At 42.1% G+C, this 57,671-nt stretch carries 43 protein-coding genes and 1 tRNA gene (1 of these 44 cut by a window edge); 17 read left to right on the plus strand and 27 right to left on the minus strand.

Annotation, left to right across the window (positions count from 1 at the left end):
• The 3 genes from J4861_RS10815 to J4861_RS10825 all read right to left on the minus strand — a co-directional run.
• Nucleotides 1–594: the 5' end (the start) of a RagB/SusD family nutrient uptake outer membrane protein gene (locus J4861_RS10815; protein WP_211816837.1), read on the minus strand. 1,026 nt of this gene lie to the left of the window's left edge; only the first 594 of its 1,620 coding nucleotides appear in the window; its start codon is at nt 592–594; its stop codon lies beyond the left edge, outside the window.
• A 27-nt stretch (nt 595–621) separates the two neighbouring features.
• Nucleotides 622–3,807, minus strand: coding sequence for a SusC/RagA family TonB-linked outer membrane protein (locus J4861_RS10820; RefSeq protein ID WP_211816838.1), 3,186 nt, complete (start codon nt 3,805–3,807; stop codon nt 622–624).
• 1,577 nt (nt 3,808–5,384) lie between these two features.
• Nucleotides 5,385–5,987, minus strand: a complete 603-nt coding sequence (locus tag J4861_RS10825) for a ribonuclease HII (RefSeq protein WP_211816839.1) — start codon at nt 5,985–5,987, stop codon at nt 5,385–5,387.
• A gap of 167 nt (nt 5,988–6,154) precedes the next feature.
• Between J4861_RS10825 and J4861_RS10830 the strand changes: the two genes are divergently transcribed.
• Entirely contained in the window at nt 6,155–6,436 is a 282-nt protein-coding gene (locus J4861_RS10830) for a hypothetical protein (protein ID WP_211816840.1), read from the plus strand.
• Nucleotides 6,437–6,531: 95 nt separating this feature from the next.
• On the opposite strand, the gene J4861_RS10835 is transcribed toward J4861_RS10830, so the two are convergent.
• From J4861_RS10835 to J4861_RS10890, 12 genes are all read right to left on the minus strand, one after another.
• Nucleotides 6,532–7,749: an aminotransferase class V-fold PLP-dependent enzyme gene (locus J4861_RS10835; protein ID WP_211816841.1), complete on the minus strand. Its 1,218-nt coding sequence runs from the start codon at nt 7,747–7,749 to the stop codon at nt 6,532–6,534.
• 67 nt (nt 7,750–7,816) lie between these two features.
• A complete protein-coding gene (gene sufD, locus J4861_RS10840) occupies nt 7,817–9,160 on the minus strand; it encodes a Fe-S cluster assembly protein SufD (protein WP_211816842.1) in 1,344 nt (447 codons plus the stop codon).
• Between the two features lie 99 nt (nt 9,161–9,259).
• Nucleotides 9,260–10,018, minus strand: a complete 759-nt coding sequence (sufC, locus tag J4861_RS10845; protein ID WP_211816843.1) for a Fe-S cluster assembly ATPase SufC — start codon at nt 10,016–10,018, stop codon at nt 9,260–9,262.
• Nucleotides 10,019–10,030: 12 nt separating this feature from the next.
• Nucleotides 10,031–10,390, minus strand: a complete 360-nt coding sequence (locus J4861_RS10850) for a hypothetical protein (RefSeq protein WP_249110839.1) — start codon at nt 10,388–10,390, stop codon at nt 10,031–10,033.
• A gap of 63 nt (nt 10,391–10,453) precedes the next feature.
• Complete coding sequence (gene sufB / locus J4861_RS10855; protein WP_036885711.1) at nt 10,454–11,899, minus strand: Fe-S cluster assembly protein SufB; 1,446 nt, start codon at nt 11,897–11,899, stop codon at nt 10,454–10,456.
• 350 nt (nt 11,900–12,249) lie between these two features.
• Nucleotides 12,250–15,105: a translation initiation factor IF-2 gene (infB, locus tag J4861_RS10860; RefSeq protein ID WP_211816845.1), complete on the minus strand. Its 2,856-nt coding sequence runs from the start codon at nt 15,103–15,105 to the stop codon at nt 12,250–12,252.
• A gap of 135 nt (nt 15,106–15,240) precedes the next feature.
• Nucleotides 15,241–16,506 carry a transcription termination factor NusA gene (nusA, locus tag J4861_RS10865; RefSeq protein WP_004358716.1) on the minus strand — a complete coding sequence of 422 codons (1,266 nt, stop codon included), beginning with the start codon at nt 16,504–16,506 and terminating at the stop codon, nt 15,241–15,243.
• A 4-nt stretch (nt 16,507–16,510) separates the two neighbouring features.
• On the minus strand, nt 16,511–16,978 hold the full coding sequence (gene rimP, locus J4861_RS10870; protein ID WP_025836736.1) for a ribosome assembly cofactor RimP: 468 nt from the start codon (nt 16,976–16,978) through the stop codon (nt 16,511–16,513).
• 157 nt (nt 16,979–17,135) lie between these two features.
• Nucleotides 17,136–17,642 carry a DUF2335 domain-containing protein gene (locus tag J4861_RS10875; protein WP_211793537.1) on the minus strand — a complete coding sequence of 169 codons (507 nt, stop codon included), beginning with the start codon at nt 17,640–17,642 and terminating at the stop codon, nt 17,136–17,138.
• The gene (locus tag J4861_RS10880; protein WP_211816846.1) at nt 17,632–17,856 is read right to left on the minus strand and encodes a hypothetical protein; all 225 of its coding nucleotides are present in this window, start codon (nt 17,854–17,856) and stop codon (nt 17,632–17,634) included. The genes J4861_RS10875 and J4861_RS10880 overlap by 11 nt, the downstream gene beginning before the upstream one ends.
• Before the next feature lie 350 nt (nt 17,857–18,206).
• Nucleotides 18,207–19,436 (minus strand): alpha/beta hydrolase family protein, encoded by a 1,230-nt coding sequence (locus tag J4861_RS10885; protein WP_211816847.1) that lies wholly within the window; start codon nt 19,434–19,436, stop codon nt 18,207–18,209.
• Nucleotides 19,437–19,769: 333 nt separating this feature from the next.
• A complete protein-coding gene (locus tag J4861_RS10890; protein WP_211816848.1) occupies nt 19,770–21,518 on the minus strand; it encodes a S41 family peptidase in 1,749 nt (582 codons plus the stop codon).
• Nucleotides 21,519–21,714: 196 nt separating this feature from the next.
• Between J4861_RS10890 and J4861_RS10895 the strand changes: the two genes are divergently transcribed.
• A tRNA-Asn gene (locus tag J4861_RS10895) sits at nt 21,715–21,788 on the plus strand.
• Nucleotides 21,789–22,020: 232 nt separating this feature from the next.
• Here J4861_RS10895 and J4861_RS10900 read toward each other — a convergent pair.
• The 6 genes from J4861_RS10900 to J4861_RS10925 form a co-directional block, all read right to left on the minus strand.
• On the minus strand, nt 22,021–22,389 hold the full coding sequence (locus J4861_RS10900) for a desulfoferrodoxin family protein (RefSeq protein ID WP_009010935.1): 369 nt from the start codon (nt 22,387–22,389) through the stop codon (nt 22,021–22,023).
• Nucleotides 22,390–22,851: 462 nt separating this feature from the next.
• Complete coding sequence (locus J4861_RS10905) at nt 22,852–24,828, minus strand: alpha-amylase family glycosyl hydrolase (RefSeq protein WP_211817785.1); 1,977 nt, start codon at nt 24,826–24,828, stop codon at nt 22,852–22,854.
• Between the two features lie 288 nt (nt 24,829–25,116).
• Nucleotides 25,117–26,124, minus strand: coding sequence for an Outer membrane protein SusF domain-containing protein (locus J4861_RS10910; RefSeq protein ID WP_211816849.1), 1,008 nt, complete (start codon nt 26,122–26,124; stop codon nt 25,117–25,119).
• 82 nt (nt 26,125–26,206) lie between these two features.
• A complete protein-coding gene (locus J4861_RS10915; RefSeq protein ID WP_211816850.1) occupies nt 26,207–27,385 on the minus strand; it encodes a SusE domain-containing protein in 1,179 nt (392 codons plus the stop codon).
• Between the two features lie 279 nt (nt 27,386–27,664).
• Nucleotides 27,665–29,293 (minus strand): RagB/SusD family nutrient uptake outer membrane protein, encoded by a 1,629-nt coding sequence (locus J4861_RS10920; protein WP_211816851.1) that lies wholly within the window; start codon nt 29,291–29,293, stop codon nt 27,665–27,667.
• A gap of 21 nt (nt 29,294–29,314) precedes the next feature.
• Nucleotides 29,315–32,380 carry a SusC/RagA family TonB-linked outer membrane protein gene (locus tag J4861_RS10925; RefSeq protein WP_211816852.1) on the minus strand — a complete coding sequence of 1,022 codons (3,066 nt, stop codon included), beginning with the start codon at nt 32,378–32,380 and terminating at the stop codon, nt 29,315–29,317.
• 281 nt (nt 32,381–32,661) lie between these two features.
• Between J4861_RS10925 and J4861_RS10930 the strand changes: the two genes are divergently transcribed.
• From J4861_RS10930 to J4861_RS10960, 7 genes are all read left to right on the plus strand, one after another.
• Nucleotides 32,662–33,687, plus strand: a complete 1,026-nt coding sequence (locus tag J4861_RS10930; RefSeq protein ID WP_211816853.1) for a LacI family DNA-binding transcriptional regulator — start codon at nt 32,662–32,664, stop codon at nt 33,685–33,687.
• A gap of 171 nt (nt 33,688–33,858) precedes the next feature.
• Complete coding sequence (locus J4861_RS10935; RefSeq protein WP_211816854.1) at nt 33,859–35,193, plus strand: SLC45 family MFS transporter; 1,335 nt, start codon at nt 33,859–33,861, stop codon at nt 35,191–35,193.
• A 659-nt stretch (nt 35,194–35,852) separates the two neighbouring features.
• A complete protein-coding gene (locus tag J4861_RS10940) occupies nt 35,853–38,546 on the plus strand; it encodes a 4-alpha-glucanotransferase (RefSeq protein ID WP_211816855.1) in 2,694 nt (897 codons plus the stop codon).
• Nucleotides 38,547–38,686: 140 nt separating this feature from the next.
• Nucleotides 38,687–40,600: a type I pullulanase gene (pulA, locus tag J4861_RS10945; protein WP_211816856.1), complete on the plus strand. Its 1,914-nt coding sequence runs from the start codon at nt 38,687–38,689 to the stop codon at nt 40,598–40,600.
• A gap of 244 nt (nt 40,601–40,844) precedes the next feature.
• Nucleotides 40,845–42,731: a glycoside hydrolase family 13 protein gene (locus J4861_RS10950; RefSeq protein ID WP_211817786.1), complete on the plus strand. Its 1,887-nt coding sequence runs from the start codon at nt 40,845–40,847 to the stop codon at nt 42,729–42,731.
• A gap of 289 nt (nt 42,732–43,020) precedes the next feature.
• On the plus strand, nt 43,021–43,596 hold the full coding sequence (locus tag J4861_RS10955) for an ATPase (protein ID WP_211817787.1): 576 nt from the start codon (nt 43,021–43,023) through the stop codon (nt 43,594–43,596).
• Nucleotides 43,586–43,768, plus strand: coding sequence for a hypothetical protein (locus J4861_RS10960; protein WP_025837033.1), 183 nt, complete (start codon nt 43,586–43,588; stop codon nt 43,766–43,768). Before J4861_RS10955 ends, J4861_RS10960 begins: the two co-directional genes overlap by 11 nt.
• A gap of 120 nt (nt 43,769–43,888) precedes the next feature.
• On the opposite strand, the gene J4861_RS13430 is transcribed toward J4861_RS10960, so the two are convergent.
• The 6 genes from J4861_RS13430 to J4861_RS10985 all read right to left on the minus strand — a co-directional run bounded on the left by J4861_RS13430 (nt 43,889) and on the right by J4861_RS10985 (nt 48,916).
• Nucleotides 43,889–44,032 carry a hypothetical protein gene (locus tag J4861_RS13430; protein ID WP_249110840.1) on the minus strand — a complete coding sequence of 48 codons (144 nt, stop codon included), beginning with the start codon at nt 44,030–44,032 and terminating at the stop codon, nt 43,889–43,891.
• An 84-nt stretch (nt 44,033–44,116) separates the two neighbouring features.
• Complete coding sequence (locus J4861_RS13490) at nt 44,117–44,239, minus strand: hypothetical protein (protein WP_282958349.1); 123 nt, start codon at nt 44,237–44,239, stop codon at nt 44,117–44,119.
• 29 nt (nt 44,240–44,268) lie between these two features.
• A complete protein-coding gene (locus J4861_RS10970; RefSeq protein ID WP_211816857.1) occupies nt 44,269–44,766 on the minus strand; it encodes a hypothetical protein in 498 nt (165 codons plus the stop codon).
• Between the two features lie 375 nt (nt 44,767–45,141).
• Nucleotides 45,142–46,071 carry a redoxin domain-containing protein gene (locus J4861_RS10975; protein WP_211816858.1) on the minus strand — a complete coding sequence of 310 codons (930 nt, stop codon included), beginning with the start codon at nt 46,069–46,071 and terminating at the stop codon, nt 45,142–45,144.
• Between the two features lie 128 nt (nt 46,072–46,199).
• Entirely contained in the window at nt 46,200–47,879 is a 1,680-nt protein-coding gene (locus J4861_RS10980; protein WP_211816859.1) for an ABC transporter ATP-binding protein, read from the minus strand.
• 146 nt (nt 47,880–48,025) lie between these two features.
• The gene (locus J4861_RS10985) at nt 48,026–48,916 is read right to left on the minus strand and encodes an NAD kinase (RefSeq protein WP_211816860.1); all 891 of its coding nucleotides are present in this window, start codon (nt 48,914–48,916) and stop codon (nt 48,026–48,028) included.
• A gap of 134 nt (nt 48,917–49,050) precedes the next feature.
• On the opposite strand from J4861_RS10985, the gene J4861_RS10990 reads away from it, so the two are divergent.
• The 8 genes from J4861_RS10990 to J4861_RS11025 all read left to right on the plus strand — a co-directional run bounded on the left by J4861_RS10990 (nt 49,051) and on the right by J4861_RS11025 (nt 56,987).
• Nucleotides 49,051–49,620, plus strand: coding sequence for a DJ-1 family glyoxalase III (locus tag J4861_RS10990; protein WP_211816861.1), 570 nt, complete (start codon nt 49,051–49,053; stop codon nt 49,618–49,620).
• Between the two features lie 34 nt (nt 49,621–49,654).
• Nucleotides 49,655–50,335, plus strand: coding sequence for a 2-C-methyl-D-erythritol 4-phosphate cytidylyltransferase (locus tag J4861_RS10995; RefSeq protein ID WP_211816862.1), 681 nt, complete (start codon nt 49,655–49,657; stop codon nt 50,333–50,335).
• 495 nt (nt 50,336–50,830) lie between these two features.
• On the plus strand, nt 50,831–51,343 hold the full coding sequence (locus tag J4861_RS11000) for an RNA polymerase sigma factor (protein ID WP_211816863.1): 513 nt from the start codon (nt 50,831–50,833) through the stop codon (nt 51,341–51,343).
• Nucleotides 51,333–51,812 (plus strand): pyruvate ferredoxin oxidoreductase, encoded by a 480-nt coding sequence (locus tag J4861_RS11005; RefSeq protein WP_211816864.1) that lies wholly within the window; start codon nt 51,333–51,335, stop codon nt 51,810–51,812. Before J4861_RS11000 ends, J4861_RS11005 begins: the two co-directional genes overlap by 11 nt.
• A gap of 866 nt (nt 51,813–52,678) precedes the next feature.
• On the plus strand, nt 52,679–53,953 hold the full coding sequence (locus J4861_RS11010) for a glycosyltransferase family 4 protein (protein WP_211816865.1): 1,275 nt from the start codon (nt 52,679–52,681) through the stop codon (nt 53,951–53,953).
• Nucleotides 53,950–54,729: a glycosyltransferase family 2 protein gene (locus tag J4861_RS11015; protein WP_211816866.1), complete on the plus strand. Its 780-nt coding sequence runs from the start codon at nt 53,950–53,952 to the stop codon at nt 54,727–54,729. Before J4861_RS11010 ends, J4861_RS11015 begins: the two co-directional genes overlap by 4 nt.
• Before the next feature lie 160 nt (nt 54,730–54,889).
• Nucleotides 54,890–55,333 carry a hypothetical protein gene (locus tag J4861_RS11020; RefSeq protein ID WP_036921693.1) on the plus strand — a complete coding sequence of 148 codons (444 nt, stop codon included), beginning with the start codon at nt 54,890–54,892 and terminating at the stop codon, nt 55,331–55,333.
• A gap of 436 nt (nt 55,334–55,769) precedes the next feature.
• The gene (locus J4861_RS11025) at nt 55,770–56,987 is read left to right on the plus strand and encodes an anaerobic sulfatase-maturation protein (protein WP_036921696.1); all 1,218 of its coding nucleotides are present in this window, start codon (nt 55,770–55,772) and stop codon (nt 56,985–56,987) included.
• The last annotated feature ends 684 nt before the right edge of the window (nt 56,988–57,671 follow it).

Raw genomic sequence — 57,671 nt, forward strand, 5'->3', positions numbered from 1 at the left:
AAGTGTTGAAGCCTTCAGTTCACCCGTAGAGGTATCAATACGCAAAGGCAATCCCGTAGAGGCACCATTGTTACTATCCTGCCAACGATAGCAGTAATAGTGTGCCAACTTCTCAAATGCGTATGCACGGAAGGTCAATGCAGAAGCCTTGATAAACTTTCTATCAGCCTCACTACCCGTAGCATTATCAATGTTTGCAAGAAGAGCATTTGCATTGTTAATGATCTGGTAGTAATAAGTCCACGCATAAGAATCATAAATACTTGTTGAACGGAAGTGGAATGTCTGATTATGGATAGGAGCCCAACCTGAAGCATAACGGTTGTAGTTATAATTCTGACTTGGAAGGTTCTCATAGAGACGCATTATCGCATTTTCACCTGCGAACCCTTGACTATAGTAGTACTGCTGTACGGTCATCGACTTAGCAATACCATTCAAGGTATTACGTGCATTGCTTGTATTAGCATATGCTGCAGAAGGCTCAGCCGACTCTGCTGGTGATACATTGAGATAATCACTGGAGCAAGATGCTGTCATAGCAGCCACAGCAATTAAAGCCCCTGCGGTGAATTTATTTATTGAATATTTCATATTATTCCTTTTTTAAATTCTACAATATTAGAGATCCACTGTCAAACCGAAGTTGAACACACGTGCAGATACATAAGTATTATCACTATCACCATTAAAGCTATACTGTGGGTTCATACCCTTACGACCTGTGAGCGTGAAGAGATTCTCAACACCAGCCTTAACAGAAACACCTCCGAGACCCCACTTCGTTACCAACACCTTTGGCAAACGATAACTGAGCATGATATTCTTCATAATCAAATAAGAAGAACTTGTCAACCAACGGTCACTAACAGCATTGTTATCAGTGCTACCATTGAAATCAAGGATAGGTGTACCATTAGGATCGATACGGTTAGGAGAAGTAGCTGTCATACCCTCAGGAACGCCGTTCCAAGAATTAAGAACATCCTTATGAAGCGCAGCTGCTGAAGAAGCCGAACCCGTAGACATCAAAGAACTATAAGAGCTATCCATTGTCTTACCACCAAGGCTATAAGTCATCAATACTGACAAACTCAAGTCTTTCCAACGAAGATTAGAGCCGAATGAGCCATAAACAGATGGAAGAGCTGTACCAGCCCACTTACGTAGTGCCTGAGAAGTTGATGTAGTATATTTTGTTCCATTAATCTCAACGAGGTCACCAGCAGCTTGAGCAGCAGCCTCCTGTTTAGGATCGAGGTCATAGAGAGACTTACCAGTCATCTGGTCAACACCTACGAAGTGATAAGTAAACCACTCGTATGCAGAGTGTCCCTCAGAATACTTCTGCTGACCATGCAGGATGTCTTCTCCCTTAGGCAACTTGAGTACCTTATTCTTCAATGTAGTAGCATCGAATGAGAGGTTCCAGGTCCAATCCTTTGAACGTACAACATCACCACTCAACATAATCTCAAATCCACGGTTAGAGATAGTACCTATATTCTGATACTGTGTAAGGTTCTCAATAGCATCGTTTCCAAAGAATGAACCTGCTGACAATGGGAAACGAACCTCGAAGAGCAAGTCCTTAGAACGCTTATCGAAGTAGCCCAAACTGAAGTTCAAACGGTCAAAGAGCGTACCCTCAACGCCGAAATCGAAAGTCTGTGTAGTCTCCCACTTCAAGTCGAGAGCTGATAGCTTCTGACGTACCAAGGCTGGGTTACCACCATTCTTAGTAATATAATAAAGTGCTTGATAGCCATAGAAATTAACAGCAGCATCATTACCTACCTCACCGTATGAAGCGCGAGCACGCAAAGCATCAACCCACTTTACATTCTCCATGAACTTCTCTTTCTTGATATTCCAGTTTACACCAGCTGAGAAGAAGTTACCCCAACGCTTATCTTTATGGAACTTAGAAGAACCATCGCGGCGGAAAGAGAAGTCTAAGAAGTACTTCTCATCATAGTTGTAACGCAGACGACCAAGATAAGATTCAGTTCTATAATCCTCAAAATAGCCTTCTGTATCAGAGTTTAGGACGAAGTTACTCAACGCACGCAAACCTTCGATAGCTGCATTTGTATTCATAACGCGTGAATACTTACGATTCCAGCTATAGTTCTCATGACCGAGAAGAACGTCAACATGGTGAAGATCAAAGTTATGATCCCAGTTCAAAAGTTCCTGTCCTGTATAGGAGATATACTGGTAAGAACGCTCAGTCAGACGACCATTGTTAGAAGCACCATCACCAATAACAGGGTTGTTATAGGTCTGACGGTTTTCATTAGCATGGTTCAAGTCTACTTTTCCTGTCAAAGAGAAACCATATGGCAAACTGATTTTTGTATACAACAAACCATCCAATACGTTTCTACGTGTGCGGTCCATATCCATCGTCATCTCATAAGGGAGGTTACGGTTGTTAAGATACTCAGACGTAGTATCATACTGCTTGTTACCATTTGCATCCAAAGCGTATGTGCCATCAGCATTATGCAAATAAACAGGATAAACCGGAGCCATGTAACGAGTTACATAGAATGGATTAGCATAGAAATTTTCTTTAGCACTTGAATTATAGCTTCTTACAGAAGAAGTACCAGAGAGGTTCAAACCTAATTCGAGCCACTTGTTGGCTGTATATTGTGTATTAATACGACCAGTAAAACGCTCATAGCCTGAGTTCAAAGTATAACCCTGCTCATTCAGATAACCAGCAGAAGAATAGATATTATACTTATCACTTGCTACAGCTGCAGAGAGGTTATACTCCTGACGATGACCAGTACGTTCAACAGCCTTCTGCCAATCAAGATCATCATAACCAGCACGCATAGTAGCAGTCAACTTGCCATTTGCATCAAAGAGAGCATCATCGGCTCCATCATAGATATTACGCTTTACAAAATCAGATACCAAGTGCTGAGTTGCATAGGTTGCAGCTGCAGCTTCTGTAGAAACAATACCGCCAGATAGCGCATAATTCTTCATGGCTCTCCAAGAAGCCTCCATCCACTCATTCGGACCTAAACGGTCATACTCTGCAATACCACGTCTGTAGACACCCTGATCCATCTTCAAAGTAATGTTTGGCTTAGTAGTAAACTTAGCCTTCTTTGTTGTAATCAAGACAACGCCATTAGCCGCACGGTTACCATAGAGAGCTGCAGAAGAAGCGTCCTTCAAAACAGACATAGACTCGATGTCGCTTGGATTTAACTCGGCAATATTACCTTCAAATGGAGTACCATCAACGATATAAAGAGGCTGATCAGCATCTTTAACTAACGTTCCCACACCACGAATGTGAATCTTTGGCGTAGTACCAGGCTCGCCATAAGAGTTATTTACCTGTACACCAGGGGCAGAACCTTCCAATGCACCCGTTACCGTAGTACTAATACGATTGGAGATTTTCTTAGAGTCTACAACAGCTACAGAACCCGTAATTGATTGACGCTTAGCAGTACCATAGGCAACAATTACGACCTCATCAAGGTTCTTGTCATCAGGGGTTAAGCTCACTTTCATGTTGTTTGTTGCAGTAACAGTCTTTGTTTTCATTCCAACATAAGACACAATCAACTTAACACCTGCAGGTGCTGAGAGACGGAACTTACCATCAACATCTGTTACAGTACCCGTCTGTGTACCAGACACGAGGATAGACGCACCTACTACAGGCTGTCCATCATCTGTAGAGACTACAGTTCCGCTAATCTCTGTCTGCGCCAGCGCTGTTCCTAAACTTAGGAATAAGCCGACTAAAAACATCATTAGTCTTTTTTCCATAAATTCTCTCTTTAATTAATATAATAAATAAACTATTTCAGACTCACACTATTAATACGTAAGGTATTACAAATTGCATACAATCAGGGTACAGATATTTTTAACACTTCACAAAGATAGTGTACAGCTTTTAAAGTTCCAAGTGAAAATGAAATTTTAATTAATATTTTCACATTTATTAATGTTTTATTTTTACGAAACGACATATTAATGCATGAAAATAAATTAATTATTATTTATAACGGTATATAAAACAACATATTGTAAGTACTACACTTCCATTCCTTATTAAAGATTAAAATACAATTAAGTATAGAGAGATAAAGTAACTTTAGAGCCAAATCTGGTTCTTCCGTTAAAAGCGTAGATTGTTAATAGAATGAGATTAATTCACATACATGGTATGATTACCCCCAATTAGGTGGTTTTACAAGGAGAATAAACTACATAATAAACGTAATTAGGTGCGATGTCTATTTGTCTTCTACAAACAACTTATTCCCTTATTAGTTGAGATTTGTAAACTATTTTTATGCGGTACAAAACTAATACATGCTCTTTTGACTTCTAAAAGACGCTTAATAAGCTTGCAAAAGGTGCCCTTTAAGACGCTTACTAACGCCCTTTTGAAGTCCAATGAAGCATCTTTTATTTTACTACTTTATAACTAATTGACTTCCATGTGGTTATAAACCTACTTCTTGTCTGTGTTTTTGCCGTTATTTATAGATGTCTTATTTGAAAATATGTAATGATATTTCAAACTCTTGTATGTAGATTTTCGAAGTCTTAAAATGAAAAGGTTTTCTGTGTCAGAGGCTGATGATAGGATAGATCGTTGACTGTCTTAGCTATGGTTTTGTTTAATGAGTAACTTCGCTTCTTCCGTTAAAGCAATACGAAAAGCGTCCACACATTTAACGGAAGAACCCCAAATCTGCCATTAGATCGTAATAGTGACTATTAATATTAATCTAAACGAGCAATATCACACAATCTTTAGAAAAAGAAAATAACTTAACAAACATGCTTAGTAACAACAAAATAAGGTTCTTCAGGAATTTGGAGTGATAAAGTAAGCTTACTACATATTAAGGTCACACAGAGAGGGGGAGAACACGGAGGTGAAAGCAGACAATCTCACGGAGGTGCCGAAGGCACAAAGAGCGACAGAGGCGTAGTGTACATATTGCTGATAGCTTTGGTAATAAACGAATAAACGTTTTAAGAAATCTTGCAAAACACTGCTTTGTAATGAAGTAGACCAAAGTATTAATAAAACTCGTAAATATCCTCTGTCCCTCCACGCACCAACGGTGCCTCTGTGCCTAACGATTGCTACTATATAAAACCTCTGTGTTCTCCTTTACTCTGTGTGACCTATCTTCAAACTTCTAATCTCAAAAGGTATCACTCCAAATTGCTGAAGACCCCATTTTTAAACCGAATTTAGGCTCTTATTAGTATCTTGTCTGTCTTTGTAACTTGATGTTAGTCCACAATGGTGGTGTTACAATAACAAACAAGATGCTTAACAATACAACAAAATCAGTTTAGAAACATATACTCAATTAGGCTTAAAAGTCAAAAGAGAGCTGCCCATCACCCAAAAGGTTATAACTTTTGCGATGATAAGGTGTGATACCATGTTCACGAATAGCCTGACGATGCTTCTTCGTTGGATAACCCATATTGGATTGCCAGTCATATTGCGGATATTCCTCAGCCAAAGAGAGCATATAGTCATCACGATAAGTCTTGGCAAGGATTGAGGCAGCTGCAATAGAAAGATACTTCCCATCTCCTTTAACTATGGTTGTTGAAGGTAGATCTTGGTAAGGCTTAAAACGATTACCATCAACGATAACCGCTTCTGGACGTACCTTCAACTGGTCCAACGCTCGATGCATAGCCAAGAAAGAGGCGTTGAGAATATTTATCTTATCTATCTCTTCAGGCGTAACGATACCCACTGCCCATGCAATAGCATCACGCTCAATCTCCTCACGAAGTGCATAACGCTTCTTTGCCGTCAGCTTCTTTGAGTCGTTTAACAACTCATTCTGATAATCAGATGGGAGAATAACAGCAGCAGCATAGACACTTCCAGCAAGGCATCCTCTGCCTGCTTCGTCGCAACCAGCCTCTATTAGGCTTTCATAATAATGACTTTTCAGCATGAGCAATAGGTTTTAAAAGTTAAAGAACCTTTCATTTTAATCTTATATAACAAATATTTTTTGCAGAGTGAACATTCCTTGCACAATACACAATTACTTTTGCAAACGTAAACCAAGGAATGTTTTACACATCATTTATATATAGCAACAATTAAAGAACAAAGAATATGAAAAAAGAATTGATTCTTACAGAGCGTAACGCATCGTACAACGAGCTTAGTCGTTTCTTCACAGACGCAGCTGCATGGTTACAAACTCCATTGGAGTGGCTACGCAATTATTACAGCTCTGTCCTCGAACGGGAAGTGAGTAGCAAGCAGGCTTCGTATATCACACAAGCTCAGTTGGCTTTGATTCTGACTATATTCCCGATTGTTTCATCATTACTATTACAAGGAGTATTCCTTACTTGGTTTGCCTTCAGCCTTTATAAGTGTAAGAAGGGATAAGAACCTCAGTGTACACCTTGTATATCTGCAAGAAAACAGGCGTTCATAAGCGTAATGAAACGCATATAAACGCCTGTTTGAATCTACTTATTTCCTTAAAACATCATTGCAATACGCTTGATGCCTGCTACCAAAGCATCCACTTCCTCACGTGTGTTATATAATCCGAAGGAGGCACGAACAGTACCAAGGATACCAAGGCGATCCATCAAAGGTTGTGCACAATGATGACCCGTGCGGACAGCAATACCTAACTGGTCGAGCAATGTACCAAGATCCATGTGGTGAATATCACCGACATTGAAACTGATAACAGCATCACCGCTGTCATTGTTATGTCCATAGATGTGCATCCCCTCTATCTCACGGAGCTGCTGAAGCGCATAACGTGTGAGTTCTTGTTCATGGGTGAGGATATTATCCATACCCAAAGAAGTAACATAGTCGATAGCAGTTGCAAGTCCGTGCGTTGCAATATAATCAGGAGTTCCTGCCTCAAACTTCAAAGGGGGACGCTCAAAGGTCGTCTTCTCAAAGCTAACACGCTCTATCATCTCACCACCACCTTGATAGGGAGGTAGTCGGTCGAGCCACTCTTCTTTACCATAAAGAACGCCCACACCTGTCGGACCATACACCTTATGACCACTAAAAGCGAGGAAATCGCAATCTAAGTCTTGCACATCAACAGCAAAGTGAGGAACGCTTTGCGCACCATCCACTACTACAGGAACACCGTGTTCGTGGGCGATACGAATCATCTCCTTTACAGGATTGACGGTTCCAAGAACATTGCTTACCTGCGTTACACTAACAAGCTTTGTACGTTCGGTGAAGAGTTTTTCATATTCTTCAAGCTGAAGTTCACCCTCATCGGTCATAGGAATAACCTTTAGCACAATCCCCTTACGCTGTTCTTGTAGCTGCCAAGGCACAATGTTTGAATGATGTTCCATGGTAGAAACTATCACTTCATCGCCTTCCTTCATGCAGCCTTCAACAAAACTGGAAGCAACGAGATTCAAACTCTCTGTCGTACCACGTGTGAAGACAATCTCAGTTGTTGAACGAGCATTGATAAACTTCCGCACTGTCTCACGTGCTGCCTCATGCAAGTCAGTAGCCTGTTGTGACATCCAGTGTACACCACGGTGCACATTAGCATTTACATTGAGGTACTCTTCCTGCATAGCATCCAACACACAGAGCGGTTTCTGTGTGGTAGCACCATTGTCAAGATAAATCAGGGGTTTACCATAGACGGTGCGTGAGAGAATTGGGAAGGATTCCCGAACTTTCGTTATATCGTACATCTTTTATTGGGCTAATTGGGCTAATAAGGCTAATAAGGCTAATAAGCCCAATTAGCCTAATACCAAATTACTTACACAAATCGCAACCTTCACACTTATCAAGCTCACCACGGAAACGCTTCTCTACCAAATGGTGGAGACGGTCGCGCAGTGGTTCAAGCTCCATCTTATCAATTACCTCATTGATAAAGGCAAACTCAAGGAGGAGCTTTGCTTCTTTCTTATCAATACCACGCTGCTGCATGTAGAAGAGCGCAGCATCATTAAGCTGTCCTACTGTTGAACCATGATTACACTGAACATCATCAGCATAAATCTCAAGCATTGGCTGGGTGAACATACGAGCTGTCTTGCTGGCACAAAGGTTACGGTTGTTCTCTTGTGAAAGCGTCTTCTGCGCGCCCTTGCGAACAAGAACACGACCAGCAAAAGCACCAACTGCATTATCATCAAGTACGTACTTGTAAAGTTCGTTACTTGTGCAATGAGGTACTTGATGGTCGATAAGCGTATTGTTGTCAACGTGCTGACTCTTATCAGCTATCACACAACCATTACAGAAACATTCGCTACCCTCTCCCTTGAAAACAAGGTCGAGCATATTGCGAGTAACTCCGTTATGCAATGTAATGACATTGTGGCTTGCACGTGAATCACGCTGCTGCTCGATATATACATTCGACACGCGTACATTCTTTGCATGTGTTTCCTCAAGACAATTCAACTCAAGATTAGCATTCGCACCTACGTAGGCTTCGATTACCTGTGTAGCAAGGAAGTTACGGTCGTCAGCAGCATGGTCACAGAAGAGGAACTGCGCCTTAGCACCTTCTTCAAGAACAATGAGTACTCGACGGTTGACCATCAAGTCAACATCTGAACGAAGGATATTGATTACTTGTATGGTACGCTCAAGCTGTACATTCTTAGGCACATAGATAAAGAGACCATCTTGTGCAAGCATTGTATTCAAAGCTGTTATCGCATCTGCCTCAGTATTGGCAAGACGACCATAATACTTCGCAACCAACTCAGGACGCTCAGTTGCTACATGATTCAAGCTGTCAACAATAACACCATCATTAAGTTTTGCCTTTGGAAGTGACTTACTGTAGAACTGATCATTCACTACGAAATAAAGAGAAGTGCTGAGATTTGGAACATCGCACTTGAAGGTATCATAAGGATTAACAGGAATCTCAAGACGGTTGAGATTCAATCCATAATCAGGTTCAAAGAGCTTTTGCATATCCGTGTACTTATAGCGTTCCACCTTCTTGGTAGGAAAGCCCTGTCGACGGAAGTCTTCAAAAGCCTTATCGCGTACCTCATTGAGCACAGGTGCAGCATGCTCTTTGATGAGTTGCTGCGCCTCTGTATAGAGGTCTATATATTGTTTTTCGCTTTGCATTGTAATTTCTTTTTGGAGGTTTTATCTAAAAGATAGCGGGACTAATACCACTCGTAATACTATTTTTATTAGAACTACAAGATACTCTTAAGCCACCGATTATTCCTCTGCATCAACCTCTTCCTTAATCCAATCGTAACCGCGCTGCTCAATCTCCTTTGCAAGTTCAGGACCTGCAGTCTTCACGATACGACCCTTATAAAGCACATGGATAACATCTGGCTTAATCATCTCTAACAGACGCTCATAGTGCGTAATAACAATAGCTGAAGTCGTTTCATTGTGCATCTTGTTTACACCCTCAGCCACGATACGCATAGCATCAACGTCAAGACCAGAGTCTGTCTCATCAAGAATACTAAGCTTTGGCTCTAACATTGCCATCTGGAAAATCTCGTTGCGCTTCTTCTCACCACCAGAGAAGCCTTCATTTACACTACGGCGAGAGAGATTTGAATCCATCCCAACCAACTGACGTTTCTCACGCATAAGTGCCATAAACTCTGCAGCCTTCATTGGCTCTAATCCTTCATAGGCACGCTTTGCATTGATAGCAGCCTTCATGAAGTTAGTCATACTTACGCCAGGTATCTCCACTGGATACTGGAAAGACAAGAAGAGTCCTTCATGAGAACGCTCCTCTGGCTTCATCTCCAAGAGATTCTTACCATTAAACAATGCCATACCATCAGTTACCTCATAGAGAGGATTACCTGTAAGTACTGCACTCAGTGTTGACTTACCAGATCCATTAGGACCCATAATAGCATGAATCTCACCATCTTTAATTGTGAGGTTGATGCCTCTTAATATTTCTTTGCCTGCGATGGTTGCATGCAGGTTTCTTACTTCTAACATATTATCTTTGCTTTAATTTTCTTTCACTAAAAATGAATTAACAACATCTAACAACGTATCGAATATGAAATCAGAAAAGTGATACTCACCACGAGCCATCTTTTCGATTCTCTCTTGCTCTATTTGCTCTTCAAGGAGCGAGGACGAATAAGCATCTTTACCAAAGAAAGACTTTGATTTCTTCTTATAAGGTGGTAAGTTACCTATCATCTCCGAGCCCGTAACTGTACGATAGAGACGAGTGTCAAAGGGCTTGGGTGTATACGGTAGCCCCATCACAGACTGGCATGTAATCGATGTATCCTGCTTCACTTGCTCATCAATCAAATATTTCTGCCACGGCTTTATTTGCCATGACTGGGCTTGAAGCATTGTTGTTAGCAGCAAGCCAGACGTGATAAGAATGACCTTTCGCATGTTGTATATTCAGTTATATTATCCTACCGTTCCTTCAAGTGTTACAGAGAGTAGTTTTTGTGCCTCAACAGCAAATTCCATTGGAAGCTTATTGAGTACGTCCTTAGCATATCCATTGACGATCAAACCAACAGCATCTTCAGTAGGAATACCACGCTGATTGCAATAGAAAAGCTGGTCCTCACTAATCTTCGAAGTGGTAGCCTCATGCTCAACAATAGCTGTATCGTTGTGGATGTCCATATAAGGGAATGTGTGAGCACCGCAGTCAGAACCTAAGAGAAGAGAGTCACAACTTGAATAGTTGCGGGCATTCTCAGCATTGGCTGTAGCACGAACCAAGCCACGATAAGAGTTCTGACTATGGCCAGCAGAGATACCCTTAGAGATGATTGTACTCTTGGTATTCTTACCCATGTGAATCATCTTCGTACCCGTATCAGCCTCTTGGTAGTTATTGGTTACAGCAACAGAATAGAATTCTGCCTGTGAGTTATCGCCCTTCAATACACAAGAAGGATACTTCCAAGTGATTGCCGAACCTGTCTCTACCTGTGTCCATGACAGCTTTGAGTTCACTCCACGCAGTTCGCCACGCTTTGTAACAAGGTTCAAGACACCACCCTTACCATTTTCATCACCTGGATACCAGTTCTGAACAGTAGAGTATTTTACTTCTGCATTGTCCAAGACAACGATTTCAACTACTGCTGCATGCAACTGATTCTCGTCACGCATAGGAGCAGTACAGCCCTCAAGATAGCTAACATACGAATCATCATCAGCTACAATCAATGTACGTTCGAACTGACCTGTATTAACCGCATTGATACGGAAGTACGAACTAAGTTCCATCGGACAGCGAACGCCCTTAGGGATATATACAAAGGAACCATCACTAAAGACCGCAGAGTTGAGTGCTGCAGAATAGTTGTCACGATAAGGAACAACACTACCAAGGTATTTACGCACCAAGTCTGGGTGTTCCTGAACCGCCTCACCGATAGAACAGAAGATAATCCCCTTCTCAGCCAACTGCTTCTTAAAGGTTGTCTTCACTGACACGGAGTCCATAATAGCATCAACTGCCGTACCACTCAAAGCCAATCGTTCCTCCAAAGGAATACCTAACTTATCGAAAGTCTTCTCTAACTCTGGATCAATCTCCTTATTCTTAGGCTTCTTCGCCAATGGATCAGCATAATAGGAGATATCCTGCAGATGTAACTCTGGCAAATGCAAGTGTCCCCACGTTGGTATAGGGAGTGTCTGCCAGTAACGGAAAGCCTTCAAACGAAAATCGAGGAGCCACTCTGGTTCCCCTTTCTTCTGCGAAATAAGTCGAACGACATCTTCGTTCAGACCCTTCGGAATGACCTCCGTATGTACATCAGTCGTAAAGCCGAACTCATACTTCTGCTCTGCGACCTTCTTTACAAATTCATTATTCTTGTTCTCAGACATTTGTTTTTGTGATTAAAGAGAGGGAGAATACTCTGGAGTCAAAAGAGTTAGAGGGAGTTAGAAGGGTTAAAGAGAATAATTACCTTTTCAGTATGCTTCTTTACCTCTAACGTTTAGCCCATCCAAATACACTATCTGTCTTTCCTATACCTATTGTTTAATTCATTTAAACCTATCGTTTCAATTCATCCAACAATAAGTTCTTAGTTTCCACCGTCTCTATTCTCAATACTTATATACACTCTGTGAACATACAATATGTATGCCACAAAGACCAATGGCAACATTTGTTACCATGAAAAAAAACCGCCTTTACTCCTTTGATGGAGAAAAGACGGTTTTTTATATTGTTACAATTTCTGTTCAACCTCAATCTCCGTGAAGGTTTCGATGATATCACCCACCTGTAAATCATTGTAATTGACAAGTGAAATACCACATTCAAGTCCTGTAGCTACCTCCTTCACATCGTCCTTATAACGCTTCAAAGCATCAATAGGAGCTGTATGGATAACGATTCCGTCACGGACTACGCGACCCTTATCCTTGCTGTGAACCTTACCTTCAGTAACCATACCACCAGCAACAGTTCCAACCTTGGAAATCTTGAAGACCTGTTTAACTTCAAACTGACCAGTGACAATCTCCTTCTTCACCTTATCAAGCATACCCACCATCGTTGACTTAACATCGTCGATAGCATCATAGATGACAGAGTAAGTATTGATTTCTACACCCTCACGGTCAGCCAAACGGCGTGCATCAGCAGAAGGACGAACCTGAAAGCCGACGATAACAGCGTCTGAAGCAGATGCCAACATAACATCGTTCTCAGAAATCTGACCTACAGCCTTACTGATAACATTAACATTAACCTTCTCTGTTGACAGTTTGATGAATGAGTCAGACAATGCCTCGATAGATCCATCAGTATCACCCTTAACAATGATATTCATCTCATGGAACTCACCACGAGCGATTCGATGAGAGATATCAGACAGGGTAAGACGAGTCTGTGTACGCAAGCCTTGCTCACGCTGCAACTGTTCACGCTTGTTTGCAATCTCACGTGCCTCCTGCTCTGTCTCCATAACATGGAAGGTATCACCAGCTGTTGGTGCACCATTCAGACCGAGGATGATTGCAGGCTCTGCTGGTCCAGCACTCTCAATACGCTGGTTACGCTCATTGAACATAGCCTTGATACGACCCCATGAAGTACCAGCGATAACATTATCACCAATCTTCAAAGTACCATTAGATACAAGAACCGTACTTACATAACCACGACCCTTATCAAGTGAAGACTCAATGATAGTACCTGTAGCCTTACGGTTAGGGTTAGCTTTGAGATCCATCATATCAGCCTCAAGAAGAACTTTATCAAGAAGTTCGTTCACTCCGACACCCTTCTTAGCACTGATTTCCTGACACTGATACTTACCACCCCACTCTTCAACGAGCAGATTCATTTGTGACAAGTCTTCACGAATCTTATCAGGGTTAGCTCCTGGCTTATCAATCTTATTGATTGCAAAGACCATAGGAACACCTGCTGCCTGTGCATGAGCAATAGCCTCCTTGGTAGTAGGCATCACAGAGTCGTCTGCAGCAATGATGATAATCACAATATCAGTAACCTGTGCACCACGAGCACGCATAGCAGTAAATGCTTCGTGACCCGGAGTATCAAGAAAGGTAACCTTACGGCCATTCTCAAGTGTCACACCATAAGCACCGATGTGCTGGGTAATACCACCTGCCTCACCAGCAATTACATTCGTATTACGGATATGGTCGAGCAAAGAAGTCTTACCATGGTCAACATGACCCATGACTGTCACGATTGGAGCACGTGACACGAGATCGTTCTCATCATCCTCCTCTTCACTAACAGCTTCCTGTACTTCAGCACTAACATACTCTGTCTTGAAGTCGAACTCATCAGCAACAAGGTTGATAGTCTCTGCATCAAGACGCTGGTTGATAGACACCATGATACCTACAGACATCAAGGTTGAGATGACATTTGTCACAGGAACATTCATCATTGTTGCCAACTCTGAAACAGTAACAAACTCTGTCAACTTCAATATCTTACTTTCCTTGCGCTCTGCCTTAGCCTCTGCATTCAGACGTTCTTGAACAGCATCACGCTTCTCTTTACGGTATTTAGCACCCTTCTTATTCTGACTCTTGCTTGTCAAGCGTGCAAGTGTCTCCTTTACCTGGCGTGCTACAGCCTCATCATCAACCTCTAAAGGCTTCTGATTACGATTGCGTTTCTTCTTACCCGCATTCTTGTTGCCACTGCCATTGTTGTTATTGCCTTTCTTACCATTCTGATTCTGCTGCTGATTAGCTGCAGCATTGATATCAACACGTTCCTTGTTAATACGAACGCGTTTCTTCTTGCCCTGACCATTACCCTGACCAGCTTTCTCTTCACGCTCTTTACGACGTTCCTCCTTACTCTTCTTCTTAGGGCGGGTACTCTGGTTCAAAGTGCTGAGATCAATCTTACCTAAGACATTCACCTTAGGTGTATTTAAGATTTTCTTCTCATTCTTGGTCTGGAACAAGCCATTATCTTTTTTCTCCTCTGCAACTGCAGGTTCAGCTGGAGTATTAGTAGCTACTGAACCAGCCTGTACCTTAGGCTCAGCCTTTACCTCAGCCTTAGCTACAGGAGTTTCATTCTTTTTAGGTTCAGCCTTCACTTCAACAGGTTTCTCAACCTTTGGAGCAACAGGTTTAGCCTCTTCTTTATTTACAGCAGGCTTCTTGCTTGCATCATGTTTCTCTACCTTTTTCTTCTCCTCTGCAGGTTCTACGGCAGCAGCAGGGGTAGGTTTGTTCTCAACAGGAGCAGCAGCTTTCTTTGCAGCTGGCTTATTCAGCTGATCAAGGTCTATCTTTCCGACTGGTTTATACTGCTGACGCTCAGCCTTCATGACTGCTTCGCCTTTATGTTCTGCAGCACTTTTCTTTTCTTTAGTCTTCTTCTGCAAAAGCTTAGCAGCGTCCTTCTTTACCTCCTTATCATTATTGAAGGCATCTACGAGAGCTTTATATTGACCCTCGCTTAGCTTGAAGTTAAGCTCATTCTTCACCTCGCCTAACTCTGGCTTCTTCTCTAAGAACTCCACTGCCGTTTGGAGTCCTATATTCAATTCACGAATTGCTTTGTTTAATCTGATGCTCATTAACTTTATTTTTCGGTGTAGGGTGTTGGTTGTTGATATGCCTTTTGGTAGAGAGGGGTTCCGAACATGGAGTTGCTGAATAGTCACACCCGTTAGCTTTCAGTCAACAGCCATCACCCACCAACCAATCACCTTTTACTGTTCAAACTCTGATCTCAATACGTTCAACACGCTATCAACGGTCTCTACCTCCAAGTCTGCCTTTTCAATCAGCATCTCACGTGGAGCGTTGAGTACCTGGCGCGCTGTGTCAAGTCCGATACCCTTAATGGCATCGATAACCCACTGATCGATTTCATCAGAGAACTCATCCAAGTAAATATCCTCCTCTGCATTCTGTTCGTCAAGTTCACGGAATACGTCGATGGTATAACCTGTCAGCATACTTGCCAACTTGATGTTCATACCGCCACGACCAATAGCAAGACTTACCTCCTCTGGCTGCAAGTAAACCTCAGCCTTCTTATTCTCCTCATCAACAGTCAAGCTGCTCACCTTTGCAGGAGCAAGTGCACGCTGAATAAAGAGTTTTGTATTTGCAGTCCAGTTGATAACGTCGAGATTCTCGTTGCAAAGTTCACGAACGATACCATGAACACGGCTACCACGTACACCAACACAAGCGCCTACTGGGTCGATACGCTCATCAAAGCTCTCAACAGCAATCTTTGCACGCTCACCAGGCATACGAGCAATCTTACGAATAGCTATCAAACCGTCATTGATTTCAGGTACTTCAGCCTCAAGCAGACGCTCAAGGAACTCTGGAGCAGTACGTGAGAGGATAATCTTTGGATTATTATTCTCATTGTCAACACGATGAATCACCGCACGAACAGTCTCGCCCTTACGATACTGATCACGTGGAATCTGCTCACCCTTAGGGAGAATCAACTCATTATTCTCTTCGTCAACAAGCAGAACCTCACGCTTCCAAGTCTGATAAACCTCACCAGAGATAATCTGACCAACACGGTCCTTATACTTGTTATAGAGAGAGTCATGCTCCAGCTCAAGAATCTTAGAAGCCAATGTCTGACGAAGGTTCAAAATAGCACGGCGACCGAACTTATTGAAGTCAACCTCCTCACTTACATCCTCACCTACTTCATAGTCTGCCTCTATCTTACGTGCATCTGTAAGGCTTATTTCCTTATTCTCATCCTCAACCTCACCATCAGCCACAACCACACGGTTACGGTGAATCTCGAAGTCGCCCTTATCAGGGTTTACAATCACGTCGAAGTTTTCGTCACTACCGAAAATCTTAGCGAGTACATTGCGGAAGCTCTCCTCCAAAACGCTCACCAATGTAGTACGATCGATGCTCTTGGTGTCTTTAAACTCCTTGAAGGTCTCGATCATATTCGGACGTTCTTCTTCTATTTTTCTTGCTGCCATAGCTTTACTTGAAACTTATTATGTATTTTGTATATTTTACTTCATCCATCTTGTACGCGTGGTCTACATCCATCTTCACTGGACGTTTCTTACCTTCCACTTGTACCTTCTCATTGACTGCCACAACAAAGTCGTTACCATCAACGCTCTTTAATACGCCTTTGACTTTCTTTCCGTCCTTACCGAGCACCTCAACTTCCTTACCGATGAAGTTCTGATACTGCTGAGGAACTTTGAAAGGCTGACCCAATCCTGCAGAACCTACCTCAAGTTCGTAATCCTCTTCATCACGTGAGAGACGATCCTCGATATACTTGCTCAACTCTACACAATCTTCAATCCACACGCCATCGGCATGATCAATCTCAACGACAATCTTATCGTCAGAACTGATTTGAATGTCAACCAGGAAGTACTCCTTACCCTCCAGCCACTCGTCAACGAGACTTTTTACAACGTTTTTATCTATCATAAGCGTTTTAATATGAAAAATGAGGGACTATTGAAAGCCCCTCATTCCTCTGAACGTTTGCAAAGTTACGAATATTTTCGCCACATACCAAATGTTTTACGGCTTTTTTTATCAGCACACAAACGATTTAGACGGAATAAAAAACAAGTTAAACAACTCATTCTTTTTCCACTTCATCCTGTTCATTTGCATGTGGATTTTGCTTTAGCACAAAAACCACAGCTAAACCTATAGCTGCCGTTATCATAATCCCAGCAGTTACATCATGTCCATAAAGAGCTAAAAGCGTCGACAATCCAATAAGAATTACGACAATAGAATATCCCATCCATTGTCCTCGCTGACTTTCTTTCAATCCACTTGTAACGATACTTCTTTCTGTACCTATGCGATGTTCCACCTGCTGCTCCATCAAACACAAGATACGTTCTGGTGCATCAGGAATAACTTCCCCATAGGCTTTAAAATCTTCAGGAGCAGGCAAAGGACCACGAAAAGAGTGTTCTGTTTCTAATGCCATAAAAGCACTTACTATTTTAGAGCGTTGGTCAGGTTCTAAGTTTTCAAGTACTTTATTAATATCGGTTATGTCTTCTGATAACTCTTCTTTAGTAGGCAACGTAGATGTGTCTTGTTTAGTCTCTTTGTGTTTATTACCTTCCATAGTTTAGCCGTTTTAACACAGTGTTCATATCATTTGCAATGAGCCTTGTATCTCTCTGCAAATCTTCTAAATCATTCCCTTGCAGATAGCGTTCAAAGCGTTTCCTTGACATCATACCAATCACAGACAAGAAGCCAGACCGCATCGTTGGTCTCTCTGAGAATAAGACCGATGTGGTAATATTGTTCTTTTCTTTTTTCTTTATAAGTTTCATAACGGTAATGATGTTATTAAATGAACACGCCACAAATTTACATATTCTGCTCGAGAATTCCAAACCTTCAAGTAATTATTTTTTTGTGATATGAGAAGAAAAACACCATTTCTTCACATCGAAAGAGTTTACCAAAACCCAAATTCCTTTCATGAAAGAAAATAATTCTTTTCGTGAAGAAAAATATTTTTTTCATGAAGATAAATTCTTCCTTTCATGAAAATAATTCTATGCAAAACGTTCTTTAGATAACTAAAAGGTAAGAACAGTCCATATAAAGACTACTAAATCAAGTGCATATAAGCACATATCACCACTTATCAATTCTAAATAAACAGCGAATTCTGTATTTATTGTTTGATAAAACGAACGATATCTTCCAAGACTTCTGGCGAGATTGTTTCTTCTATCATCCTATACTCCGAAACATTTCCTGTCTTACAGTGTTGGAAAAGATGGTTAAGAGATAGATATTCTTTGATAACGTTTTTGGGATTATTCTTTAGATGAGCCTTAATTCCTGTAAGATTCAGCGATGAGATTACTTGAATATCACGATTACCATTAATAGCCATAACAGGACAAAGCGTCTTTGAAATATCCCCAGATGGATCATAATCAATAAAGAAATTCAACCAAGGTGACCTCTTTATAATGGCATTCATACGATACTGATGCGTAGAGAAACGCATTGATTGCCCTGTTAGTTCAAGTATCTTATTTGTTTGTGCTGTCAAAGCTGTATCTCCTTTCACGCCAATACCAGCCATACTAATAACGAAATCTACTTTCCCTTTCGCTCCCAACATGAAAGCTATAGAGCCTCCTTCACTATGTCCGAGTACGCCAACCTTACCAAAAAGCTTTGACCTACGCAGAAATTCAACACCACTCATTGCATCTCGCATAAAATCAAGCGTCGTTGCATGTTCCACATCTCCGCCTGTTGATTTACCAAAACCACGGTCATCATAACGCAAAGTGGCTACACCATTCCGTGCAAGATAGTCTGCTATAACAAGGAAAGGCTTATGATCGAAGACTTCTTCATCTCTGTTCTCCTGCCCACTCCCAGTAACCATCAACACAACAGGGGTCTGTCCTTTCTTATAACCAATAGGGTATGACAATGTCCCAACAAGTGTTGCCTTATCTGTCACATTATTAAACGTCACTTCTTCTGTCTTATATGGATAGGGAGCTACAGGGTTCTGCGGACGATTTAGTTTCTCCTCTCCTCGTTTCAAGGTTAATGGAAAGGGTTGCCCCTGGGTAAAAGTACCGACTATCTCGTCCCCTTTCAATTTTCCTTGATAGCTGAGAGCCAAACTTGCGAGGCTTACACTGATAGAATCAGACGAGCAGTAATCTGTTTCTACCGCTATCCCCTTTGCCCCTTGATCAGGACTATCGAGCGTACATTCAACCTTTCCTTGTGCATTACAATTCACATGTAACACAATAGTCAATAATTGTGGACCAAGATTCAACTTACCCATCCACACTCCTTCCATAGGTTTCTGTGCAAAAACTCCAACCCAAGAAAACAACAAACATAAGAGTAGAATCTCTTTTTTCATATTCATCAAATTTATAGTACAAACTATTATAAGCGAAACAAGCACTTGAAAACAACTTTTTCAAGTATCGTTCTCATATTCATCCTCCACTTGCCTTGCCACTGAATAACAAGCAAGTAAGGTTCCCACAGGGCAAAGATAAAGAAAAAAGACATATAAGTCAATCCCTATAAAAGAAAATATTTCATATATAAAGAGAATTATCTATCACAAAGCAGTTCATTAACATGACAAGTAACCCATAAATAAACACACAAAATGACTATATAAGAATAAGGCTTATAAGTTCCACTTGAACTCATAAGCCTTATTCCTTTTATTAAAAAGTTCCCTTTATTTCGCCTTTGACTTCTGCTTTTTATCAACAGCTACATTGCTTGCTGGCTCGAGCTTAACCAAAGGCTGACCAACAACAGGCTGCAAGAGTTTCTTATACTCTGCTGGATTCTTCAAGATTTCCACAGCCTTTTTCCACTGCTTATCAAACTGCAGACTATTCTCCAAGGAGCCTTTCTGGTAATAATAAGCTGAAACGAGGTCGCTCGTCAACACCTTCTTCAGGGTTTGCTTGTTATAATCAAGGTCTTTAGCAAGATTATGATTCAACTTCTTCTCTAAGGCATCAAACTCACCTTTCGCATCATCATAATAGCCTTCGAACTTAGCCAACTTCACAAGATTCTCCAAGTATTTCTTACTTTCACGGTCATACTTGAATCCACTCTTCAATACAGCTTGCTTGAAGTCTTCAAAATCAGCATCTGAAATGACAAATGTCTTTGCAGGACCAATTGTAGGATGCTTCTTCAAATACTGCAACTCCCAATTCCACATTACCTCTGTTGAATCGCGACCAGAGGAAGCAAGATAGAAAGCAATGTTTGGTAGAGAGTCTGGACGTACCTCAACATCTGGTTTGATACCACCACCATCACGCACCTCACGTCCATTTGCCGTGTGGAACACATGTGTTAACGAGTCTGGTACATGCTCAGTATATCCGCCATTTGCATGCTTATAGTTGATAGCTTGTATACAGCGTCCGCTTGGGATATAATACTTACTTGACGTGAGTTTTAAGTTTCCATTATAAGGAAGGTCCATTGACACCTGAACAAGTCCCTTACCATAGGTACGTGTACCGAGAACTACCGCACGATCAAGGTCTTGCAGACTACCACTGGTAATCTCACTGGCACTCGCAGTCTCATCATTCACCAACACAACAATCGGCATAACAGTGTCGATAGGTTCAACTGTCGTCTTATACTCTTTGTTTGCACGCTCCATCTTACCCACTGTCTTCACCAGTGTAATCCCTTTCGGTACAAACATATTTACGATGTTAACCGCTTCTTGCAAACTACCACCTCCATTGTTACGGAGATCGAAGACAAGTGAGGTCATACCCTGCTTCTTCATATCAAGGAAGGCACGACGTACGTCCTTAGCACAACCCGTTGTGAAAGAATTAAGATTCAAATATCCCACTCCACCATCCTGCACACCATAATAAGGTACAGCAGGGAGCTGAATAGCTCGACGGGTAATCTTAAACTTCATCTTCTTATTCACTGACGGACGCTGAATGGTCAGGATAAAGGTCGTACCAGCATCGCCACGTAGATGATTGCTGACATATGCAACATCCTTACCCACCATTGACGAATCGCCAATAGCAAGGATGACATCACCCTTCTTCAAGCCAACTTCCGCAGCAGGCATATTCTCATAAGGCTCATCAATCACCGTATTCTTCAATAAGAAATTATAACGAATCAATGCACCGACACCTGCATACTTACCCGAAATCATCAAGTCGAGGTCTTTCACCTTCTCCTCTGGGTAATAAATTGTATAAGGGTCGAGCGAACGGAGCATGTAATTGATACCCGTTCCGATTACCTCGTCGGCATTAAGGCTATCAACATACATCAAGTCAAGATACTTGTAAATAGCCGAAAAAGTCTCAAGATTCTTTGCGACATTGAAGTTATGCTCCTTCTCCCCAGTGCTTTGTGCCATAACAGACCCACTGAAAGTTAGCAACCAGAGTCCGAAAGCCAAAAACAATTTTCTCATTATATATTATATCTGTTTGTTGTTTAATGTTCTTATAACGGGACAAAAGTACATTATTATAATGGAAAACATGCCTTAATGACAACGAAAATAAAGAAAATTACGATTTTATTGAAATTTTCTTCAAAAACATTTGGCAGTTTCAAAGAAACATACTACCTTTGCAACCGCTTAGAAGAAATAAGCAATATAAACTGCTTCAGTAGCTCAGTTGGTTAGAGCACCTGACTGTTAATCAGGGGGTCGTTGGTTCAAGCCCATCCTGGAGCGCATCGAAAGGAATTACGAAAGTAATTCCTTTTTTTGTTTTTATACGCTTCAAGAGACTTTCATATTGGTTCTGTAGCAAGAAGTGAGGATAGTTCAAATGAGCCTAATTGGGCATATTAGGCTTAATATAATAACAGAAAGTATAGGAAGATAGAAAAGAAAAAGGGTGTATGCTCTCCTTTTAAAGAAGACTCATACACCCACTATTATATGTAAGTCTGAAAAGTTGCTCTTACTTTGAGCGCCAGAGACCATGGAGGTTGCAGTACTCACGTGCATAAACCTCAGTTGCATCAGTCTTGAACTCAGCTACTGGGCGGTCTGTTGGCTCGAGATACTTACGGAGAACCTCGTTGTTGTTAGTAACCAACTCAATCCAAAGGATAGAGTGTGCCTCTGTCATTGGATGCTCAACCTCACCAACAGTTACACGGTAACCACCTTCAATCTTCTCAACAACAGGTACGTGCTTCTCTGTAGCAGCATCTGTAGTATTCTCAACTACATGCTCCATACCAGCAACACCACACTCACCGCCTACTAATACTTCAACGATCTGACCACTCTCTGAACACTTATATAATTCGTTTCGCTTTGACATAATAAATTATTTCTTAATGTTTTATGTCTGCAAAGATATATCTATTTTCCGAAAGAAACAAACTTTCCACTTGTAAACATTACAAAATTTACATTCTTTAATATTTTCCTCGACTCTATAACTGCCTTGTATTTACAGAATATCTTACCTTATTAGCAGTCAAAACTTTATCAACTCCACCCTATTCCACCATCTTTTACCATCGTAAAGATGCCTAACACCAATGGTGTTAACACCTAACACCAATGGTGCGAACCATGAGCACACGATGTGCGGAGGGCTAAACACCAAAGAACTCATCATATAAAGAAGTGCCATATGACGTTAGAAAAAGCATATAAAACAAAAAGTAAGTCTACTTAATGTGATAAGAAGACTTACCTTCTCAAGGTTTATACACCTCTAAATATACGATATTACATAGAAAAATGTATGCTTTTTCTTTTTATCTGATAGCTGTACTTACTTTACAACTATCTTCTTGCCTGCATGGATATAAACGCCACGCTGTGAAGGCTTACCTGTGAGTCGCTGACCAGAGAGTGTGTAATAATACTTATCGCCCCTGCTCTGTTTAGTATCAACCTCAACTCCCTCAATACCAGTAACATCATTCGTCACGTTATTGACAACATACTTACCATTCTCCTTTGTTGATGAGATAACAAAGTAAGACGTTTTCTTCACTCTTTCGATGTCCACAGTCTGATTGGCACTGGCATTTGATGCCGTACCAATACTAAAAACAAAGTTCACATAGTCATCAGCTTTTGTGAGCGTATAGTCCTTATAGAACCAAGTCTTACCATTCAGGGTTGTCTTTGAAGTAACCTTATCACCCGGCCATGCCGTTGCTGTATGTGTACCACCCCATGAATGATAATTCACATATGAGTTCCAACCCACCTGATCAGTATTCACATAGACACGAATCGTCTCTGGTGTGAAGGGGACTGGAGCCGTAACCTGATAGCAGCGAGTGATAACCTTGCCCACTACACCACCTGCCAACAATGCCACCTTCAAGGTTGTTTCACCCTCAGGAAGGGTTATTTCCGTTCCAGAAGCCACCTGTACGCTGCTTGCTGTTGGCTCTGTACCATCCGTTGTATAAACAAGTTTAGCTCCCGCATGGGCAGACACGGCTGTTAGTTTAACCTTTAAGTTCTCACCTTCATACGCTCCACTCGCCTTATCAGCCCAAGGGGTCTCAGCATCAGTGGCAAGATAATAAGCATAGTGATAGCCACTCAACAGCTTTGTATAACGTGAAGCAGGAACTATCAGTTGGTTAGCATTGTTACCCACAACGACCAAGAGCCTTCCATTCGTACCTGTAACAACATTGGCATAATAATCTTTTGAAGAGCGATAGATCTGATAACTGCTCGTATTCGTCACACCAGCCAACTTACGGGCATCAATCATTGCCTTTATTTCCTTTGGATAAGCAAGGTAATGGGTATAGAAAACACAAGGTGTTCCAGGCATTGCCAAGAGATAAGCATTGGCTGCTAACGTATCCTTACGGATAGGGTCTGGCGTATAACCGCTCGTCGTACCCCTATCTTGAACATCATGATTCTCAACAAAGGTAACGGCATATTGCTTATAAGCACCATTATCTATATTAAGCCCTGTAGGTCTTGTATCATTAAGAACACGCCAATCATTCTGATTAATAGCATCACGAACAGCATAGCGGAAAGCAAAGTCGAAGGCAGCACTACGTTTTCCGGTGGCATCAATCCACGCCTTTACAGTATTCGCATTGCCATCCCAATACTCACCTACCGAGTACTTTACATTTGCTGCTGTATTATAATCACCAACATGAGAAGCACCAAATCCCTTCACCATATCATATCGGAAACCTGCATAACCAAGGTCATTAAGCAAGAAATTTTCGTATGCCTTAACAATCTTCTGTACGTTACCACTCTTGTGATCAAGGTCGCGCATACCGCCCCAACCTTCTCCTTCGTCATTGTTCTGACTAAGCTGAGCACCCGTTCTTCTTGCTTCTGTAGCAGCTTTTCCACCGTCATCATCAGCACAAACATCCGTAGAAAGGTTCTGATAAGTCACTCCCTTATATACTTCTGCAGGGAAACCAAACCATCCATTATTCGTTCCGTGATGGTTTATAACCACATCGGCAATCGTACCAATCTGCTTGTTTTTAAAGGTAGATATCATACTCCTCAACTCTGCCTCAGTACCGAACGATGAGTTCTGATTGAAGTAATAGAGTGGATCATACCCCATCGACTTCGTTGCAGCAGCCTTACCACTCTGTGGAACCCATACAAGATCAAAATAACCAGAGAAGTCATTAGCTTTCTTCTCCAGCACAGTCCACTGGGAATCGTCGAACGAATCCCAATAAAATCCTTGTAGCATTACGCCACCATAACCAGCAGGCCATCCCTGTGACATTGCACAAAGGGAGCATACTAAGGTATATAAAAACACGAGTTTACGTTTCATATAGATTTCGTTTTTAGTTATTTACAGTCTATGTGTACAAAGATAATGATTTACCAAACACAATATCCGCAAACAACTGTGTTTCTAAGTATTTTAAAATGCAATCGTTTGCACTTTCAAGGACAGAAAACTAATCCCCAAGTACCCAATAGTTTCCTCTTCAAAAGCCATAAAAAAGAAAGAGTGTGTCGAACAATCCTTCGACACACTCTTATCGTTTTACCTAAATTCAAGTCATTAAGGAACAAGTTCCATTGTACAGTGTGACTTCGTATCACACAAGAGATAGAGCTTGATATTATACTTACCAGCTGCGACATTGATGTTACCACCCTTGAGAGTAATATCAGTCAATGAGCCACCCCAGTCTAATACCCAATCATTGTTAGCACGGAACTTCATCTCACCTGCAGTCAGTGTGATGCCCTTTAGCTCCCAACACTTCTCTGTAGCATTGTAGGTCATTGCCTGATCGCTGTTCCATCCGTTTGGAGTTGCAGAACCAATAATACCAACGCGATTGATAGCTGTGTAGGTAAGTGCCTGTGACGTGAGGTCGATATCCACCTTATAGAAGCCTGCTGGTTCTGTCAACACGATATTGCTACCCTTCTCTACGAGACCAGCACCATAGTCAGTACCATTCCAGTCCTGCTGAGTTGCAAACTTAAAGCCATTCTGATTGAGATACATAAAGCCTGTGTACTTACCATCAGCAGCTGCGCTATAAAGAGGATTGCTGAATGACCAGCCGTTAGCATCGCCTGACATATAAAGATACTGAGTGAAAGCTGGTGCAACACAAGTTACGTTTGCAGTCACACTCTGTGAAAGACTGAAGCCCTCACCACGGAGCAACTTTACTTTATCAGTCACTGTAATAGGCACCTGATGTAGGTTGCCATTCTTACCATAGAGGCTCTCTACGGCAGAAACAAGTTCTGTACTCTTCACCTTACCCTCTTTACTTGCGTTAAGGGTTGCGGTCTTACTATTATAAGAAAGTACAGCCGTCAAGGTCTGAGAAACGACAGAATCCGTTGAGACAACCTTTGGAACAAACAGCTGAACAGAGTCTGCTGTTGCAGTATTGAAGTCGATGGCAGCTGCTTGGTTTACAGTAAACGTAACCGTACTGGCTGTCTCTGCGCTGTTACTCTGTGGTGCAGTCCATGCTTCATATTCATCGCTACCGCAAGAAGCAAGTAGCAATGCGGCACTTGCCATGATTAATAATTTCTTCATTTCGATTCTTCTTGTTATGTGATAAGGGTGTGTCATACTAATTGTGCCTGCTGACACACCCTCTATTATCATCTTTAATAAATTACTGCTTTACGAAAGAATACTGACCAGTGATGTCGTTGAAGTAAACAGTGTAAGTACCCTTACCATTGCGAACATTCTTACCGCCCTTCGTTGCAACACCATATGGGAATGCTTCAGAACCCCAGTTTACGTCCCAAGTACCGTTAGCAGCGAACTTACAGCCCTCACCATCAGCACCAGTAGACTTCTCATTGAAGGTCACAGTAGCCTTCCAATCATGATTCTCTACAACAGTTGTCTGTGCAGTCATTGGTGTTCCTGCAGCATTCCAGCTGTCATGCTTACCAGGAAGACCCATAGAGTTGTAAACAGTAGGTGTAGCACCAGTGTACTCTGCGATTGTCAGTTTCACATTCTTAGTATCAAAAGTAATGGTATAGTAACCAGCTGTTGGAACCTTGATATCAGAAGAACCGCCATCATTATAAAGGAACTCGCCATAGCTTGCGCCCTGACCAACCTGACCAGCATCCCAATTCTCTGGGTTCTTCTTCAGTTTGAAGCCTGCTGTTGACAGATAACCAGTCCAAGAAATTATGCCCTTACCGGTCTTCTTATCATACTCCTGACCTTCCATTGGCAACAATGGAACCACCTGACTATTACCCCATGAGCCATCACCGAAGTTACCACCGACGAGATACCAAGTCTCAACAGGAGCGTCAGAAAGCTCAACATAATAAGGAGCAACACTCATCTTTACAGGGTTAGAGTAGATTGTATCACCATTTACTAACGAGTAAACACGTGCGTAGAGTTCCTGTGTTGCAGGGACAGTAGTCTCCTCATAGCGTTCCATCTTCTGAATAGCCGTTGCAAGGTCGGCTGCAGGAACAGAGGTAGAAGCAGTACCTGTTGGCGAACCAACAGCAGCATAGTTACCACGTTCAGCATCCATATCAACAACAGCGTCCACAGACTTTGTCCAAGTGTTGGTAGTTGAGAACTGCATACCATATTCAGCAGCTACAGGGAAACCATATTCAGGCTGCGACCATGTGAACTTCAGACTCTCAGCAACCTTTAAATCTATTGTTTGTGCAGCGTAAGCTGGTGTGTTCAGAACAAATGTCTTTGGTGACTGAAGAACTGGATTATTGTCCAAGTCCTTGTCACAGGCAGAGAACAGTGCCACACCTGCACACAACAGCAACGATGACTTAATTATTGATTTCATATTGATTATTCTTTAATCGTTTTATTTCTATTATTCAGTAGTACGTCTTTTCAATGCCTTTTAAGTCCCAAGAACGTCTTTATTAACCATGAAATAGGTCATGCTGAAGTCTTGTTGGCGAATTCTTTTCATGAAAAGAAATAATTATTTTCACGAGTGGAAATATTTATTTTCATGAAGAAAAACATTTATTTTCATGAAAAGAATTTGCCAATGATGATTTCCGAGAGATTCAATCACGGTTTTCATCAGACTTTTCAGGCATTGACAACACCTTAATTAATACCCAGTATTCTGAATCAAGTTGCTATTAGCAACCATATCACTTGTCGGAATTGGGAAGAGATTGAGGTGAGAGTCGAAGTTACGGCCGTTCTTCACACCACCCTTCCAACTCCAGTTGTAATTAACATTACCACCAAAGTAGCCGAAACGGATAAGTGTTGTACGACGCAAGCCTTCGAAGTAGAACTCACGGCTCCACTCGTCACAAATCTGGCGGAGTGAATAAGCGGTCTGAGTAGTAGCATTAGCACGCGTACGGAGCGCATTGATATAAGCAGTACCCTGTGCTGTTGTTGTTCCATTATTCTGACGTGCATCAGCCTCTGCATACATTAAGTAAGCCTCAGCAGCACGCATAAGGAAGAAGTCAGCATCTGGGAAGAGTGAGTTATGACCTGCACTGCCGTCCGTCTTGAAGTTATTAAACTTACAAACAGAGAATCCGTTGGTAAATACCTTTACACCCTTCTCATCGTCACCATTGCTTACATTACGACCTTCACCATCGAAGAGGGCACGATCGTCATCAGCTGCTGCTGGCATAGCGTATGCAGCAACATTAGGAGCATCGTTATTTGGGAAGAACTTCAATACGAGGTCTGGACGCATACGGTTACCAGCCCAACCACCAGTTGTGCTGTTACCAGCAATAGTAGCACTCTTGATATGCTCGCTGTTATCGTTAGAACCAGCCATAAGGTAGAGGGTTGTACCATATGAAGTTGTCTTCAAACCATCCTGAAGGATTGGGAAGATAGCCTCAACAGAAGCACCGTTTTCACCATTATCGCCCATGAAGAGCTGCTGGTAAGCACTCCACTGACCCTTCTTGGTGGTATAGAGCTTATAAGGAGAGTCAATAACCTTCTTTGCATATAACTTAGCATTAGCCCAATCAGCAGTACCTGTATAAACCTCAGCATTCATATAAAGACGAGCCAAGAGCATCCAAGCAGCAGCTTTGTCAACACGACCATAACCAGTAGTGGCTGAAGTCTTAGGACTTGCATCGTTCAAATTAGGCTCAACCTCATTCTTCAATTCATCAATAAGCCACTTATAAAGGTCTGCACGCTGGATGCGAGCTGGCTTAGCAGAAGATATTGCTGTTGTGAAAGGAACATTACCCCATCCGTCCAAGAGATAGTAATAATTCAAAGCACGGATGAAACGAACCTCTGCTGACATCGTTGCATTGTAGTCACCGAAGTCTGCAAGATACTGATTGCAATAGGTGATACCCGCATAAAGACGATAGTAAAAACCCTTCAACATTGGATGTGAAGCGTCATAACTATCGAAGTTCATGTTAGCAATACCCTCATCACCCCATGCGCAGATAGCCTCATCGGTGGTTAACTCCTGTGAGTTGAACAGCTGACGTACGTAACCACTGGTTCCACCATCAATACCATCAACATCGCTATCACCATTAGCTCCACCGTTACCAGCCATAGCAATATGAGCATAGCACTTATTGAATGCGCTTTCTGGCGACGTATTTTCCTTTGTATTAAGGTTTGGATCAATTGGTTTTACATCCAAATCGCCTGTACAAGAGGTGAACCCTACTGACAGCAAAAGTGCTGCTGTAGAGAATATATATTTGAATTTAGTATTCATTGTCTTTACTCTTTTATAGATTTAGAAATTCAGGTTCAAACCCAAGATGAATGAGATTGGACGTGGATAGAGGTTGTTGTCAATACCATTGAACACCTCTGGGTCGAGACCTTTATACTTAGTAAGGCAGAACACGTTATTCACAGTTCCATAAATACGACCAGTGATTCCATTCCATGAACCCCGCTTGAGAAGATTAGCGAAGCTATAACCCAAAGTTATGTTATCCATCTTCAAGAAAGAAGCATTCTGTACCCAGTAGTCTGTCTGAGTAGATGTAGTCTCGGTTGACAACCAGTTGTCTGCTACTACATCTGTAGGACGGTTCACAAGGAACTTGCTCTTTACAAATATTTCTGAGTTAGACATATTAGAAGTACTTGCAAAAGCATCATTGTAAACATAGTTGCCAAGACTTGCACGGAGTGCGAAACCAAGGTCCCAGTTGCGATACTCGAAACGAGAAGCAAAGCCCATCGTTACTGGTGCTGCAGGTGCCTTGTAGTAGTACTTATCAGCATCGGTAATCTTACCATCGCTGTTGCGGTCGACAACTACACCCTCCAACGGCTTGCCATTCTTATCATATGCCTGCTGGAATACGTGGAAAGAGTTAACTGCATTACCTACATGCTGTGCCTGGATGTTACCACCTGTACCAGCAGAGATACCACCTGTAGGTACGAAGTAGTCTGGGTCATTACCACCATTAAGGTCAGTAATCTTATTATAGTTATAGGTAAAGTTGTAATCCATTGTCCAGTTGAAGTCCTTAGCGTTCACTGCCAACCAGTGGAGACTTGTTTCAACACCCATATTATACATAGAACCAATGTTGCTCATTACCTGATTACGGAAGTTAGCACCTGCTGGTACGGTTGCACTATTGAGCAAGTCGGTGGTCTTACGGTAGTACCAATCAACGCTACCTGTGAGGCGCTGCTTGAGAATACCCCAATCAAGACCTACGTTATAAGAGGTAGTTGTCTCCCACTTCAAGTTTGGATCGTATGCCTTTGGACGAGCCAAAGAACCATTACCAGCAATTGGATAGGTAGATTCATTACCTGTATTCATTTCGTATATCGCGAAGTAATTATAGTCGCCGATACCTTCCTGCTGACCAGTCATACCCCAGCTAAGGCGAAGTTTCAAGTCTGACAACCAGTCAATCTGCTTGAAAAGGTTCTCTTCATTGACACGCCATGCGAAAGCGAATGATGGGAACGTTGCCCAATGCTCCTTGAAACGTGAAGAACCATCATTACGTACGGTTGCAGTTACCATATAACGACCATCCATCAAAGACCAGTTTGCACGACCGAAGAAGGATACAAGGTAGTTCTCTGTCGCATAGTAATAAGGTGCATAGTTGCGTTGTTTACCTGCAAGAGTTGCATCTCTGTTTGTTGATGGATAGTAACTCCAATAAGCGTTTTTAGTGTTATGCCAGAAGTGTGCCCACTCATAACCAGCCATGATATCGAAGTGATTCTTTGCTTTATCATTGAAATCGTGGTAGTACTGAGCGTATGCAGAGAGCTGCATGTTACGTTTCAATTGCGATTCCCAACCGTAAGAACCATAATAGATTGCCTGTGGAGAGGCTGGATCAACATCTGTTACCTGACGTCCCTTAGCAACATCAACACCTGCAGTAACGTGGAAACGGAGGTCTTCAAAGCCATGAACTTTATAATCAACATCGGCACTACCAAGGAAGTCACGGCTGATAGCACGGTCGTTCTTTAGGTTAAGAATAGACACAGGGTTCTTTGTTGCCAATGAATAATAGGTCTTTGGCCAACTGCTATCATTGAGCGCTGTACCATCATCAAGCCACTGATAGTAGCCACCGAAGTTCTCATAACCAGACGCATAGACTGGCTGTGTTGGGTCAAACTGACGTGCTGCCTTGATAGCCTCACCATCAGCATAACGATTCTTTGTCCACATTCCCTTAGCATTCAACGTAACCTTCAAATGGTCATTCAAGAAAGAAGGGCTCAATGTCAACGCTCCAGTGAAACGCTCAAAGTTAGAAGTCTTGATGATACCCTGCTGATTTGTGTAGCCTGCACTAACACGATAAGGCAACCAGTCACCAACTTGACCAGAAACAGCTACGTTGTGGTCATGGCTAAGCGCTGTACGGAAGATTTCGTTCTGCCAGTTAGTATTAGCACTACCAAGACGTGAATAAGCTGTTGGAACCTTATTACCATTTGAGTCGAGCGTATAGAGATCTGTTCCAAACTTCTTTGCAATAAGGCTACGATACTCATCAGCAGACAACACATCAAGATTCTTAGAATTTCTACTAACAGTAAAGCTACCATTATAAGAAACCTGTAAACCACGACGTCCCTTCTTAGTTGTAATGATGATAACACCATTTGAACCACGAGAACCATAGATTGCAGTAGCAGAAGCATCCTTCAAAACGTTGAAAGACTCAATATCCTGTGGGTTTACAAGTGACAAAGGATTGCTTACACCCTTAATACCTGTCTGGTCCATAGCCACACCATCAATCACAATCAATGGATTGTTAGATGCGTTCAAAGAAGAACCACCACGAATACGAATGTTAGCACCGCCACCAGGAGTACCACCATCGCTCGTTACACTCACACCGGCAACCTTACCAGCAAGCATGTCCTGTGCATTAACAACAAGACCCTTATTCTTGCTATCAGGTTTCAAGGCTGTCACAGAACCCGTAAGGTCACTCTTCTTAACAGCACCGTAACCAATAACAACAACCTCATTCATCTGCTGTGCTTGGTCTTCCTGAAGTGTAATTACCATACCATTGGTTGCAGCCACCTGTTGTTTCTGGAAACCAATGTAAGAGATTGTCAAAGTAGCACCCGGCTGTACGTTGACAGAGAAGTTACCATCAAGGTCGGTCACAGTACCATTCGATGTCCCATTGATAAGGACAGAAGCACCAATGACTGGCTCGCCAGTAGCATCCTTCACCTGTCCAGTAATCGTAGACTGCGCAAAGGCACTGACTGAAAGGAATAGACCCAACAATAGAGTCAATATCCTAACAGGAAATTTGCATTTTACCTGCTTCATCTTTGTTATTGTTAAAGTAATTTATAAATTGATTAAAGTAATATTCGTTTAGTTCGATCAAAAGATAGATTAATACCTTTTTGTAGGCTTTTTCTGCTGCAAAGATAGTTGAGTTTAAGCTACTTTATACTATTTTTGCTTTGAATTTGTATTTTAAATAGTGCAAACGATTGCACAAATAAATAAGAGATAAATAAATTGATATAGGTCAAAGAAGTTATAGAAAATATGTATATTTGCGTTATAAAACCATTAGCAGACTAAAGACAAAGCTAAATCGCATGAGTGACTCAACCAACATAACAATGAAGGATATAGCCCGAGACCTTGGTGTTTCGGTCGCTACGGTCTCTCGTGCGCTCAAAGACAGCCCTCGTATCTCTGCAGAAAAACGTGAGGTAATAAAGAAGTATGCACAAGAACATAACTTCTACCCAAACATCCTTGCAGAGAGCCTGCGCAAAAGTAAGGTACAACCGATTAAGGTTATCGGTGTTATCATTCCACAGCTTGATCATTTCTACTTCTCATCTATTCTTTCTGGTATCGAAGAAGAGGCTTCTTCACGTGGCTATCGAATTATGATTGCACAGAGCCGAGAGAACTATGAGGACGAAGTGAAAATCTGTCGAGCATTTTCGGAGAGTAAAGTTTGTGGCATCATCGTTTCTCAAGCGAAGAATACTACCAAATACGACCATTTCCAAACACTCATAGATAAGAGTATGCCTTTGGTTTTCTACGATCGTATCAGTACGGGTGTAAATGCAAGTCGAGTAGTTGTTGATGACTATATGGGTGCTTTCTCTGCCGTCACACACCTTATTAATACTGGTTGCAAGCGTATTGCATATTACGGCACTTCGTTAACAATGCAAATCGCAAAGAATCGTTATAATGGATATCTTGATGCCTTACTGAAGAATGGTATGCACCCTAACGAGCAACTGATAAAGAACTGCGACAACAGATCAGATGCCGAGCTTATCACGCCAAGCGTAATGCGACTTCCCGAACCACCAGATGCCTTCTTTGCCGTCAATGATGACACGGCTATCGGTATTCTTTATTCCTGCAAACGATTAGGGTTCCGTGTGCCAGAAGATGTCTCTATCTGCGGTTTCACTAACGGACAACGAGCTATAGCCTGCGACCCAATGCTGACAACTGTAGAACAACGGGGAGTACGCGTAGGTGAAGAGGCTGCAAGTATCCTCATCGATCAGGTAGAAGGAAAACTTCCTAAAAATCGAGTAGAGAAACGTGTCGTGAGAACAAAACTGATTATTAGAGGGACTACGAGGTAAGGAGACCTCCCCCAACCCCTCCGAAGGAGGGGAGTGCTGAGGACAAAATTGGGTTTATGAGCCTAATTAGCCCAATAAGCCTAATAGCCCTCTCTTCAAAAGAAAATAAACAACACAAGCTTCGCACTCCCTCTTAAGAGGGACTTAGGGAGCACAAAAACTAACATAACAATGAAACAAAAACCTAACTTAAGCTTTTGGCAACTTTGGAATCTCAGCTTTGGATTCTTTGGAGTGCAGATTGCGTACGCGCTGCAGAGTGCCAACATCTCACGCATCTTCGCAACATTAGGTGCTGACCCTCATAATCTTAGTTACTTCTGGATACTCCCCCCATTGATGGGTATCGTCGTACAACCGATTGTTGGAACACTCTCTGACATGACGTGGACACGCTTCGGACGTCGCATTCCTTACCTCTTCGTAGGTGCAGCCGTTGCCGTCTTCGTGATGTGTCTGCTGCCGAATGCGGGTTCTTTAGGTATGGCAGTCTCAACGGCAATGGTATTTGGACTTGTCTCATTGATGTTCCTCGACACAAGTATCAATATGGCCATGCAACCCTTTAAGATGTTAGTGGGAGACATGGTCAACGAGAAACAGAAGACACTCGCCTACTCTATTCAGAGTTTCCTCTGCAATGCAGGCTCTATTGCAGGCTACGTCTTCCCATTCTTCTTCACCTTCTTAGGTATCTCTAACCAAGCTCCATCAGGTGTAGTACCAGACTCAGTGGTCTATTCTTTCTATATTGGTGCAGCCATTCTCATCCTCTGTGTTATCTATACTACAGCCAAGGTAAAGGAGATGCCACCAAAGGAATATGCCGAATACCATTCTGTAGAGAAGAAAGAAGATACTTCAAAGTCTAATCTCTTCACCTTATTAAAGTTTGCGCCACCTACCTTCTGGAAAGTTGGTTTGGTACAGTTCTTCTGCTGGTTCGCCTTTATGTATATGTGGACTTACACCAATGGAACCGTAGCAGCTAACTGTTGGGGCGTTGATATGCTTGCACATGATGCAACGATGACAAAGGGTTATCAAGAAGCAGGCAACTGGGTTGGTATTCTCTTTGCCATTCAGGCGATTGGTTCAGTAGCTTGGGCAATGGTTCTTCCACAGTTCAAGAACACCAAACTCGCATACTCCTTCTCACTTATCTTAGGTGCAGCAGGCTTTGTCCTCGCAGCCTTCGTACACGACCAATATGTTATGTTCATCCCATTCCTCCTCATCGGATGCGCTTGGGCGGCTATATTGGCAATGCCATTTACCTTAGTTACCAATGCCCTCGAGGGTTATGGCCACTTAGGAACTTATCTTGGCTTGTTCAACGGAACCATCTGTATTCCACAGATTATCGCTGCGGCTATTGGCGGAGTGCTACTCCAGATGGTTGGATCCGTACAAAGTAATATGATGATTGTAGCAGGCGTTTCCCTCTTCCTCGGTGCAATGTCCGTTGGATTCATAAAGGTTCGCCGTCCTGCAGAGCAAGGGTAACAATAACTTTTTTATAATCTCTCTGAATTTAAGGGTGTGCTGAAAAGCGTTTCAGTACACCCTTTGCTTTTCTTCAAACGTTTTTTACACCTCTTATCGCTCAACTAAATAAACCTTTTCTACCAACAACTTACTACCACTCTACTCTCACCAACAAGTTATTTTCATGAAAAGAAATATTTTTCTTCATGAAAATAAATATTTCTTCTCACGTAAATAAATATTTATCACCATGAAAAGAAATGATAAACCACTGAGAAATCAATCTCAATAGAGCATTCTTTCCTATATCAAATAAATAGCTAACATCAGCTAACAAACATCCTCTTATCAGCTTGCTATTACCAGTTTACAAGTCATATAGTCCTAAACTCAAAATTCGTTTACCGTGTCTAACGACTGTGTTGCAACCCCGCACCATTGGTGTTGAGCGTGCGCACCATTGGTACTAAGCACTAACACAAAAGCAAAGTAGCGTTAAAAAGCATCAAAAATAAGGTTTTATTTATACTTATAGAGCGTTAGTTGATTAGCCATGAGTTATCACCAATTCAGCAATATGCAAACGATTGCGCAAGAATTGATATAAATCATGTAAAAGGGTATTGCTTTTTCTGATTAATATTATTATCTTTGACGAAAAATAACTACCCAACTCTATGAACATACAGTTTCACATAAACTACCAGACCTACTATGGACAAGACCTTGTCCTGAATATTATCACAGGTCAACACAACGGGGCTGTAGAGGCCTCACAGTACAGAATGCGCACATCTGACGGCTACCACTGGGAGGTGGAAGTGAAGAAGGATGCAAAGCCAGGAACGCATATCGAATATTTCTACAGCATTCTTTGTGGAGATAACGAACAGCGAAAAGAATGGGGTATCATGAACCATCGCCTTGACTTTGACACAGAACGCAGTCTTAACTATCATGTTTACGACCACTGGAGTGATATTCCAGACAATGCTTATCTCTATACTTCTGCTATCACCGATTGCGTTGCTGGCAAGAAATTGGTTAAGGGTAAACTCAATAACTATAACAAAGCTGTCACGCTGAAGGTGCGTGCACCACAGTTAGGTGCTACGGATGAGCTTTTCCTTGTAGGTGCTGAGCCTGCATTAGGTGCTTGGAACGTGAAGAAGGCACTGAAGATGGTACAGCATAATATCAACGAGTGGAGCTATACCTTAGATGCTACCAAACTTGTTGGCGACCAACTTGAAGTAAAGTTCTTCGTCAAGAGCAATGAGAGCAATGAGAATCTTGTATGGGAGTACAGCAACAATCGTACCGTGACATTACCTACAATGGACGAAGGCGACGTTGTTGTTTATGAGTTGACAGAGGCTGCTTTCCCACTTCCTGCCGTTCGCGTTGCTGGAACATTGGTACCAGTGTTCTCACTTCGTTCGGAAACAAGCTTCGGTATCGGCGACTTTGGCGATCTGAAGAAGATGGTTGACTGGGTGAGCATGACCAACCAGCGTGCGCTGCAGATTCTCCCTATCAACGATACAACTATCACACACACTTGGACAGACTCTTATCCATATAGCTGTATCTCTATCTTTGCCCTCCACCCACAGTATGCTGACCTTACAGCATTACCAGCTTTGAAGGACAAGAAGCAGAGTGAGAAGTTCGAGAAACTACGTAAAGAGCTTAACGCACTACCTCAGATTGACTATGAGCGTGTGAACGATGCGAAGAATGAATATCTCCATTTGCTTTTTGAACAAGAGGGTGGAAAGGTGCTCGAAAGCAGTGATTTCAAGACATTCTTTGCTGAGACAGAGAGATGGCTCGTACCATACGCACAGTATTCTTATATGAGAGATAAGTTCGGAACAGCCGACTTCTCACACTGGCCAGACCACAAGCAATGGGATGAGGCTGACCGCAAGGCATTGTCTAACCCTAAGGACAAGGCTTATAAAGAGGTTGCTTTCTTCTATTACGTACAGTTCGTATTGAGTAGTCAGATGAAAGCGGTACACGAATATGCACAGGCTCATAAGATTATCCTTAAGGGTGACATTCCTATCGGTGTTAATCGCTATGGCTGTGACGTATGGACAGAACCACGTTACTTCAATCTTAATGGTCAGGCAGGTGCTCCACCTGATGATTTCTCAGTGAATGGTCAGAACTGGGGCTTCCCTACTTACAACTGGGATGAGATGATTAAGGACGGCTGTCAGTGGTGGGTTAACCGCTTCCAGAATATGGCAAAATACTTTGACGCTTATCGCATCGACCACGTTCTCGGCTTCTTCCGTATCTGGGAGATTCCTATTCATTCGGTACACGGACTGCTTGGGCAGTTCGCTCCATCACTCGGTATGAGTCGTGAGGAGATTGAAGGCTATGGTCTACACTGGCAGGAGGAACTCTTTACAGAGCCTTTCATTACAGATTGGGTACTCGACCGCATCTTCCGTGAGCATGCTGACGAGGTAAGACAGAAGTATGTGGAACACGTATGGGGCGACAGATATAAGATGCGTTCTGAGTATGATACACAGCGAAAGGTTGAGAAAGCATTTGCTGGTAAGAACTCTGATGTAGACATTTGGCTGCGTGACGGACTCTATGCTTTGATTAGTGACGTTCTCTTCGTTCGTGATCACAAGGATCCAAACCGCTTCCATCCACGCATCAGCGTACAGTTCGATTTCATTTACGAGACACTCTACGATAGTGATAAGGCTATCTTTAATAAGCTCTACAACGACTACTACTATCGTCGTAACAACCAGTTCTGGTATCAAGAGGCAATGAAGAAACTACCTAAGTTGGTCAATGCAACTCGTATGCTTGTCTGTGCAGAAGACTTAGGAATGGTTCCTGATTGCGTGGCATGGGTGATGAACGAGCTTCGTATCCTCAGTCTTGAGATTCAAAGTATGCCTAAGAACCCGAAGGTGCGCTTTGGCTATCTCAGTGAGAACCCTTACCGCAGCGTTAGCACCATCTCTACTCACGACATGGCTACCCTACGTCAGTGGTGGGATGAAGACTGGGAACGTACGCAAGACTACTTCAACAGCATGCTACATCGTGGTGGTCCTGCTCCTCACCCATTACCAGGTTGGTTGGCAAGAGATATCGTTAGCCGTCACCTTACATCGCCAAGTATGCTCTGTATCCTCGGTATTCAGGATTGGATGAGCATCGACGAGGAATTGCGTTTGGCTGACCCTAATGCTGAGCGTATCAATGTTCCTGCCAATCCAAAGCATTACTGGCGTTATCGTATGCACGTCAGCATTGAGGACTTGATGAAAAATAAGGCTTTCAATGAGCAGATAACAAACCTTATCTATCAGGCGGGTCGATAAAAAGAATAGGTGATGATGGCTATTATAAATTATTATAACAACCCATCATCACCTAAAATTCATCACCCAACACCTAACATTCATCACCCAATTCATCATCACCCATCATTCAACACCCAACACCCAACATTCAACACCCGATGAAATTAAAATACAACCTTGCAGCATCTGTAGCTGCATTCATACTCTCACAGAACGTTGCTGCACAGCAGCGATTCAACGAGATGTCCTATTCTCCGAGTGAGACAACCTTCCGCCTCAATGCTCCCTCTAAACCAACGCTCCGCCTTTATGAGGCAGGACGAGGTGGAAAAGCCTACAAGAAGGTGAAACTTACGCAGAGTGGAGACAACACTTGGGCTGTCACTGTGAAGGGAGACCTCAAAGGTAAGTTCTATACCTTCGATATCGGACACGGCGAGACACCAGGTGTCTTTGCCAAAGCGGTAGGTTGTAATGGCGGTCGTGGTGCCGTTGTAGATATGAAGGAGACTAACCCAACAGGCTGGGAGAGCGATCGTCGTGTTCCAACCAAGAGTCCAGCCGACCTTGTTATCTATGAGTTGCACCACCGTGACTTCTCTATTGACCCTTCATCGGGTTTGATCCACAAGGGTAAATACCTCGCCTTGACAGAGCAGAAGGCTATTGATCACTTGAAGAAGTTGGGTATTAACGCTGTACATATCCTCCCTTCGTTCGATTTTGCTTCGATAGATGAATCCAAACCGGACATACCACAGTATAATTGGGGCTATGACCCATTGAACTATAACGTACCAGAAGGTAGCTACTCATACGATGCTAACCTGCCTACACGCCGTATTATGGAGTTCAAGCAGATGGTACAAGCATTGCACAAGGCGGGTATCAGAGTTATCCTCGACGTTGTTTACAACCATACTTTCGACCTCACAAATAGTAACTTTGAGCGTACTTATCCTAAGGCGTACTACCGATACAAGGCTGATGGTACACCATCAGATGGCACAGGGTGTGGCAATGAGACGGCAAGTGAGCGTCCTTTGATGCGCGAGTATATGTTGGAATCAATGAAGTATTGGGTAAATGAATATCATATTGACGGTTTCCGTGTAGACCTTATGGGTGTGCATGACATTCAAACAATGAATGATATTCGTCGTGAACTCAATGCTATCGATCCAGAGATATTTGTCTATGGCGAGGGATGGAGTGCTGGTACATGTGCTTATCCACTTGAGAAGTTAGCGATGAAGGCAGCAGTTCCACAGATGCCGGGCATTGCAGCCTTCTCTGATGACATCCGTGATGCCTTGCGTGGACCCTTCTCTGACGACCACAAGGCCGGTTTCCTGGGTGGCGTTACAGGCTTGGAAGAGAGTTTGAAGGCAGGTATTGCGGGTATGATTGAACACCCACAGGTAGACTACTCAAAGGTAAACTATTCTAAGAAACCTTATGCCCTTGAGCCTACTCAGATGATTTCTTACGTCAGTTGTCACGATGATATGTGTCTCGTTGACCGTCTGAAAGCATCTATTCCAGAGGCTGAATACGATGAAAATGAGCTGATTCGTCTGAATCTTCTTGCCCAGACAGTTATCTTCACATCACAGGGTGTACCCTTTATGCTTTCTGGTGAGGAAATGCTCCGCAACAAGAAAGGTGTGCATAACTCATTTAATTCACCTGATAGTATCAACCATCTCGATTGGAATAACCTCAAGACTTATCCGCAGGTATTCAACTATTACAGTGGACTCATCAACCTTCGCAAGGCACATCCAGCCTTCCGATTGGGTAAAGCCGACCTCGTTCGCAAGCATCTTGAGTTCCTTCCTGTACAGGATTGTTTGGTTGCTTTCTGCCTAAAAGACCATGCTGGTGGTGATAAGTGGAAGAATATCTACGTCATCCTCAATGCTAACAAGGAACTTCGCACCGTCAACATCCCTAAGGGTCAGTATACAATTGTATGTGCTAATGGTGAAATTAACGAAGCTGGATTAGGCAAAATGGAAGGTGGTGAGGTGATGGTTGATGCCCAGTCAGCCCTTATCTTGCATGATTAAGGACCCCTATCCTTCTCCACTTCTCCTTCAAAGGAAGGAGTAGTGACCATTCAGCAGATTATTAATAGCTGTTAAGGATATTGAACTTATTAGGCAAATTAGCCTAATTAGCCCAATAAGCCCAATACTACAGCAAAACAAATTACCTAAAATGAACCGCAGACAACTAACGAACGAACCTAATCTTTCCCTCTTTCAAAAGACTTGGAAGATTCTTTTATTCTTACTTCTTTTATCATCTCCTATGACCGCTCAGAACAGTACGGCAGCTCAAAAGAAAGCCAATAATCGAACAGCTAAACCAAACGTTACCCGCATTGACCCTACCAACTGGTTTGCTGACATGCAGGACCCTACGTTACAGCTGATGGTATATGGCAAGGATATCAAGTTTGCGGACGTATCAACAGACTACCCTAACATAAAGATTGACTCGCTTGTACGCCTCGATTCGCCTAATTACCTCCTTATCTATCTTAACTTAAAAGGAGCGAAACCAGGTGAGATAGCCCTAACTTTCTCTAATAAGAATGGTAAAAAGACTATAAAGAAGTACCAATTGAAGGCTCGCGAGATGGCAGGGTCAGACCGCAAAGGCTTCGATATTTCGGATGTTCTCTATATGCTAATGCCCGACCGTTTCGCTAATGGCAACCCAAAGAACGACATAATCAAAGGGATGGAGGACCAGCTCTGCAACCGTAACGAGCCAAGTCTTCGACACGGTGGCGACCTCGAAGGACTCCGTCAGCACCTCGATTACTTCACCGACCTTGGTGTTACAGCACTCTGGTTTACGCCAGTATTAGAGAATGATCGCCCTGCCGACGATGGAAAATACAGCACCTACCATGGTTACGCAACAACCGACTACTATCGTGTTGACCCTCGCTTCGGTACCAATGAAGAGTACAAGGCACTCATTGACGAATGTCATAAGAAGGGACTGAAAGTGGTAATGGATATGATTTTCAACCATTGCGGTGACTATCATCCTTGGGCTAAGGGTACACGTATTGATGAGAACGGCAAGACTATCAAAGACTATCCATCAAAAGACTGGTTTAATAGCCCTAACTATGGGCTGCAAACAAGCTACAAGCTTACTCCTGTTCTCGACCCATACGCCAGCAAGGTGGATATGGCAGAGACTGTTGACGGATGGTTTGTATCGTCTATGCCTGACCTCAACCAACGCAATCCACACGTTATCAAATATCTGATTCAGAATTCTATTTGGTGGATTGAGACCGTAGGTATCGATGGCATTCGTATGGACACTTATCCTTACGCTGACCGAAAAGCTATGGCTGAATGGATGAAGGTGCTCAATCAGGAATATCCTAACTTCAACACCGTTGGCGAAACATGGGTAACAGAGCCTGCTTATACAGCTGCTTGGCAGAAAGACAGCAAACTCTCTGACATTAACAGCAATCTAAAAACGGTAATGGACTTCGCCTTATTCGATCGTCTTTCGCAGGCAAAGAACGAGGAAACAGATGATTGGTGGAAGGGATGGAACCGCATTTACAACTCTCTCTGCTATGATTACCTCTACACTGACCCATCTTCTGTGATGGCATTCATCGAGAATCACGATACTGACCGCTACCTTGGCAATGGCAAGGATACAACGGCTTTGAAGCAGGCGTACGCTCTCTTGCTGACGATGAAACGTATCCCACAACTCTACTATGGTACTGAAATTCTTATGAATGGTACGAAAGAGAAGACAGATGGCAACGTACGTAAGGACTTCCCAGGTGGATTCCCAGGCGATAAGGTCAACAAATTCACACGTGAAGGCCGTACCAAAGCCGAGAATGCAATGTTTGATTGGACCAGCCGTCTCCTCCATTGGCGACAGAACAACGATGTAATCATCAATGGTTCTCAGACACAATTCATTCCTCAACATGGTGTTTACGTTCTTGCACGTCAACATAACGGCAAGACTGTCCTCACCATCCTCAATGGCAAGAAGGCTGATAACCAAGTCGACGTAGCCCGCTATGCCGAGGTGATAGGCTCACACACCACAGCAACTGATGTCCTCACAGGTGCTACCATAGACCTGACAAAGAACATTCCATTGGGACAGCGACAGGCAATGGTACTCAGTTTTTAATTCCTCTGAAAATTAGGAGGCTTATTTAACAGTTCACTTACCTGTTAGATAAAGCATCTGAACTTCTCATACATATAACATATGGGCAATGACAACCTACTATCTTTGGTTGTCATTGCCTTTATTATTACTTATTTTCTATCCAACAAAAGAACAGATAAATAAAAAACTTAGAACTAAGGAAACGATTTCTCTGCAACAAACAAAAGAAGTAAAAAATGATACTACACAATTAATAAAAAATCAACTAACTTGCTTTATTCATAAGAAAAGATTATCTTTGCATCGAATGGTAAAACATTTATATATCATAGCAGGGTGTAATGGGGCTGGAAAGACAACAGCTTCAATGACAATATTACCAAAGACCCTTTTGGTAAAGGAGTTTGTCAATGCCGATGAAATAGCAAAAGGATTGTCACCACTCAACCCTGAAGGTGCAGCCATTGAAGCAGGAAGGTTGATGCTTCAACGAATAGACTACCTCTTAAGCAAAGATGAGTCATTTTCTATTGAGACAACACTTGCAACTCGCTCCTATATTAAACTCGTAGAAAAGGCGCATCAAAGAGGATTCGTAGTCAATCTCTTATTCTTTTGGCTACCATCACCAGAGCTTGCAAGCATACGTGTAACTGAAAGAGTAAGAAATGGTGGGCACAACATTCCTAAAGACACAATATACAGAAGATATGTATTGGGAATATCAAATCTATTTAACTTGTTTATGAATAAGGTTGATATATGGTCAATATATGATAACAGCATACAGCCTAAAGAGCGTATAGCTTTCGGAGGAAATAGTATAAGAACCAGAATTAGTAATGAAGTCAAATTTAGAAAGATAAGAAGTTATGTCAAATAAAGAAATAGAAGCCTATTTAAAAACTATTGAAGAAGGGTTTATTGAGTCAGAACGAATCTTGTTAAAAGAGAAAGCTGCCAAAAATGAACCTGTCATCAATTGTGATGAAAACGGTAATATTGTTAGCATTCCAGCGGAAGACATTATTGCCAGACACCGTCAGTATCAATAAAAAGACTATTATCATCCAATAAAGGCTATCGGAGTTCCGATAGCCTTTATTGTTTATTTACACACGAACTTCATTACTCTGACATTCAAATCATCACAAAACAGTAGTGGATAAATAGCTTTAAAACGTAACAGTCAGACCCACAGAGAGAGCTGTTTTGCCTTGATAGACACGCCCATATTCCACATCATCGCCAAAAGTCTTGAAGAGATTCTGTCGCACCTGCCCATAAAGTCCGAATGTCTCACTGAAGTTATAGCGCACACCTACCTACAAACCAGCTGTTCGTAAGCCGATGGAAGCACCACTATAAATATCCAGTACGGATGGTAGTTTCAGTACTTCAGATCAATGATAGTTACCCATCAGACTGAGGTCATACCCCATTAAGGCTCTATCACGTCCCTCATCATAGTCCTTCACGTTGACATAAGTTAGCTGTCCGCCTACTGAGACAAAGCCGCTAAGCACATAATAGCTGCTTTTATATCTCTTTCTCCCTATTCAGCATCATGCGCTTTTAACAGATTCATAAGTTCATTGAACTCGGAAGAGTATTTTACACCTGTTTGTCCCCAGTTATATTCATATCGAACGGTCTTTCCTGGATAGTAAATATAGATGTATAGACCACCCAAATCACTGCAATGTTCGTTACCTTTTACTGCCACAACGTCCTTTACAGTACCCTTAACAAACATTTCATCAACAAGTTCTTGTACGCGACGAGCACTATCATCACTAAAACGAACAGTTCTGACAGTGTCTTTACCATCGTCAGATGCAAATATTGATCGCGTACATTTCGTTACACTTCCATTCTTATATAACATCCAATAAACCTCCGTAAGACCGCTACTAAAGCCGGGATCACGTCCAATAAGCACGGAGTCATACGCACTGAGTGCATCCTTTTCCTTGCCACTACCTCGACCACCTTCTGAACAACTGATGGCAACAAAGGCAATTATGCCACATAACCATAATAACTTATTCATCCCTCTAAAAATAAAAAAATCAACCATTATCAAGCGCTTCTACTAATTATATCGAAATGCAAGACACAGTAAAACAACCCGACTATCGACCATTACCTTTCCTTATATACCTTTCACAAAAGTAAGCATTAATATTCTTGTTTCCAAACATTGCCAACAAAAGTTCGTCTTACCCATCTTTTCTATACGTGTTAGTGCTTAGCACATAGCGTGCGGAGGGTTAGCGCCAATGGTGCGGAGTACTAACACGATGAAAGATGAGACTGAAGCAGAATCAAAAAGAGCGTTTTTCAAGGAATAAAAAGCACAAGGCTGCCCTCGTTAGGACAGCCTTGTACATCTTATTTAGAACTTAATTGTTGTCCAATCCGTCTATTACTGGAAAACAATATTCACTGTTGTCTTACTCTTTACAGGGCGACCATTCTGCATAGCAGGATTCCACTTAGGCATATTGTTGGTAAGACGAACAGCCTGCTCTTTGTAGTATTCAACGCAGTTGTTCAACACATGCTTCTGTTTCTCAGCATCCATCTTCATGAAGTGCTTGCTTGTACCCTTCACGTTCTTTACATCAACGACATGAGCACCAGTAACAGTGCCATCCATCTCGACGTTGAAAACGACAGTCATCTCGGCATGCACCTTTGAACGGAATGACTGAATGCTGCGACGTTGATTCTGTGCAAAATAGTTATTAATAGCCTCTTGACCGCCTTCAAAGGTAGGGAGCACCTCAGTCTTACTAACCTGTGGAGTCAGAGAAAGGGACTCTAACTTCGCTTTCAGCTTACCTATCTCCACCGTACCCATAACTATTTTACCCTCCGGGTCGATAAGATACATTGAAGGAATCCAATCAATCTTATACAACTTGTCGATAACAGTATTCTTCCTAAACTTCTTCAGCTCGCTCACCTGTGTCCAGTGCATCTGGTACTTCCCCCAGTAAGCCTGTGCCCAGACCTCACGATCGGTATCAAAAGAGATACCAATAAACTGCACTCCATAGTCGCGGAACTGCTCGTAAAGTGCCTTCATAGCAGGAATGTCACGACGACAGTCTGGACACCAGCTTGCCCAGAAATCCAATACCACGTAACAACCACGATACTGACTCAACTTTATTTCCTTAGCATCGTATGTCTTCAACTTAAACTCAGGCGCACGAGTACCCGGATTGAGCATGTTCGTGGCATACTTAGCATCTAAATCCTTAGTTGGTTCAACGTTTATTGTCTGTGCAAAAGCCACTGATGCGGACATAAGAAATACACTGACAACAGCTAAAAGAATTCTTTTCATATCTAATTTTATTCTATTTTCTTTATCTTTCTTCCACTAATAAGATTGGAATTTGCAGTTTTTAGTTCTCCTTTCAGTTTTCAGTCATGTTGCAAATATACGACCTTATTTTGAATAACGCAAATACATTATTGTATTTTTTCTATGGTCAACGTCTGGTCGCAATAGTCAACAACAGCTGGACGATGGGTGATGAAAATCACCGTTTTATCGTGATTGGAGAGTATATTCTTCAAGAGTTCGCGCTCTGTCTGTGGGTCAAGGGCTGACGTTGCCTCATCGAATATCATGATACTACGGTCACGCAGTAACGAACGAGCTATGGCAATGCGTTGTGCCTGTCCTTCACTGAGTCCTCCTCCCTGCTCTGAACAGAGCGTATCGAGTCCCAAAGGAAGATGGAAAACAAAGTCAGCACAGCTCTTCTTAAGTACTGCAATCATCTCTTCTTCCGTTGCCTCGACCTTACCGAGTAGTAGGTTCTCACGGATTGTGCCACTAAGAAGTGTGTTACCTTGAGGGACATAGACAAAATTGGTACGCATGAGCGGTGTCAACTCTCTGCTTTCTTTTTCGTTATAAATCTCTACAGAGCCCTTATTAGGCTTCATCAAGGCAAGGAGCATACGTACAAGCGTTGTCTTTCCAGCACCTGTCTCACCAAGAATAGCCGTACAAGAGCCTGGGTAGAAATCGAAGTCAAGATCCTTCAATATCTCTCGTTCGGCATCATCATAACGATAGTCGACATGATTCAAGCGAATACCACAAGGTCCAGCCACCTCTATCGGCTCGCCTTGTTCCTCTAAAGGATTCTCCTCTAACTCCATTAGTCGCTCGGCAGCAGTGAATACTGAAACAAAAGCAGGTACTAATTTCGTTAATTGACGAGCAGGATTTTGAATCTTATTTACCAACTGTAAGAAGGCTGTCATACCGCCAAAAGTCAGCGAATGAGCCGACATGCGAAGGGCTGCCCACGTAAAGGCAACAAGATAACCAAAGGCAAATCCAAAGTTTAAGACGAGGTTTGAGAATACAGAAAACTTCGTTCTACGCACTACCTTACGGCGCAATTCATGTTGTGTTCCCTCCAACTTTCCAACAATCATCTCGTCACTTTCAAGTGTCTTGATAAGCATTCGATGCTGAATCGTTTCTTGCAAAACACTCTGAACCTTTGAGTCTGAGTCGCGAACTTCACGTGTCAGTCGTCTCATCTGGCGTACATACACCTTGCTGATGAGGACAAATAGTGGAATCATAACGACAATGATAATGGCAAGACGCCAGTCCATCGACATCAAATAGAAGAAAGCACCGAGGAACATAGCCAATGTCGAGACTGAACTTGGTATCGTCTCGGTAAGGAAACTTACCACATTGGCAACATCAAATTCCAATCGGTTAAGTACGTCACCACTATGATGACGTTCTTTACCATGCCACTCCGAACGCAGAATACGGTCGAGCATGCGCTGCTGCATACGATTTTGCGCCTTGATACCTAACAGATTTCTTACCCACACGGAGGCTATGTTCAATGCAAAATCACAGAGAATCAAAGCACCCATGATGCTCACTGCAGTATAGATACTACCCTCTTTGGCATGAGAAGCCACATCAATGGCATACTGTACAGCCCAAACGGTAGTCAAAGAAACGACTACGCTGAAAATACCTATCATAGCATTCAACACAGCTTGCTTGCGATTACCACGCCAAGCTATCCACAACCAGCGGAATATCTCCTTACTTGTATAATGCGTTTCAGGAATTTGAAAGAGTTTCTTTATCTTGCTTACCATTATTTTCTCTTATATTTATTGTTATTGAAGGCCTTGGGTTGCCGGGTATTCTAGGATAGATAGGACTCCTAGAGCTCCTAGGAAAGCTAGAAAAACTAGGCTGAATGAAAAGTCTATCACAGCCTTCTCACTAACAACCAGCCTTTCTAAAACTGGCGTGTATCAGCTCCCCACATCAATTTCTCACGTAGTGTTGAGAAGAAACGCTGCCCATAGACCTTCACGATACGCACCTTATGCGGTGCCTTCTTTATCGTTAGCGTTACTCCCTCACTGAGTTTCTCTGACCGTCCGTCCACAGCTGCGAGGAAGTTGTGGCTTCGGCTCTGTACTTCCAACTTTATTTCAGCCTCATCACTGATAACGATTGGACGAATATTAAGACTATGTGGTGCAACGGGAGTCATGCTTAAAATACCCGATTGAGGTACGATGATCGGACCACCAACCGACAATGAGTAAGCTGTTGAGCCTGTCGGAGTACTGATAACGAGTCCGTCAGCCAAATAAGTTACCAAAAATTCGCCATTTACACTTGCCTTTATCGATATCATCGCAGCATTATCACGTTTCAAAATCGCAATATCGTTCAAGGCAAAAGGACAGTTCTCGAGAGCTTTCCCATCTGCTTCAAGTTGGATAACAGCACGTTCCTCGATCTCATATCTTCCTTCAAAGACATTATTAAGTACGTTTCTAATTTCTTCTGGAGCAACATTTGCGAGGAAACCTAACCGTCCCATATTCACGCCAATGATAGGTATTTGCTTGGGACCAACCTTACTTGCTGCCTTTAGAAAGGTACCATCGCCACCTAAGGAGATGACATAATCGACATCAAAGTTTACCCCCTCGAATACACCCGCTATAGAAATCGACTTCTTAAGTTCTTTTTGTAGGCTATTGTAAAAGTTCTGTTCAATATATACATCAGCTTCATGCTCCCTCAGATAGTCTAAGATTTCTGTTATCTGAAGCGAGTCAAAAGCTTTAGAAGCATTGCCGAAGATAGCAAAACTAAGTTTCTTTTCTGCCATAAAAACATGCCTTTTTTAATTCTTTTAGTCTTACAAGCCACACAATACCATGAATATTTAGTATATTTGCAGACACTATTCATTTGCAAAAGTAAAGATTTTAATTGGATTTATTACGTAAAAACAAAATAATTATGGCTAAGGTATATGAGTTTCTCGCTAATGGCTTTGAAGAAGTTGAGGCTTTGGCACCTGTTGATATCTTGCGTCGTGGAGGCGTAGAGGTAAAGATGGTTAGTATTACAGGTAGTAATCTCGTTGAATCATCACATGGTGTAGTGGTTAAAGCCGACCTCCTTTTTGAGAACATAACCGACTTCTCGGATGCAGACTTACTGATGTTGCCTGGCGGTATGCCTGGTTCAAAAAACTTGAACGAGCACGAAGGCGTTCGTAAAGCCCTCAAAGAGCAGTTTGAGAAGGGTAAACGTGTTGCTGCTATCTGTGCTGCACCATTGGTATTGGCATCTATTGGCTTGTTGAAAGGTAAGAAAGCAACAATCTATCCAGGTATGGAAAGCTACTTAGGTGAGGATGCTGAATACACAGGAGCACTTGTTCAAGAGGACGGAAACGTAACAACTGGTGCTGGTCCTGCTGCTTCTTTCCCATACGGATATCAGCTTCTAAGCTATTTCCTACCTGCTGAGAAGGTGGAAGAGATAAAGAAGGGTATGATTTACGACCGTCTTCTCAATTCATAAACCATATTTATAGCGTAGAACAGTGGCTCATATTATGTCAAAATATGCCATCATTGTCGCTGGCGGAAAAGGCTTGCGCATGGGAGCAGACATACCCAAACAGTTTCTTCCTGTCGGTGGGAAACCTGTCCTCATGCACACGATCAGTCGCTTTCATGCCTACGATAAGGATTTGAAAGTTATCCTCATCTTACCGAAAGAGCAACAAACATATTGGAAGGAACTATGCGAGCAGTATCATTTCGATGAGGAATATCAGTTAGCTGATGGTGGTGCAAGTCGCTTTCAGTCATGTAAGAATGGCATTTCGATGATTCCTACAGATGCTGTTGGACTTGTTGGCATCCATGATGGTGTGCGTCCTTTCGTCTCTTGTGAGACCATTGCACGTTGTTTTGATACTGCTCAGACGTCAAAAGCGGTCATTCCAGTATTACCAGTTACTGACACTCTGCGTTTTATCGGTGACTCTCCAAGCGGAAGAAACGTACAGCGTAGCAATTATAAAGCCGTACAAACGCCGCAGGTCTTTGACATCCAACTCATCAAAAAAGCATACGAACAAGAAGAAAATGCCGATTTTACCGATGATGCGAGCGTTGTTGAACGACTCGGACAAGTGGTAACAATGGTGGAAGGAAATCGTGAGAACATTAAGATTACAACCCCATTCGACTTAAAAATAGCAGAAGCTCTTTTAATTCATAATTCATAATTCACAATTCATAATTATGATTACTATTATTAATTCAAAATTCAGAATTCATAGTTCATAATTATGATTACTGAGTTTGATGGAGTTATTGGATAAGTTTGATAGAGTTATTGGATAAGAAAGACGAAAGAGTGGAAACGTAAAGATGATGTTTAAGACTGATAAACAGCACAACCAAGATGTGTAAAGCATAGAGATGAAGAATATAAAGGGCGTTATTTCGGAATTATTTTCACGAGAAGAAGAATTTATTTTCATGAAAAAAATATTTCTTGTCATGAAGAAAAATGTTTCTTTTCATGAAAGAAATTCCTTTAACATCATAAAGTTAGACCACGACAAAGCCCTTATAATAAGCCTCAAAGCCAAATAAAAGAGCAATAATAAGCAACAAAAAACAACAGCTAACATCTTAATGAAAGTTAAATAACAGCATTTTTCACCCCATGCTTGTAACTTTCCCCCATAGATAAGCGTCATTTAAACAGAGAGAAGATGAAAAAAGTCAGTTTCCGTAACGATGTGTTGCCGTTGAAGAATGAACTCTTCCGGCTTGCACTCCGTATCACGCTCAACAGAGCTGAGGCTGAGGACATCGTTCAGGACACACTGATAAAGGTCTGGAACCGCCGATACGAGTGGGAAAACATTGATTCTATTGAAGCATTTAGCCTCACCGTATGTCGAAACCTTTCGCTCGACCGCATCAAAAAGAAGGAAAACAACAATGATTCTTTGGAAGATGTGAAAGTAGCTGAGCCTCTCGCTTCATCTAATCCTCAAGACCGAATGATTGAAGAGGACAAAATCAGTCTCGTTAAACAGATTGTAGACGCTCTCCCAGAGAAACAACGAAGCTGCATGCAGCTAAGAGATTTTGAAGGAAAGGCATACAAAGAGATTGCAGAAATACTCGAAATCAGCGAAGAGCAAGTGAAAGTAAACATCTTTAGAGCTCGCCAAACGGTCAAACAAAAATACTTGAAATTAGACAATTATGGATTATAAGTACATCGAACAATTACTGGAACGCTACTGGCGTTGCGAGACTTCTCTCCAAGAAGAAGAAATCTTGCGTATGTTCTTCTCGCAGGAGGACATTCCAGTTGCGTTGCTGCCTTATCGTTCTCTATTCGTTTACGAGCAGAATGAGAAGGAGATGGACGTCTTGGGCGATGACTTTGACCAGAGAGTCCTCGGACTAATACAGGAAGACGAGCCAGTAAAGGCACGTGTAATAACAATGCGCCACCGTCTTATGCCACTCTTCAAGGCAGCTGCTGTGGTAGCAATCTTCCTAACCTTAGGTAATGCAATGCAGGTTGCTTTCTCTGATGGTGATGCTCATCAGGTAAGCCCAAACACTGCAGCTATTAACAAACCTCAGGAGGGTCCATCTGTTGCTAAGGCCGATTCGGTAGTGAGCGACACCTTACAACATAAGATACAGTCAACTGTATCAACCATCACAAAGTAAGACAATTTCTATGCTTTCTCTATAAAATAATCATTTTAAGTAAAACAACTCGAGGCTGTGAAGTCTCAATTCTCTCAAATTTTTCATAACATACTAACGTAGAAGAGCCGATACTCCTTATGAGTGTCGGCTCTTCTTATGCCAGAAAACGAGGGGATTAATTCAGAATTCATAATTCAAAATTCATAATTATGATTACTGATGATGCCTAAAGACAAAGTTCAAAACTCAAAGTTCAATGTTCAAAGGGCTTAATAATGATTACCGATGATGCCTAAAGACAAAGTTCAAAGCTCAAAGTTCAATGTTCAAAGGATAAAGTTCAATGCTCAAAGAGCTTAATTATGATTACTGATGATGCTTAAAGGCAAAGTTCAAAGCTCAAAGTTCAATATTCAAAGGGCTTAATTATGATTACTGATGATGCTTAAAGGCAAAGTTCAAAGCTCAAAGTTCAATGTTCAAAGGGAAGTGTTCAATGTTCAAAGGGAAAAGTTTAAAGAAAAAAACGCCGAGACTCTCAACGAGCTTCGGCGTTATTAGTATGTTTAACTAAGAAATCTTTTCAAATGAAAGGGAACCTCACGGTCACCTTTGTCATCCTTGATCAATCGTTAAACTTTTACCTTAATAAAATAACTAAAAACCTAAATCTATTACTACTAACCTAAACAATCTATTAACCTTTTGACAATGCAAAGTTAGAATGTTTTCAAGTATTGTGCAACATTTACATTGACTTTTATATTGAAAACTATCTTTTCTTGATACATATCAACTCTTTGTGTGCGCAAACAATCAATATTTAGTTACTTTTCTTGGCTTTTTATCTGTTTTCTTGTAACTTTGCTGCAAATGATATATCAATGAGAATACTGATTGTAAATACCAGTGAGAAAACAGGTGGTGCTGCAGTTGCAGCCAACCGACTCAAAGATGCTCTGAATAACAACGGAGTGAAGGCAAAGATGTTAGTACGAGATAAACTGACAGATGACATCACTGTGGTCAGTCTTGGGCACGAATGGCGTAACCAATGGAACTTGTTATGGGAGCGTTTCTGCGTATATTGGCACCTTCATTTCTCTCGAAACCACCTCTTTGAGATAGACTTAGCAAACACAGGAACGGACATTACGAAGCTACGTGAGTTCAAAGAGGCTGATATCATACACTTGTCTTGGATTAATCAGGGTATGCTCTCGCTGAAAGGTATCCGTAAGATTCTTGACAGTGGGAAGCCTGTCGTGTGGACAATGCATGATATTTGGCCCGCAACAGGCATTTGTCATATTACATTAAACTGTCTACGCTATCAGTCGGCATGTGGTAATTGCCGCTTGCTACCCAATGGTGGATCTACAAACGACCTATCTCATCGGGTCTTAGAACGTAAGAAGAAGATGCTTGAAGGGCGTAACGTCATGTTTGTTACATGTAGTAAGTGGCTTGAAAAAGAGGCTCGCAAGAGTGCTATTCTCGCTGGTCAACAGGTGCGTTCTATCCCTAATCCCATTGATACACACGTTTTCCATCCTGCCGACAGCAAGCAGGCACGTATAAAGATAGGGCTCCCTTTGAATAAAAAGATAATCCTTTTCGCCTCACAACGAGTAACAAATGTAAATAAGGGTATTTCTTATCTTGTCGAAGCATGCCACAAATTGGCTACGAAATACCCTGAGATGGTGGACAACACTGCCGTGGCTATACTCGGAGGACATGCAGAAGATCTTAGAGAGGAGTTCGATTTTGAAGTCTGTGAGTTGGGTTATGTCAATGACACCCAACAGATAGTTGATGTCTATAATGCTTGTGACGTGTTTGTCTTACCATCCTTGTCAGAGAACCTCCCTAATACTATTATGGAGGCAATGGCATGTGGTGTACCTTCGATAGGCTTTAAGGTTGGAGGAATACCTGAAATGATTGACCATTGTAAGAATGGCTATGTAGCGGCAGAACGCAATGCAGACGACCTTGCAAAGGGCATACACTGGGTGCTTAATGAGTCCGACTACACAGCCCTTTCAGAAGCAGCTGTGGGGAAAGTGCTGCGCTGTTATTCACAACGTAGCATCGCAATGCAATATCTTGAAGTATATAATGAGGCACTCGCCTATAAGAATTTCCGATTATGATCACATTTTCAGTAGTCACTATAACCTATAATGCAGCTTCGGTTCTGCAACCGACACTTGACAGTGTGCTCATGCAGGACTATCCTCATGTGGAGCATATCATCATTGATGGGGCTTCAACAGACGACACTTTAGAGATTGCCAAAGCCTATCAGCAGCTGTCTGACGAGGCTGAAAATGAGCATGTCGTACGTATTCAAAGCGAGCCAGACGAAGGACTTTATGACGCAATGAATAAAGGCTTACAACAGGCTACCGGTGATTATATTGTCTTCCTGAATGCAGGTGACCGCTTCCCTAATCCCGATACATTAGACAAGGTGGTACTTGCTGCTGTTGTTGGAGATGGCGAGGAACTCCCTGCCGTCCTCTTTGGTGACACAGACATCATTGACGAAAAGGGCAACTTTATTAGCCACCGCAGGCTAAGTCCATCAGAACGACTCACATGGCGTTCTTTCCGTTATGGTATGTTGGTATGTCATCAAGCATTTTATGCTCGCTTAGACATCGCTCGTTCACTATTATATGATACAACTTATCGCTATTCAGCAGATGTAGATTGGTGTATACGTGTCATGAAAGAGGGCGAACGTCAGCAACTCCTTTTACGCAATATCCATGCCGTTGTAGCAAATTATGTACGAGAAGGACAAACAACCCTTCATCACAAAGAGTCGCTCCGAGAGCGTTTTGATGTGATGTGTAAGCACTATGGACTGCTTCAAACAGTCCTCCTTCATGCATGGTTTGCCGTACGTAGTTTAATAAAATAGGTAGACTACCTTTAGTTTAAATGCCCTTAATACGTCCTATTGATTGTTAAGGGCTGCAATTTCTGCGCTTTAAAATCGTTTTATCAGTAAGTAGTATTATTATGGGGATGTTTAGAGCAAGTTCATGCTCTGTCCTCTTCACCTAATAAAACGTACGAAAATGGAAAGAATGAGAATTAAAATGTTAGTAGCTTTGTTGCTGCTGTGCCTCTCGGTATCAGCGCAAACAGAGTATAGTGGTATTGCTGGAGCATCACCAGGCATGGTAAGAGCAAATAAGCAGGCTGCAGCGAAGCAAGCCAATCGCAATTCAAAGGCTGCGAATTCTTCTAATGTATCAAAGCCTAAGACTTCCAACAATGGCAATGCAAATAGTAATAACTCAACCTATGCACCGCTACCAGACAACAATGAATCTGGCGAAACGGAGGTTAGAGACGGCTTTAAGACTTTCTCACGTGGCATGGGTAAGGTGATTAAACGTGAAACCAAGACTATGGGAGAGGTAACCCGTAAGATTGGTGCCGATGGCAAGAAGTTCTTTAAGAAATTAGGTAAAGGAATCTCAGACTCCTTTAAACCAGACACGACAACCTCTAAGTAAGATTTCGTTTCACACTATATATGGCGTGTTCCAAGGCTAAAACCTTTTGCGGTCAATAGTCTTGGAACATTTTTTTTATTTCTCTTATTCCGTAAACAAGTCCTTCTATAAGTTAGTTCTATTACCCTCACGACATATTATGACATGCTGAATGAAGTTTTCTTTCCGCTTTTTTATTACTGTGTAATTGCTCCGCACATGATGTGCGGATGCTTCGCACATATCGTGCTAAGGCTTAGCACGTGTGGTGCGGTTGGTAAACACCATTGGCGTTAGCCCCTAAACACCCTACAAAATACGACTATACGAAGTCATATTTACCTACTCTGATAAGAGAGCTCATGGGTCAACGTCCAGCAAGAGCTTAATAAGTCATCTGGAATGTTTTGCCATTAGTAAATAATTGACTACCTTTGCCACCCGAAACAAGATTATTATGAATACCATTGTTCCCTTTAGTCATCCCATGTATATCATGCTTAAGCCAGCTGGTTCGCTTTGTAACCTGCGGTGTAAGTATTGTTATTACTTGGAGAAGAGCAAGCTATATGACGATAATAAGAATCATGTTATTACCGATGCGTTACTTGAGAAATTTATCAAGGAGTACATCGAGGCACAGACAACACCACAAGTCCTCTTCACATGGCATGGCGGTGAGACACTGATGCGTCCTATCTCGTTCTATCGTCGTGCGTTGGAACTGCAGCGTTATTACGCTCGTGGACGTCAGATAGACAATAGCATTCAGACAAATGGTATTCTACTAAACGATGAGTGGTGTCGTTTCTTCAAGGAAAATAACTTCCTTGTGGGTGTCTCTATTGACGGTCCACAAGAGTTCCATGACGAGTATCGCCGCAACGCAATGGGTAAACCTTCCTTCCATCAGGTGATGAAAGGCATAGACTTATTGAATAAGCATGGGGTTGAATGGAATGCACTCGCCGTTGTCAACGACTTTAATGCAGACTATCCGTTAGACTTTTATCACTTCTTCAAGGAGATTGGCTGCCGTTATATACAGTTTACACCTATCGTGGAGCGTATTGTTAAGCGTACAGATGGGCTGACCTTAGCACCAGGAATGCAGGAAGGTGGTGAGCTAACCGACTTCTCTGTCACGGCTGAACAATGGGGTAATTTCCTCTGTACTATCTTCGATGAGTGGGTACACCATGATGTAGGCGAATATTATATACAGCTTTTTGATGCCACTTTAGCGAATTGGGTTGGCGTTGCACCTGGTATTTGTACCATGGCTAAAGAGTGTGGTCATGCTGGCGTTATGGAGTATAATGGTGACGTCTATTCATGTGATCACTTCGTTTATCCAGAACATAAACTTGGCAACTTGTCGCAGCATACCATCTATGAGATGATGAATAGCGACCGACAGAAGGACTTTTCCAAGATGAAGTATAGACTTCTTCCACAACAGTGTAAGGAATGTAAGTATCAGTTTGCTTGCCATGGAGAGTGCCCGAAGAATCGTTTTATTCGCGATTGTTACGGAAATCCTGGACTTAACTATCTCTGCAAGGGGTATTATCAGTTCTTCGAGCATGTAGCGCCTTATATGGACTTTATGAAGAACGAGTTGGAGAATCAGCGCCCACCTGCTAATGTAATGAATCAAGTGTTCGGAAAGTAAAATCCCTTTGAGTTTACTCCATATCCGACTTAATTCTCTTTCCCTTTGTTCTTATAAACGGAAAGAGCTATAATCGAAAAGAGGGTGTGTCAAAATGCAAATTAATAACTTGACAACCTTCAATTTATAAGTAGGATTCTTCTAAAGGCAAAGAAAAGACCATTTCTTTACTCAAAATCGAGTATAGAAATGGTTATTTTTATAGGATTGTTTAAAACTGTAAGATTATCAAAATGGTATTTGCATTTTGACACATCCACGCGAGGGGAGGTTTTTTTCTTCTTTTCCTTGCCCATTCAATTTATTCTTCTTACCTTTGCGGCCGTGAACAAATTAGCAATGACATATCCAGCCAATCCAGCACAGCAAAGAAACTTTGATTTCTTTGCCTTTTTTAGTGCTTTATATTTGGTAGTTTCAGATATTTTGCTAACACACACACACACACACACACACACACACACACACACACACACAGGCGCACCTAGCGTTTAATCATACTTTTTTTCCTCCATCCTACGCGCGCGCGAAGCGTGTCGTAACCCTTGTAAACAAAGGACTTCCTAGAGTTTCCTTTGTTCGTTTTTTTGTGTCCGTTTGCGAGCAGGCTAAAAGGCAAAATAAGGACATTTTAAGCACTGATTTTACCATAACAAGTACTTGTAATTCTCTAGTAATAGTTTG

Origin of the sequence: Prevotella melaninogenica, assembly GCF_018127925.1 — a bacterium.
GTDB lineage: Bacteria > Bacteroidota > Bacteroidia > Bacteroidales > Bacteroidaceae > Prevotella > Prevotella melaninogenica_C.

Bases quoted from the DNA above. Each gene is read 5' to 3' on its own strand.
- J4861_RS11015 (WP_211816866.1), top strand. From the start codon at position 53,950: ATGATCACATTTTCAGTAGTCACTATAACCTATAATGCAGCTTCGGTT.
- pulA (WP_211816856.1), top strand. From the start codon at position 38,687: ATGAAATTAAAATACAACCTTGCAGCATCTGTAGCTGCATTCATACTC.
- J4861_RS10885 (WP_211816847.1), bottom strand. From the start codon at position 19,436: ATGAAAAAAGAGATTCTACTCTTATGTTTGTTGTTTTCTTGGGTTGGA.
- J4861_RS10950 (WP_211817786.1), top strand. From the start codon at position 40,845: ATGACCGCTCAGAACAGTACGGCAGCTCAAAAGAAAGCCAATAATCGA.
- J4861_RS10825 (WP_211816839.1), bottom strand. From the start codon at position 5,987: ATGCTGAAAAGTCATTATTATGAAAGCCTAATAGAGGCTGGTTGCGAC.
- J4861_RS10880 (WP_211816846.1), bottom strand. From the start codon at position 17,856: ATGAAACTTATAAAGAAAAAAGAAAAGAACAATATTACCACATCGGTC.
- sufB (WP_036885711.1), bottom strand. From the start codon at position 11,899: ATGTCTGAGAACAAGAATAATGAATTTGTAAAGAAGGTCGCAGAGCAG.
- J4861_RS10875 (WP_211793537.1), bottom strand. From the start codon at position 17,642: ATGGAAGGTAATAAACACAAAGAGACTAAACAAGACACATCTACGTTG.
- J4861_RS11005 (WP_211816864.1), top strand. From the start codon at position 51,333: ATGGATTATAAGTACATCGAACAATTACTGGAACGCTACTGGCGTTGC.
- J4861_RS11020 (WP_036921693.1), top strand. From the start codon at position 54,890: ATGGAAAGAATGAGAATTAAAATGTTAGTAGCTTTGTTGCTGCTGTGC.
- J4861_RS10900 (WP_009010935.1), bottom strand. From the start codon at position 22,389: ATGTCAAAGCGAAACGAATTATATAAGTGTTCAGAGAGTGGTCAGATC.
- J4861_RS11000 (WP_211816863.1), top strand. From the start codon at position 50,831: ATGAAAAAAGTCAGTTTCCGTAACGATGTGTTGCCGTTGAAGAATGAA.
- rimP (WP_025836736.1), bottom strand. From the start codon at position 16,978: ATGATAGATAAAAACGTTGTAAAAAGTCTCGTTGACGAGTGGCTGGAG.
- J4861_RS11025 (WP_036921696.1), top strand. From the start codon at position 55,770: ATGAATACCATTGTTCCCTTTAGTCATCCCATGTATATCATGCTTAAG.
- J4861_RS10850 (WP_249110839.1), bottom strand. From the start codon at position 10,390: ATGCTTCAAGCCCAGTCATGGCAAATAAAGCCGTGGCAGAAATATTTG.
- J4861_RS10940 (WP_211816855.1), top strand. From the start codon at position 35,853: ATGAACATACAGTTTCACATAAACTACCAGACCTACTATGGACAAGAC.
- infB (WP_211816845.1), bottom strand. From the start codon at position 15,105: ATGAGCATCAGATTAAACAAAGCAATTCGTGAATTGAATATAGGACTC.
- J4861_RS10960 (WP_025837033.1), top strand. From the start codon at position 43,586: ATGTCAAATAAAGAAATAGAAGCCTATTTAAAAACTATTGAAGAAGGG.
- J4861_RS10910 (WP_211816849.1), bottom strand. From the start codon at position 26,124: ATGAAGAAATTATTAATCATGGCAAGTGCCGCATTGCTACTTGCTTCT.
- J4861_RS10990 (WP_211816861.1), top strand. From the start codon at position 49,051: ATGGCTAAGGTATATGAGTTTCTCGCTAATGGCTTTGAAGAAGTTGAG.
- J4861_RS10995 (WP_211816862.1), top strand. From the start codon at position 49,655: ATGTCAAAATATGCCATCATTGTCGCTGGCGGAAAAGGCTTGCGCATG.
- J4861_RS10980 (WP_211816859.1), bottom strand. From the start codon at position 47,879: ATGGTAAGCAAGATAAAGAAACTCTTTCAAATTCCTGAAACGCATTAT.
- J4861_RS10835 (WP_211816841.1), bottom strand. From the start codon at position 7,749: ATGTACGATATAACGAAAGTTCGGGAATCCTTCCCAATTCTCTCACGC.
- J4861_RS10975 (WP_211816858.1), bottom strand. From the start codon at position 46,071: ATGAAAAGAATTCTTTTAGCTGTTGTCAGTGTATTTCTTATGTCCGCA.
- J4861_RS10935 (WP_211816854.1), top strand. From the start codon at position 33,859: ATGAAACAAAAACCTAACTTAAGCTTTTGGCAACTTTGGAATCTCAGC.
- J4861_RS10955 (WP_211817787.1), top strand. From the start codon at position 43,021: ATGGTAAAACATTTATATATCATAGCAGGGTGTAATGGGGCTGGAAAG.
- J4861_RS10915 (WP_211816850.1), bottom strand. From the start codon at position 27,385: ATGAAATCAATAATTAAGTCATCGTTGCTGTTGTGTGCAGGTGTGGCA.
- sufD (WP_211816842.1), bottom strand. From the start codon at position 9,160: ATGCAAAGCGAAAAACAATATATAGACCTCTATACAGAGGCGCAGCAA.
- J4861_RS10930 (WP_211816853.1), top strand. From the start codon at position 32,662: ATGAGTGACTCAACCAACATAACAATGAAGGATATAGCCCGAGACCTT.
- J4861_RS10985 (WP_211816860.1), bottom strand. From the start codon at position 48,916: ATGGCAGAAAAGAAACTTAGTTTTGCTATCTTCGGCAATGCTTCTAAA.
- J4861_RS10925 (WP_211816852.1), bottom strand. From the start codon at position 32,380: ATGAAGCAGGTAAAATGCAAATTTCCTGTTAGGATATTGACTCTATTG.
- J4861_RS10970 (WP_211816857.1), bottom strand. From the start codon at position 44,766: ATGAATAAGTTATTATGGTTATGTGGCATAATTGCCTTTGTTGCCATC.
- J4861_RS10905 (WP_211817785.1), bottom strand. From the start codon at position 24,828: ATGTCACAGGGATGGCCTGCTGGTTATGGTGGCGTAATGCTACAAGGA.
- J4861_RS11010 (WP_211816865.1), top strand. From the start codon at position 52,679: ATGAGAATACTGATTGTAAATACCAGTGAGAAAACAGGTGGTGCTGCA.
- nusA (WP_004358716.1), bottom strand. From the start codon at position 16,506: ATGGCAGCAAGAAAAATAGAAGAAGAACGTCCGAATATGATCGAGACC.
- J4861_RS10820 (WP_211816838.1), bottom strand. From the start codon at position 3,807: ATGGAAAAAAGACTAATGATGTTTTTAGTCGGCTTATTCCTAAGTTTA.
- J4861_RS10830 (WP_211816840.1), top strand. From the start codon at position 6,155: ATGAAAAAAGAATTGATTCTTACAGAGCGTAACGCATCGTACAACGAG.
- J4861_RS10890 (WP_211816848.1), bottom strand. From the start codon at position 21,518: ATGAGAAAATTGTTTTTGGCTTTCGGACTCTGGTTGCTAACTTTCAGT.
- sufC (WP_211816843.1), bottom strand. From the start codon at position 10,018: ATGTTAGAAGTAAGAAACCTGCATGCAACCATCGCAGGCAAAGAAATA.
- J4861_RS10920 (WP_211816851.1), bottom strand. From the start codon at position 29,293: ATGAATACTAAATTCAAATATATATTCTCTACAGCAGCACTTTTGCTG.